Raw genomic sequence first — 48741 nt, 5'->3', positions numbered from 1 at the left:
GAGACGGGTTTTTTATTTGCCTGCAGCATAGCCTTCAGCTGGCTTAGATCACCAGCCCGCCATCCACCGACAGCACTGCGCCATTGATATAGCTGGCGTCGTCGCTGGCCAGGAACAGGTAGACCGCGGCAATCTCTTCCGGCTGTGCCAGGCGACGCATGGGGACGCGCTCTTCCATGGCCTGGATCACCTTTTCCGGCATCTGCTGGAGGATGGGCGTGGCCACGAAACCGGGGCAGACCGCATTGGAACGGATACCCTTCTTGCCGAGCTCCTTGGCCCAGGTCTTGGTGAAACCGATCACGCCGAACTTGGCGGCGGCATAGTTGGTCTGGCCGAAGTTGCCATAGAGCCCCACCACCGAAGAGGCGTTGAGGATCACGCCCGAACCCTGCTCGGTCATGATGTCGACCACGGCCTTGGCGCAGTTGTAGACACCCTTGAGGTTGATGTCGATAACCCGGTCGAACTGCTCGTCGGTCATCTTGGAGAGCTGGGCGTCGGCCACGATGCCGGCATTGTTCACCAGCACGTCGATGCGCCCCCACTGGGCCTTGACGCCCGCCACCATGGCGGCGATCTGCGCCTTGTCCGTGACATTGACGACATAGCCGACCGCCTCACCGCCGGCAGCGGTGATTTCGCCAACCACGGCATCAATACCGGCGGCGTTGACGTCACAGACCACGACGCGCGCACCCTCCTTGCCGAACCGTACCGCGGTAGCCTCGCCTATGCCGCTGGCCGCTCCGGTCACGATGGTCACTTTCCCCGACAAACGCATGATTCAACTCCCTTTCAGTCCAGGCGCCGCATCACTGGCGACCCACGCATTATTCGAACAAACAAGGGGAAACGCAGCACCCCTCGCGGGGCACTGCGTTCTGTCTGCTCCATACTTCTTCTTTGTCTTTATCCGGTTGAGCGGCCCTTGCGGCGGCTCGAATGACGGTGCTTGGCACCGGCTTGATTGCCCGATTTTGGTTCATGGGCGCACTGAAGATGTGCGCGCATGATAGTACGGAGGTTCTAGAGTGGCAACTCTAAATGACGCTTTTATGGCGGACTGTGCATCCTGTTTTGGAAATGCAACAGTCAGCCCCGGCCTTCATAACCGTCACCGCTCCAGATGAGCGTTTCTTATTCCAAACCCTGGCTGGCCAGGTAGTCCTCGTAGCCGCCCACATAGTGCAGGTAGCTGCCGTCCCCCTTGAGCTCCAGCACCTGGGTAGCCAGCGAGGACACGAACTGACGGTCGTGCGAGACGAAAATCAGGGTGCCCTTGAAGAGTTCCAGCGCCAGGTTCAGCGACTCGATGGACTCCATATCCATATGGTTGGTCGGCTCATCCATCACCAGCACATTGGGCTGCTGCAGGATCAGCTTGCCATACAGCATGCGACCCTTTTCGCCGCCGGACAGCACCTTGACCGACTTCTTCACATCGTCGCCGCTGAACAGGAGGCGGCCAAGGATGCCACGGATGACCTGGTCGTCGTCGCCTGGACGGGACCATTGCTTCATCCAGTCAAACAGGGTCTCGCCACTCTCGAAGTCTTCTTCATGGTCCTGGGCAAAGTAACCCACCTCCGCCTTCTCGGCCCACTTGACCGAACCGGCATCGGGCTTGAGCACGCCGACCAGCATCTTCATCAGAGTGGACTTACCCACACCGTTACCACCGATCACCGCCAGTTTCTGGCCAGCTTCGAAGATCAGATCCAGGCCCTGGATCAGCGGCTTGTCGAAGGACTTGGACAGGTGAGTCGCCTCGAAGGCTTGGCGATGCAGCTTGAGCTTGTCGTCAAACTCGAAGCGCACGTAGGGGTTCTGGCGCGAGGACGGCTTGACCTCGATCATGCCTTCCTTGAGCTTGTCGGCAAGCTTGAGGCGGCTGGTGGCCTGACGAGCCTTGGACTTGTTGGCCGAGAAACGGGCGGCAAACACCTGCAGTTCGGCAATCCGTTCCTTGGCCTTGGCATTGGCGCCCAGCGCACGCTCGCGCGCCTGTGTGCTGGCCAGCATGTAGTCGTCGTAGTTGCCGGGGTAGATCTGGATGGTGTTGTAGTCCAGGTCGGCCATATGGGTGCAGACCTGGTTCAGGAAGTGCCGGTCGTGCGAGATGATGATCATGGTGGAGTTACGCTCGTTCAGCGTGTGCTCCAGCCAGCGGATGGTATTGATATCCAGGTTGTTGGTCGGCTCATCCAGCAGCAGCACGTCCGGATCGCTGAACAGCGCCTGTGCCAGCAGCACCCGCAGCTTCCAGCCTGGGGCCACTTCGCTCATCAGGCCAAAGTGCTGCTCGGTGGGGATGCCCGCGCCCAACAACAGGGAGCCGGCACGGGCTTCGGCATCGTAGCCACCCATCTCGCCAAACTTCACCTCCAGGTCGGCCGCCCGCATATAGTCGTCTTCGGTCGCCTCCGGATTGGCGTAGATGCTGTCCTTCTCATGCATGGTCGCCCACAACTCACCATGACCTTGCAGCACCACGTCGATCACGCGCTGGTCTTCATAGGCGAATTGGTCCTGACGCAGCTTGCCGAGGCGCACGCCCGGATCGAGACTGACGTTGCCGGCAGTGGGTTCGAGGTCGCCACCCAATATCTTCATGAAGGTGGACTTGCCCGAACCGTTGGCGCCGATCAGACCGTAGCGGTTGCCACCACCGAACTTGACCGAGACTTTTTCGAACAGCGGCTTGGCGCCGAACTGCATCGTGATATTGGCGGTGTTGATCACCTTGAGGGACTCCTGCCGGGTGCGCTGTGGCGCGCCCGTCACAAAAATAAAAATCCGCGCATGGCGCGGTGCGGCAAAATTGCGTAATTTTAGCACAGTGGGCCATGCTGCCGGACCAAAGCCCGCCCATCCCCGTACAAAGCCTCTGGAAAGCGCCCCTCGGCGCGCAGGCACACAAGCGGCGGACCGGTAGCACTCAACCAACAATAAACAGTTAAGCGGACATGTTTGATTTCAAAGGCCTGATCGACGCGCTGATGCGTCGCGCCCGTGAGGAAGAAGGCCAAGGCCCTTCAGCCACCCAATTGCTGATCGACCTGCCGCGCAACGAGAGCCTGGCGGTCCTGACCGAGATCATCAAGGCATTGGCCGCGCTGAACCGCAATCCGCGCATCGGCCTCAAGGAGCGTTACCGCGCCGTCCAGGGCTTCGACGACAAGGCCCGTCCACTCGCCGCCATCCTGATCCGGGTATTTCGTGGCGAGGAACAGGTCGAAGGCCTCTCCGCCCGCCAGGTACTGCCCAGCGTCCTGGCCTGCTGGCGCGAGCTGGCCTCGGCCTACAAGCTTTGCCTCAAGCAGCATGCGCAGGCCCCCTCCCCCCGCTTTGCCAACGACGCCGAACTGATCACCCTGCGCGCCATCAACTATTACGCCGAACAGGCCAAATGGGCCTACCTGCGCTATTTCGAGGCCGAACCGCGGCTATGGCGCAGCCTCAATCGCTTGTATCAGATCGCCGAAGCGGCCGGCTTTGCGCAGAAAACCATCCCCCCCTATATGGGCCAACCGGCAACCAGCGTCAGCCAGCTTTACCGCCATGCCCTCCTGCTCAAGCTTGCCGAACCGGAACGGCGGCGGATTGAGGATATCTGGCTGATCGACCGTCAACTGCGCGACTGGGTGGCCCAGGTCAGCCTGGAGAAGGTGATACGGCCGCGCGACCAGGTGTTCGCGGTCAATCTGGACGAACCCAAGCCCCCAACCAAGCTGCGCCGCAATATGGTTGGCGAGCGCTATCGCTACCTCGATACCGAGCCCCTGTCGGCTTCGCTGAACGAACTCTCCCATGCCGCCGCACGCGGCAGCCTGCCAGCAAGCTTCGACCCCTGCTGCAACCAGCAGGAACAGGACAATCTGGCACGCCTGCTGCAGGACCTGGCCATGGTCTACTCCCGTACCGGCCAGGCCCGCTCCCGCCGGAACGAACGACGGCATCGCGAAAAAACCGCCGCCACCGCAATCGGCCTGGCGCGCATCGCCCGGGCGCTAGCCGGCAGCGAGAAGGATTGGGAGCCCTGGAATATGGCGGACGAGAGCGCCAGCGGCCTGGGCGCCCACTACAAGGCCCAGTTCGACGACAAGCTGGCCATCGGCGAGCTCCTGGCCTTCCGCGAGGACAGCCACATCCAGCTGGCCGTGGTACGCCGCCTGCACAAGAGCCGCGAGGGCCAGGTCAAGGTTGGCGCCGAGCGACTGGCCACCCAACCGGTGGCGGTCAGCCTGCAGGATGGCGAGCTGGCGGTGGCTGCGCTGTATTGTGCCGATTCGCCGCACGGGCGCATGCTGCTCTTGCCAGCCGAAGACTACGAGACCGGCCGCGAATACCTGCTGATAGCCGGCCCCAAACGCTTCAGCATCACGCTAGGCCCCTTGCTAGAGGCGCTACCCGAATACGTAGTCAGTGGCTTCAGCGTGCACGGCAAACATTAGGGACCAGGGGCTACGGCCCCTTCCGGATGTAAATCGGGCGGTTTTTCCCGCTGAAATCCGCACTTACCCACAGTCTGCGGTAAACCGGCAGAGCAAGGATGTGACCTTTACGCTAAAATTACGGGCCTCTTCCCCGTAAACGCGTACGGTTTTTGCTCATGCCCATCCTGATCAAGCTGCGCGGCGGAGTTGCACTCTCCGCCTTCCGTCTAGAAAAACTGGTCCAAGGCCTGAAGGATGGCGGCGTCAGCGACCTCCAGCCCTATGCCGAATTCTGGCACTTCCTCGAACTCGAAGCGCCCCTGACGGCGGACGAGGAAGCCAAGCTCGGCAAGATCCTCGCCGACGACCACCCCTCCAAGGATGGTGCCGGCCAAGGCAGCATGCTGCTGGTGACACCACGCGTGGGGACGATCTCACCCTGGTCCTCCAAGGCCACCGACATTCTCAAGCTGTGCGGTCTGAGCAAGGTCGCGCGGATCGAACGTGGCGTGGCCATCTACGCCGGCCGCCAGCTCAACGCCGGCGAGCTCGACAAGCTCAAGGCGCAGGTGCATGACCGTATGACTGAGACGGTCTGGACCGATTTTGACGGTATCGCCGCCCTGTTCCAGCACATTGCTCCACTGCCGCTCGCCAGCGTGGATGTATTGGGTGGTGGTCGCCCTGCGCTGGAAACCGCCAACCGCGATATGGGCTTGGCGCTATCCGCCGATGAGATCGACTACCTGGTCGAGAACTTCAAGAAGCTCGGCCGCAACCCCAACGACATCGAATTGATGATGTTCGCGCAGGCCAATTCCGAGCACTGCCGCCACAAGATCTTCAATGCCGACTTCGTGATCGACGGCGAGGCCCAGGCCAAGTCGCTGTTCGGCATGATCCGCGACACCCACAAGGCCCATCCGGAAGGTACCGTGGTGGCCTATTCGGACAACTCCTCGGTGATCGAGGGTGCCGGCATCCTGCGCTTCTACCCGCAACCGGGCAGCCAGGAGTACCGCTACACCGCCCGCCCCACCCATATTCTGATGAAGGTGGAGACGCACAACCACCCGACCGCCATCTCGCCCTTCGCCGGCGCATCGACCGGTGCAGGCGGCGAGATCCGCGACGAAGGCGCTACCGGCCGTGGTTCGCGCCCCAAGGCTGGCCTGACCGGCTTTACCGTCTCCAACCTCAATATCCCCGGTTTCAAACAGCCCTGGGAAGTCTATTCAGACACCCAGCTGGAATATGGCAAGCCCGGCCGCATCGTCTCCGCCCTGCAGATCATGCTGGATGGCCCGATCGGCGGTGCCGCCTTCAACAATGAATTCGGTCGTCCCAACCTGGCCGGCTACTTCCGTACCTTCGAGGAAAGCCACCTCGGCGAGATGCGCGGCTACCACAAGCCCATCATGATCGCTGGCGGCATGGGCAATATCGATGGCGACCATGTGGGCAAGCACGACATCCCGGCCGGTGCCTTGATCATCGTCCTCGGGGGACCTGGCATGCTGATCGGCCTGGGCGGCGGCGCAGCCTCGTCCATGGATACCGGCGCCAATGCTGCCGACCTCGACTTCGACTCGGTACAGCGTGGCAACCCCGAGATCGAACGGCGTGCCCAGGAAGTCATCGACCGCTGCTGGCAGCTGGGCGACAAGAACCCCATCCTCAGCATCCATGACGTGGGCGCAGGCGGCCTGTCTAACGCCCTGCCCGAGCTGGTGCACGGCGCCAGCCGCGGTGCCCGTTTTGGCCTGCGCGATATCCAGATCGAAGAAAAGGGCATGTCGCCCCTGCAGATCTGGTGTAACGAATCGCAAGAACGCTATGTGCTGGCGATTGCCGCCCAGGATCTCGATGCCTTCAAGGCCATCGCCGAGCGCGAGCGTTGCCCCTTTGCCGTGGTCGGTACCGCCACCCTGGAGCAACAGCTGGAGCTGGCCGACACCCACTTCGGCAACAAACCGGTCGACATGCCCATGGACGTGCTCCTGGGCAAGCCGCCCAAGATGACCCGTGACGTGCAGCGCCTGGCGCCCGAGCTGCCGGTGTTCGATTCCAGCTCGCTGGACCTGCACGATGCCATCTACCGCGTACTGCGCCTGCCGGCCGTGGCCGACAAGAGCTTCTTGATCACCATCGGCGACCGCTCGGTCGGCGGCATGACCGTACGCGACCAGATGGTCGGCCCCTGGCAGGTACCGGTCGCCGATGTGGCCGTCACCGCCATGGGCTTTGAGACCTATCTGGGTGAAGCCATGTCCATGGGCGAGCGTACCCCGCTGGCCCTGATCTCTGGTCCGGCCTCCGGCCGCATGGCCGTGGGTGAAGCGCTGACCAACCTGGCCGCCGCGCCGATCGCCAAGCTCGGCGACGTGAAGCTGTCGGCCAACTGGATGGCTGCCGCCGGCCACCCGGGCGAGGACGCTGCCTTGTTCGACACCGTCGAAGCGGTACGCGACCTCAGCATTGCACTGGGCGTCAGCATCCCGGTCGGCAAGGACAGTCTCTCCATGAAGACGGTCTGGCAGGAGCAAGGCCAGAACAAGTCCGTGGTCGCGCCGCTGTCCCTGATCGTTTCGGCCTTTGCGCCGGTCACCGATGTACGCCGGACCCTGACCCCACAGCTCAGGACCGACCAGGGCGATACCGACCTGATCCTGATCGACCTCGGCAACGGCAAGTGCCGCCTGTCCGGCTCTGCCCTGGCCCAGGTCTACAAGCAGGTCGGCAGCCATATGCCCGACCTCGAGAACCCCGAGGCGCTGGCCAGCTTCTTTAGCGTCGTGCAGCAGCTCAATGCCCAAGGCAAGTTGCTGGCCTACCACGACCGCAGCGACGGCGGCCTTCTGGTCACCCTGGCCGAGATGATGTTCGCCGGCCGCGTGGGTGTGACTCTGGACGTGGACGAGCTGTGCATTGAGCGCCGCCGCAATGAGCGCGAGTACGGCGAGATCAATCCGGAATCGGTCGCCCGCGCCGAGAACGGCCGCCTGATGGGCGTGCTGTTCAACGAAGAGCTGGGCGTGGTACTGCAAGTACGCCGGAGCGATACCAATGCCGTCATGGCCGCCTTCTTCGCCGCCGGCATCCGCAGCCAGCTGCATGTGATTGGCTCGCTCAATGACGACGACCGCCTGAAGATCAAGAAGCGCAACCGCCTGGTGCTGAACGAGACCCGTACCGACCTGCAGAAGGCCTGGTCGCAGACCAGTTACCAGATGCAGCGCCTGCGCGACAACCCGGCCGGTGCCGACAGCGAATACAACCAGCTGAACCAGAAGCAGCGCGGCCTGTTTGCCGAGCTGACCTTCGATCCGGCCGAGGATGTGGCCGCACCGTATATCGCCAAGGGTGCCCGTCCACGTATCGCCATCCTGCGCGAGCAGGGCGTCAACGGCCAGGTCGAAATGGCCGCCGCCTTCGACCGCGCCGGCTTTACCGCGCTGGACGTGCATATGTCCGACATCCTGAGCGGCCGTATCTCGCTGGCAGACTTCCAGGGCTTCGCGGCCTGCGGTGGCTTCAGCTACGGCGACGTGCTGGGTGCCGGCGAAGGCTGGGCCAAGTCCATCCTGTTCAACAGCCGCGGCCGCGACGAGTTCTCGCGCTTCTTCCAGCGCACCGAGACCTTTGCCCTGGGCGTCTGCAATGGCTGCCAGATGATGTCCAATCTGTCCGAGATCATTCCCGGTGCGCAGGCCTGGCCGAAGTTCCGTCGCAACGCCTCCGAGCAGTTCGAGGCGCGCCTGGTAATGGCCGAAGTCACCCAGAACCCCAGCCTGTTCTTTGCCGACATGGCCGGCTCCAAGATGCCGGTGGTGGTCTCGCACGGCGAAGGTCGCGCGGTATTTGCCCAGGATGCGCAGCGCAAGAACGTGCTGACCGCCCTGCGCTATATCGACGACCGCGGCCTGCCGACCGAGGTCTACCCGCTGAACCCGAACGGCTCGCCTGATGGTATTGCCGGCGTCACCACCGCCGACGGCCGCTTCAGCATCATGATGCCGCACCCGGAGCGGACCTTCCGCTCGGTGACCATGAGCTGGCACCCGGAGCACTGGGGTGAGGATAGCGGTTGGATGCGCATGTTCCGCAACGCCCGCAAGTCGCTGGGTTAATCCTCGGCAAAAACAAAAAGGCCCGCGCAATGCGGGCCTTTTTGTTTTCAGACGCCGACAACAGCCAGCGCTATCTGATCTGCACGACCTATTTGGCCAGCAATGGCTTGAGGTAGTTGTCCAGCTTGGCCTGATCCAGCCGGCCGGCATGGGTCGCCACCTTGTTGCCCTGGGCGTCATAGATCAGCGTGAAAGGGAGTGCGCCCAACCGGTTGCCTTCGGTACGCATTAATTCAAGCGCTTCCTGCTCGCCGGTCAGCACCGGGTAGTCGATCTTGAACTCGGCCACGAACTTGGCAACGTCCTTGGGGTTGTCGATCGCCAGGCCGACGAAGCGCACCTTGTCACCATGCGCATGCTGGGTGGCGATGAACTCAGGGATCTCTTCCCGGCAGGGAGCGCACCAGGTGGCCCAGAAATTCACCACCAGCGGCTTGCCGCGCCACTGCTGAAAAGCCTGTGGCTTGCCCTGCAGGTCGGCAAAGCTCGACTGCCAGAGGCCAGGTGCCGCAGCGGCAACTGCGGGGGGCGGGGGTACATCGACAGGCTCGGCATGAGTGCGCCCCTTCCACAGCAAGGCAGAGCCCACACCGAGCGCCAAGGCGAGAACGGCAGCACCACCGTAGACCAAGGTCTTGTTCATGACGTTCCTATCTCGTCGCCGTCAGGCGAGCCAGCCGTTGCAGGAAGGCTTCCGGCTCTTCAAAGCCGATCAGCCGGCTACCCACCTCTGCACCGCCTTGGCCAAAGAAGATGGTACCCGGCGGGCCGAACAGGCCAAAGCGCTTGAGCAGCGCTTTGTGCTCCGCGGTATTGGCGGTCACGTCGGCCTTGAGCAGCACCAGGCCAGCCAGCTGCTGCTGGACCTTGGCATCGCTGAAGGTGAAGCGCTCCATCTCGCGGCAGCTGACACACCAGTCAGCGTAGAAATCCAGCATTACCGGCTTGCCACCGGCGGCGGCGATGGCCGCATCCAGCTCCGCGGCGCTGGCGACCGGCTGGAATGCCAGCTTGTGCTCAGCGACTACGCCAGCCTGACCGCCACCAGCAAAAGGTTTGAGCGGTTGCAGCGGGTCACGCCCACCGGCCAAGAGGCCGGCCAGCTGCGCCACGCCCAAGAGGGCCAGCAGCACACCCAGTGCCTTGGCCAGGCGCTTGCCAGGCTTGACGTGTGGCGGCAGGGTATCGAGCGCCGACAGCGCCACACCGGCACCGATAGCCAGTACGGCCCAACCCAGCATATAGAGCCAGGCAGGCAGCACCGGGCTGGCAATCCACAGGGCCACGGCCAGCATCAGGCTGCCAAAGACATTCTTGACCACGCCCATCCAAGGGCCGGCCTTGGGCAGCACATGGCCGCCGACAGTACCGACCACGACCAGCGGCAAGCCGATGCCCAGCGCCATGGCGTAGAGCGCCAGGCCGCCCCGCAGCACGTCGCCGCTGGCACCGATATAGCCCAGTGCCGCAGCCAGGGGCGGTGCCACGCAGGGGCCGACGATCAGCGCCGACAAGGCGCCCATCACAAAGACCGGTACCCAGCGTCCACCCGGCAGCTTGTTGGAGGCGTCGTTGAGCTTGGATTGCAGGGCGCCCGGCAGTTGCAACTCAAAGAGGCCGAACATGGACAGCGCCATGAGCACGAAGAACAGCGCAAAGACGCTCAGCACCCAGGGGTTCTGCAGGGCAGCCGACAGCAAGGTACCCGAGAGCGCGGCCGCCACACCGGCCAGCGCATAGGTCAGCGCCATGCCCTGCACATAGACAAGGCTCAGCGCGAAGCCACGGCCCTTGCTCACACCACCGCCCTGCCCCACCACGATGCCGGAGACGATGGGGATCAGCGGATACATGCAGGCAGTGAACGCGAGGCCCAAACCAGCGACAAAGAAGAATGCCAGCAAGGCGAACAGGCTACCCTGCTTGAAGAGGCCTGCACCATCGCCGGCATCGGCAACCGGAGCGACAGCAGCGGCAGGTACTGGTGCAGAAGCGGCGGCGGGTGTCGCGTCAGCCAAGGCCAGTTCGATGGTTTCAGGTGGGTAGCAGACGCCGGCGTCGGCACAACCCTGCGACACCACCTTGATCTTGGCACCAGCCGGGAAGGCGGTGTCGCTGCTGAGCGGAATTTCGACCCCATGGCGGTAGGTTTCCACCTCGCCGAAGTAGTCGTCGTGCTTTTTCTTGCCAGCCGGGAAGTCGGCCTTGAGCGCACCGTTGCCCGGTTGCAGGGAGAACTTGAACTGGTCGCGGTAGAGGTAGTAGCGATCGGCGATCTCGAACTTCACCGTGGCAGTTTTTTCGCTGCTACGGGTCACGGAGGGCTTGAAAGCTTCGGTGGCCGGCAGCAATTCATCCGGGTCGGCCGCCGCAAAGGCCGATACGCTGAGGAACCCTGCAAGCAGATAGGAGACGAAGGACTTCATGCCGACGGGCCTCCAGTCGCATCCTGAACCCAGCCCAGGTAGGCTGGCAGGCCGGCAGCTACCGGCAAGGCGATGATCTCGGGCAGGTCGTAGGGGTGCAACTCGTGCAGCACGGCTTCCAGCGCCGCATAACGCGCGGCGGTCGTCTTGATGAGCATGGGTATCTCGGTCGTGGTTTCAAGCGTCCCTTGCCAGCGATAGCAGGAGCTGGCCGGGGCAAGCAGGTTCACACAGGCAGCCAGCTCACGCTCGATCAGCGCGCTGGCCAGCATTTTTGCAGTCCCCTCGTCGGGGGCGTTGCACAGTACCACTAACACGGAATATTTTTCAGTCATGTTGCGTAGACTTCTTCCCTGGTTCGGCCTTCTACTGCTCAGCCTGCCGTTGCTTGAGCTGCTCGCCTCGATCTGGCTGGCGCAGTACATAGGCTGGTGGCTGGTCTTCTGGCTGTTCGCCAGTGCCCTGGTGGGCATCGGCATCCTCAAGAGCTGGCGCTTTGCCACCGCCTGGGCCTTGGTAGACAGCCTGCGTAGCGGTGAAGTGCCGCTGGGCCGCCTGTTTTGGGTGGCCCGCACCTTGGTCGCAGCGCTGCTGTTTATCTTTCCCGGCCCGATCAGCGACGTGCTCGGCCTGATCCTGATCCTGCCCTGGCCCGGTGGCGGCAAGCTGCGCTTTGGCACCGAGGCAGCACCTCAACAGGAACATGGCGTCTACGAAGGCGAATTCAACCGCGTCGACGATGCCCCCGGCCTGCCCGCCGGCAGCAGCGATCCGCAAGGCCCCACCCATTGATCAAGCATGGACTGCAGATGGACTATACCCGCCAGACCCTGACCCCACCCGGTACACCGGAACCGATCGGGCCGTACAGCCACGTTGCCAAAGCAGGACCCTTTATCAATGTATCGGGCACCGCCGGCGTCGATCCGGCCACGGGCCAGTTGGCCGGGCCGGACGCCTATGCACAGACCCTGCAGATCATTGCCAACTTCAAGGTCATGCTGGCCTCGGTCGGCGCTGACCTCAGCCATGTGCTGCATGTGAATGTGTTTCTCAAGGATGTGGCGGACTTCCCGGCCATGAATGAGGCCTATATCAAAGCCATGGGCGAGCACCGGCCGGCGCGCACCGTGATCGGTGTACAGGACCTGCCCAAGGCTGGCGCGCGGCTAACCATGAATCTCAACGCCGTAATCGGCGCCTAGCCCGCCAGCAAACCCTCCGGAGAGCGAAGACTGCCACACACGCGAACGCGTTTGTGGCGGGATAGCTCTCCCTTCTCCAGCAGCACGCGATTACGCGGCACGCCAAACCAATCGGCCAACCAGGCGATCAGCGCCTTGTTCGCCTTACCCTCCACCGGCGGGGCATTGAGCCGCAGCTTGAGCGCACCATCATGCAGGCCTGCCGGCTCAGTGACCTTGGCGCCGGGCTGCAGGTAAAGCGACAGGACCCAGTCATCCCCCTCCCGCCGTGCCCAATCGCTCATTGCCTCAGCCCAGGAGGATAAAGCGCAAGATCTGCTGCTCGATCGGAGCCAGCACAAAGAGCTGGATCATCTGCAACAGCAGGATCAACACCAGCGGACTGAGATCTATCCCGCCCAGATTGGGCAACAATCGGCGGATAGGCCCGAGATAGGGGCGCGTCAGCTTGTCCAAGAGGGGAGTCAGTGGGTTGTACGAATGGACCCAGCTCAGTACCGCCTGCACCAGCACCGCGCCGAACAGCAGATAAAGGGACAGCTTCATCACCTCAAGCAGGGCCAGACCCATCAGGCCGAACACGGTATTGGGGCTGGCCAACACCAAGGGCAGCGGGGTGAGCATCAGCAAGATCAGGTGCATCAGCAATGCACCCAGCCAGGCCAGCAGGATGGTGGCGGTGTCGTAGCTGCCCACGCTGGGCACGATACGCCGCACCGGCTGCACCAAGAAGTTGGTCAGCTTGACGGTGAATTGCGCCAACGGATGGCCGAACGGTGCGCGCACCACCTGCAGATAGAAGCGCAACAGCAGATTCAGGATGAAAAAGCTGGCGAGATTGCGTACCAGAAAGGCCAGCGCTTCTTGCAGCATAAGAGGGCTCCAGAATAATTGAAGGGTCTAGCCTGCGCGGCCCAGTTCATCGGCCAACTCGGCGGCGCGCGCTCTGGCTGCCTCGGTAGCAGCCACGATCGCCGCTTGGACGCCTATTTCGGCCATCTTGTTCAATGCTGCCGCCGTGGTTCCCCCCTTGGAGGTCACCCGCTCGCGCAGTACGGCGGCATCTTCGCTGCTGGCCAACGCCAGCTTTACCGCCCCATCGAAGGTGGCGTAGGCCAGCTGGCGCGCCGTTGCTGTATCAAAACCCTGCTGTTCGGCAGCGCGGGTCAATGATTCGATGAAATAGAACACATAGGCCGGGCCCGAGCCGGAGATCGCCGTGACAGCGTCAATCTGCGCTTCCTCGGCAACCCACACCACCTGACCAACGCTACGCAGGATGCGATCGGCAAGCTCCCGATCTGCTGACGTAGCCTGCGGCCCCAGCCAGGCGCCACTGATACCGGCCTGCACCAAGGCCGGCGTGTTGGGCATCACCCGCACCAAGCGGGCCGCCCCCGCCAACCAGCGGTCAAGGTCCGCCATGCGGATGCCTGCAGCGATCGAGATCACCAGCTTGCCGCGCAACTCATCCGCCCGGGCTCGTGCCACCTCGGCCAACTGCTGTGGCTTGACTGCCAGTACCACGACATCGGCATCGGGCGGCAATGCCGCTTCCAGCGCCAAGGGCTGGATACCCAGGCGAACTTGCAGATCGGCACGCTTGCCGGCATCGGGCTCCACCACGTACAGGCCATCGGCCGCATAACCTTGCTGCAGCAGGCCACCCAGCATGGCGGTGGCCATATTGCCGCCGCCGATAAAGACGATCTTCACGCCAGTCCCTCCCCTTTGCCAAAGCCGATACCCGGCCGGCGTTTCTGCAGCAGGTGTTTGAGTAGATTGCAGTACAGTTTGTCGAGCTCACGCTGACCGGAAAACGGAATGGCCAGGCTGCCGCTACGGTGCTCCAGCGCCAGCAGGGTCAGGTGGCCATCGTCCATGCGGTAGGCCAGGTGCTGGATATCGTCCAGCGGGAGGCTGACGCTGGCCGGCGCACCCCAGCCACTGTAGCCGAGCAGCACGCGCGATTCGTCGACGTCTACCACGGTGCGCCAGAACCAGCCGCGCAAATGCCACGCCAAGAAGCCCACCAGCAGTAGGGCAAACAAGGCCACCGCCAGCACTACACCGGACCAGGTCAACAAAGCCTGCAGCAACAGGAGGCCTATGATCACGGCGGCCATGCCGGCTCCCAGCTTGGCGATTAGCCTGTCCGGTGCACCGGGCGGCAGGCGTTGCCAGGCAGAGGCCAGCTCCAGCCGGTCCTCCTGGTCGCCTTCCTGCACACGCACCCAGCGGGCCAGGTCGGCGAGGCTCGCGGTATTCAAGGGGGTAGTCAACTCAGCAGTCCATCAATGTGCGGTCACGGTGCGGGTACCGAACAGTGCGGTACCAACCCGGACCAGGGTAGCGCCCTGGGCAATGGCCAGCTCAAGGTCGGCCGACATGCCCATGGACAGGGTATCAAGCGGCAGGCCCTGCTGCCGCAGCGTATCGCGCAAGTGCCGCAACTGGGCGAACTGACTCGCCAGTACAGCCGCATCCTCGGTCGGCTCGGGTATGCACATTAGCCCGCGCAGTTGCAGCCGTGGCAGCGCAGCCACCGCCTGCGCCAAGGCCACCGCCTCATCGGGCCGGCAGCCGGACTTGCTGTCCTCGCCCGAGACATTGACCTGCACACAGACCTGCAGCGGGGGCAAGCCCTCGGGCCGCTGGGCGGACAAACGCTCGGCGATCTTCAGGCGGTCTATGCTGTGGACCCAGTGCGCGCATTCAGCTACCGGTCGGGTCTTATTGCTTTGCAGGGGGCCGATGAAGTGCCATTCGAGGTCAGCCAGATCGGACAATTGTGCCGCTTTATCCACCAGCTCCTGCACATAATTCTCGCCGAAGGCACGCTGGCCGGCGGCATGGCAAAGCCTTACCGCTTCGGCCGGGAAGGTCTTGCTGACGGCCAGCAGGCTGCAATCCCCAGCCGGCCGATGGGCGGCGGCGAGGGCCGCTGCGATGCGCGCGAGCACCGCCTGTCTGGATTTATCTAGGTCACCCATCCATAATGCCTTCGGAATATTTGCCGCAAACCCAATCAGTGTGCGGCTTTGAACGGGGAATTATAAATGGAAATCTCGGAACTCCTGGCCTTCTCGGTCAAGAACAAGGCGTCTGACTTGCACCTTTCGTCTGGCCTGCCGCCCTGTATCCGCGTGCATGGTGACGTGCGCCGCATCAATTTGCCGCCCATGGAGCACAAGGACGTCCACGACATGGTGTACGACATCATGAACGACGGCCAGCGCAAGACCTATGAGGAAACGCTGGAGTGCGACTTCTCCTTTGAAATCCCCGGCCTGGCCCGTTTCCGGGTCAATGCTTTCGTGCAGAACCGCGGCGCCGGCGCCGTGTTCCGGACCATTCCGTCCAAGGTGCTGAGCCTGGAAGACCTGAACGCGCCCAAGGTATTCAAGGAGATCGCCGAGACGCCACGCGGCATCGTGCTGGTGACCGGTCCGACCGGCTCGGGCAAGTCGACCACCCTTGCGGCCATGATCAACTACATCAACGAGAACGAGTACGGCCACATCCTCACCGTCGAGGATCCGATCGAATTCGTGCACGAGTCGAAGAAGTGCCTGATCAACCAGCGTGAGGTCGGCCCACACACGCTGAGCTTCGCCAACTCGCTGCGCGCCGCACTGCGGGAAGACCCGGACGTGATCCTGGTGGGTGAAATGCGTGACCTCGAGACCATCCGTCTCGCGCTGTCTGCCGCAGAAACCGGCCACTTGGTATTCGGTACCCTGCACACCAGTTCGGCGGCCAAGACCATTGACCGTATCGTGGACGTGTTCCCCGCCGCCGAAAAGGAAATGGTCCGCTCCATGCTGTCCGAATCGCTGCGCGCCGTTATCTCGCAGACCCTGCTCAAGACCAAGGATGGCAATGGCCGGGTGGCGGCGCATGAGATCATGATCGGCATTCCCGCCATTCGTAACCTGATTCGCGAGAACAAGATCGCCCAGATGTACTCCACCATCCAGACTGGCCAGCAGCACGGCATGCAGACGCTGGACCAGTGCCTCACGGACCTGGTACGCCGCAACCTGATCACCAATGTCGAAGCCCGTGGCAAGGCGATGAACCCGGACAACTTCCGCTAAGCGAGGCTCGGGCGGAAGGCAAGCACCTGCCGCCGGCTATCACTGGCAAACCCGCCGGGCCATCTGGCCCGGCTGCTGGAGCAAGATCATGGAAAAGGAACAAGCCACCAAGTTCATGCACGATCTGCTGCGATTGATGCGGCAGAAGAATGCATCGGACTTGTTCATCACTGCCGACTTTCCGCCGGCCATGAAGATCGACGGCAAGATGACACCCGTCTCCAGCCAGGCGCTCACCAGCCAGCACACCAAGGAGCTGTGCCGGGCAGTGATGAACGATAGGCAGGCCGAGGAATTCGAAGCCACCAAGGAATGTAATTTCGCCATCAGCCCGGGCGGCATCGGCCGCTTCCGCTGCAATGCCTTCCAGCAACAAGGCCGCATTGGCCTCGTGATGCGGACCATCACCACCGAGATCCCCAAGTTCGATGAGCTGGGCCTGCCCCCGGTGCTCAAGGATGTGGCGCTGGCCAAGCGCGGCCTGGTCATCTTCGTCGGCGGTACCGGCTCGGGTAAGTCGACCTCGCTGGCAGCCATGATCGGCTTTCGCAACGAGAACAGCTACGGCCACATCATCACCATCGAAGACCCGGTGGAATACGTGCATGAGCACCGCAACTGCATCGTGACCCAGCGCGAGATCGGGGTCGATACCGACAACTGGCACAACGCCCTGAAGAACACCCTGCGGCAGGCGCCAGACGTCATCCTGATCGGTGAGATCCGCGACCGCGAGACCATGGACTACGCGATCGCCTTTGCCGAGACCGGTCACCTTTGCATGGCCACCCTGCACGCCAACTCGGCCAACCAGGCGTTGGACCGTATCATCAACTTCTTCCCGGAAGAGCGCCGTGCCCAGCTGCTGATGGACTTGAGCCTCAACCTCAAGGCCTTTATCTCGCAACGGTTGATCCCGCTGCGTCAGGGCAAGGGTCGCGCTGCGGCGGTTGAGGTCATGCTCAACTCACCGCTGATCTCGGACCTGATCTTCAAGGGCGATGTGCACGAGATCAAGGAGATCATGTCCAAGAGCCGCGAGCTCGGCATGCAGACCTTCGACCAGGCCCTGTTCGATCTCTACGAAGATGGCAAGATCAGCTACGAAGATGCGTTGCGCAACGCCGACTCGGTCAACGATCTACGCCTCAAGATCAAGCTGCAATCCAAGGAATCCAAAGGTCGCGATGCGCTCGCCGGCCTCGATCACCTGGACATCGTGTAGACCACGATGCAACAAGAAAGGCCACCTTCGGGTGGCCTTTTTCATTCCAACGCTCGCTATTTGATACCAAAGAAACGACGTATGCGCTCCAGGAGCTCCGCCTGCGGAGGCGCAACGGGCGCCGCAGCCGTGCTGGCATGGATGCGGTTCTCGGCCAGGCGCTCCGCCAAAACCTTGGATAGGGTATCGGCCAAGGTGGGCCGGGCCGTCAGAATGGCCTCGAAGCCCGTCCTATCCAGCCGGTAGCACTCCACATAACTGGCGGCGACCACGGTGGCACTGCGTGGCGCACCGGTCATCAAACCCATCTCGCCAAAGAAGCCACTGGCTTTCAGACGACCTACCCGTTGCGGGCTGGTGGTGTCATAACCATGCCAGATATCCACCTCGCCCACAGTCAGGATATAGAGCCAATGGGCCACCGCCCCTTCTCGGCTGATCACGTCGCCAGTCTCGAACGGGGCGAAACTCAGTTGCTCGGCCAGACGGCGGCGCTCCTCCTCGGTAAAGTCCGCAAACAGCGGCACGCTGGCCAGTGCCGTCAGTCGCCGGCCTATGTCCTGCTCCTGCCGCTGGGCCGCGGTCTTGTCATTGTCCTTGGTCATCAGCACATTGTGGCTGCTGCTGGCGAGCGGCACCCCGGCACGTACCAGGGCGGTGATCAGATGGGCCCGCACCTGTGAGTCTGTAGGATCATCGGCGGCAATGTCGGTCAACCAATAGCGCAAGGCATAGCGCGCCACACCGTTGTGCGCCTCCATCAGCACCGCCTGCGGCGCAGGCTCCTGCGCGACGCCAGTGATCCTGGCCTCCCGCACGGCCGCCTGCATCAGCTCCATGACCTTGCTGGGCGGGTGTTCCCAGGCGACATCCAGCCAGATCCAGCGGCGCCACTGCACGGGGCCGCCAGCAAAGCGCTTGCCGATGATCTGAAAATCGTTCTTCATCAGCCAGGCGTTAGGCACCACCACCGTCTCGCCGTTGCGGGTCTCAATCAGGGTAGAACGCCAGCCTATCTGCAGGACCTTGCCGGAGACATCCGGCAGCTTGACCCATTGTCCAAGGTCCAGCGAATCGTCGAGCTGCAGGGCAATGCCGGAGAGGATATTGCCGAGCGTGTCCTGCATGGCAAACGCCAGCACTGCCGTGATCACCGCCGAAGTGGTGACCAGCTGTGAGAGATCCAGGCCGGCATAGCGCAAGCGCACCAGACCCCAGCCCAGGTAGGCCAACATCACCACCACGTCCTCGAGGATGCGCGGTGGCTCAACCCTCACCGCTACCAGCAAGAGACGGAACAGCGCCAAGCCAAAGAGGCGGATGATCACGAGGCCGAGCAAGATGGTGAAAACCTCGCGCAGGATGGCACCGGCCTCAGGCAGGCCGGCGCTGCGCGCCAAGGCACCCAGCCACAAGCCCAGCGCACCCAACACCAGGAACAGCAGGGTAAGCATGACGTTGCGCCGCTCGGTCGGGCGGTAGCGGTGCAGCGCCAGCAAGAGGGCGCAGCAGATGATCAGCAGGTAGGGCCATTCCTGGCGGGTGAGGTCGTCGAGACTGGACATGTAGCGGTAAGTGGCGTCGGTAGCGGGCCTGGTCTATTCCAGCATAGGCAAGCAGGCAGAGGCCGGGTAGCCCAGGATGGTTGGCGGGGTGAAAAGCAGCGGTGCAGCCACTAGGATGAAAGCGTACCGCCACCGCCCAACATCATGAGCGTCCCACAATTCTTTCTCGGTCGCCAACCCATCGTCGGCCGCCAGCGCGAGCTGGTGGCCTATGAGTTGCTGTTCCGCACCAGCCAGGATAACCAGGCAAGGGTGGAGGACGACGTCGCCGCCAGCGCCGCCGTCATGCAGCATGCTTTCTCCGGCCTGGGCCTCGAAGCCGTGCTGGAGGACAAGCTGGGCTTCATCAATCTGTCGGGGCCCCTGCTGCACAGCGATGCCATCGAAGTGTTGCCACGTGAGCGGGTCGTACTGGAGATCCTTGAGACCGTCGAGCTGACGCCTGCCGTGGTGGAGCGTTGCCGTGTGCTCAAGACCGCCGGCTACCGCTTGGCACTTGACGACGTCGTGGAGTTCACCGAGGCGCAGCGTGCCCTGCTGCCCCTGCTGGAAGTGGTCAAGCTGGATGTACTGGCCATGCCGCCGGCCGATATCCGACGCATCGTGGCCATGCTCAAACCCTATGGGGTGCGCCTATTGGCGGAGAAGGTGGATTCAGTCGCACAGCACGATCTTTGCATGGAGCTGGGCTGCGACCTCTTCCAGGGCTACTACTTTGCACGCCCCACCATACTGAGCGGCAAACCGGTCCAACCTTCGGCACTGCAACTGTTGAAGTTGCTGGGCCAGGTTGCTGCCGACGTCGAAACCAGCGAGCTGGAGGAAAGCCTCAAGCACGCCCCCGACCTGACGGTGCATCTGCTGAGGCTGGTGAACTCGGTGGCCTTTGGCTTGCCGCGGCAGATCTCCAGTGTCCGCACCGCGCTCAACCTTCTGGGCCGGGCTCAGTTGCACCGCTGGATACAGATCATGGTGTTCGCCCAGCAGGCCGGCAGCCAGTCTGCAGCCGACCCGCTGGTACAGACCGCGGCGATCCGTGGCCGACTGATGGAACGGCTGGTCCAGCAGCTGCAGCCTGAAGAAGTCCCGCTGGCCGACCGTGCATTCATGGTCGGTATGCTGAGCCTGATCGATGCCCTGTTCGGCAAGCCCATGCAGGAATTGATTGGCCCCTTGGGCCTGGAGGAAAGCGTGCGGTCCGCCTTGCTGACGCGCGGCGGCTGGCTGGGCAGCCTGCTGCAACTGGTGGAAGGCACGGAACAGGCCGAAGAGCGGCAGATGACCGAGCTGCTCGGACCCTTTACAGGGCTGACGCCGGACCAGCTCAACCTCTTGCAGGTGGAAGCGCTTGCCTGGGCCGCCAAGCTCGGCCAGGAAGAGCGCGACTAGGGCGGAGGCAATCCGGGTTGCACATCCGGGCGGCCCTCTCGCTGGCGCTGCTCGCGCCAGCGCTCCAACCGCTCGCGGCGTGCCTCCAGGCGTTGTCGCAACTGATTGGCCTCGCCTGGGGTGAGGTCGCCCCGCTCCAGTGCGTCACGTATCCGAGCCTCGCGATGCTGAAAACGCTCAGCGGCCAAGGCTTCACGCTGCATGGCGCGCGGCGGCGGGCGCAGCCCGCCTCCTGCCCCGCCAGAGCCAGGCATGGGACCGCCCTGTGTTCCCGCCAAGGCGGGCACAGCGAGTAGCAGGGTCAGCAGCAGGCAGGAACGGAACATGGAGCTGGGTTGGACGGTCGATCGCACAGATTGAGCATACGCTGGCCCCGGGGCCGGCGTAGGGCGCAATTGTAAACGGCCTGCTTGAGTCCGCCTTGCCGCAAAAGTTTTTTACATCTGCGCTGCGTAAGCGCAGAGCGAATCGCTACACTCCAAGCCATGAATACAACAACCGTTCCAAAGAAAATCCTGCTGATCGACGATGACCCGCGTCTACGGGAGTTGGTTCAGCGTTACCTCAACGAACAGGGCTTCTCGGTCGACGCCTTCGAAGATGCCAGCCGGCTGGAAGCGCGCCTGCAGCGCAACCGTCCACATCTGGTGCTGCTCGATCTGATGATGCCGGGTGAGGATGGGCTCTCCATCTGCCGCAAGCTGCGGGCCATGGGTGACAACATCCCAATCATCATGCTGACGGCACGCGGTGACGATATCGATCGCATCATCGGCCTCGAAATGGGTGCTGACGACTACCTGCCCAAGCCTTTCAATCCGCGTGAGTTGCTGGCTCGCATCAATGCCGTACTGCGCCGGCAGAAGGAACCCTCGGCCCTGGCCGCCCCCTTGACCGAGGGCGAGGTATTTGAGTTCGGCCCCTATCGGCTGGAGATTTCCAACCGCAAGCTGCTCAAGGATGGCGAGATCATTCCGCTCACCAACGCGGAATTCGCCCTCCTACGCGTCTTCGCCGGCCACCCTCGTGCACCGTTGTCGCGTGAGCGGCTGATGGAACTGGCACGCGGCCGTGAGCACGAGGCGTTCGACCGCAGCATAGACGTGCAAGTCTCGCGCCTACGCAAGCTGATCGAAGACAACTCCACCGAGCCTCGCTACCTGCAGACGGTATGGGGTTTCGGCTATGTCTTCGTGCCAGATGGCAGCGAGCGCTGAGGCGGCACGCAGACGCCAATGCGGTTTGACCGTTTGTTCCCCCAGACCATCTTCTGGCGGCTGGCCTGGCTGACCGCGATCGCGCTGTTCATCAGCGTGGCCTTTGCGGTGTCGTTGTTCAGCTACAACCGCCAGCAGATGATCGCCGCGCAGGTCTCCGAGCAGGTCAGTGAGGTACTGGCCGATCTGGAAGGCCAGCTCGACGACATGAGTCCGGCCGAGCGCGACGAGTGGCTGGCCATCAATCACCGTCCCTACGCCCCCCATCTCGTCAGCATGGGTACCGCCGAAGCCCCGCCATCGGCCGCCCCGCGCAGCCAGCAGACGCGGGCCATTGCCGAAGCCCTGCGGCAGCGCCTGGTGGGCGTGGGCGAGGTGCGCGAGGAGCGCGAGCCCAAGCGCCAGCTCTGGGTCAAGGTCAGCATGCTGGGCCAGCCGTGGTGGCTGGTCATCCCGCTCGGCCGCTTCAAGTCCGACCCCTTCTGGACCCTGGGCGCCAGCGTCGTGGTCTTTGCCCTGGCGGCGCTCGCCGTGGCGGCACTGTCGGCCTGGCGCCTCAACCAGCCGCTGCGTGATCTGCGAGTCGCCGCCAACCAGCTGGGGCGCGGCGAGCGACCGCGAGCGTTGCCGGAAACCGGGCCCCTGGAAGTACGCGACCTTTCCGCCAGCTTCAACCGTATGCTGGCCGACCTCGAGACCAACGAGCGCGAGCGCAATGTGATGCTGGCCGGTATCTCGCACGATCTGCGCACCCCGCTGGCCCGGCTCAAGCTGGGTATAGAGATGATGCGCGACGACTCCCTGCGGGCCGGCATGGACGAGGATGTCGAAGACATCGAGCGCATCCTCGGTCAGTTCGTCGACTTCGTGCGCGGCATGGGTACCGAGGAAGCGGTCGAGGGCGATCCGGCCGAACTGGCACGGGGCGTGGTGGCGCGCTACGCCCGTATGGGGCAGCAGATCGAGCTGCATCTCTCGGACGACCTGCCGCTCTTGCGGTTGCGGCCCTTGGCGTTGCGGCGGGCTCTGGTCAACCTGATCGACAACGCGCTGCGCTATGGCGCCGCCCCGTGGTCGCTGACGGTGCAGCGCGAAGCGGACAAGCTGTGCTTTGTGGTGCGTGACCATGGTCCCGGCATCCCCGAAGCCCAACAGCAGGAAGCGCGTAAGCCCTTCCACCGGCTGGATACTGCCCGTCGGGCCGATGGTGGCAGCGGTTTGGGCCTCGCCATCGTCGATCGCATCGCGTTGTCGCACGGTGGTGAGCTCTGCCTGTGCAATGCCAGTGACGGGGGCCTGAGCGCCACCCTGGCGGTACCGCTCGAAACCGAATAAGGCGATCGCCCCCCGCTGGTGCATGCAACGCACCGCCTGCGCAGCATTGCTGCACGATGGTGCAAGTCTTGCCCTCCCTCCTCATATCGCCCCCCGCCCTGCCTCGCGCGCGACCGGTGGCATGCTGCTTGCTGAAGCCGCCACCACACCCACCTTGCAGGCGACGTCACGAGCGTCGCAATTACCATGTCCCTTACTCCACAAGACCACCTCAAGGGCCAGGGCTGGCCCGGCATGTCCTGGTTCGGCAATACCGGCCGCCTGTCGCTACGCTGGGCTACTTGGCTGAACCAGGGGCGCCGCCACGAGATCGAGCAAACCTTTGCCGGCATCGCCCATACCCGCGTGCAACTCTTGCAGACCTGGGCCGAGCAGCACTGGGCCTTGCTGGAGCAACTGGCCGCAGACCTGGCCAAGAGCTGGCCCAAGCTCGATGAGGCCAACTTGCAAGCGGCATTGACCCATGCGCCCGACCCGAGCGAATTGCTGCTGGTCGACCCCAGCGGCCAGGTGCTGTACAGCACCCACGCACCACACCGCGGCAAGCAGATCCTGCCCTCCGCTGCACTGCAATGCGGCCTGAAAGCACGCTTTCTGCACGGCCCTTATGTCGATCCAGCCAGCCTGGCCGTCGGCCCCAGCAGCTCGCGCTTCCATGATGCTGTCACCTTGATGTACTACCAGCCGGTACACCGCGGTGGCGAACTGCTGGGCTGCCTGTGTGCACGGGTACCCAACGATGTGCTGGGTGATCTGATCCAGCGTGAGGCCGGCCACGTCTTCCGTGACTCCGGTGACAACTACCTGTTTATGATCAAACCGGGCCTCGATAGCAGCATCCAACCCGGTACCGCACTATCGCGTTCGCGCTTTGAAGATGCCACCTTCACCGGTGGCGACAACCTCAAGCAGGGTGTAGCCACCGCCTACGGCGAAGTCCGGGTCAAGCAGCACACCGAATTCGAACTACGCTTCACCGACCCCGCCACCGGTGCCCTACACCCGGGGGTAGCGGCCACCATCGCGCACGGCGGTAATCTGTCGGTCGGCTATCCTGGCTACCCGGACTATCGCCATATCCCGGTGATCGGCGCCGGCGTCACCCTCAGCCTGCCCGGCTCGCCAGATCGCTGGGGCATGATGTGTGAGGCCGATCTGGAAGAGGTCTACCGGCATCGCCCCCTGTCTCTCAAGCTGGGCTTCTGGCAAGCCTGCTGCGGCCTCCTGGCCGCGTTGGCATTATGCCTCTGGAGCGGTGCCGGCCTGCGCGGCCAGGGGCTGCCCATCGTGGTCACGGTGCTCGCCAGCAATATGCTGTTCTGGTTGCTGGCGGGCGGCCCGCTGACGCGCCGCCTGGATAGTCTCAATCGTTTCTTCCTCAATATTGCCGAACGCGGTGCACCGCTATCCGGCCGGCTCGACACAGCCAACTTCCCTCATGACGAAACCGGCGCACAGGCACGCTGGATCAACAGCTTTGTCGATAAAATGGATGAGACGCTCAAGAGCATGACTCGCGTCTCGAGCGAGCTGGCACAGGGTTCGCAAAGACTGGGACAGGTCTCAGGCGATGTACGGCAGGCTGCACATGCGCAAAACCAGGCTGCCATGACCGCCAGTGGCGCGGTTCAGGAAATGGGCCAGGCCATTGCCAGCGTGGCGGAGCACAGTGCCCACACCGAGGCCGCCTCGCACGATACGGTCGCACTCTCGGCCGAAGGTGAACGGGTGATCCAGCAGACCGCCGCCGACATCACTGCCCTGAGCGGGGCGGTACGCGACTCAGTCGGCGCCCTGGCAGCTTTGGGGGAACGGGCCGGCGACATAGGCAGGATCGCCACTACCATCCGCGAGATCGCCGACCAGACCAATCTGTTGGCACTCAACGCCGCGATTGAAGCCGCTCGCGCCGGCGAAAGTGGCCGCGGCTTCGCCGTGGTAGCGGACGAAGTACGCAAGCTGGCCGAGCGGACCACCGCCGCAACCAGCGAGATCGGCAGCACCTTGAGCGCCATCGAGACTGATATGAATACCGCCAGTGCAGCGGTTGCGGCCTGCGAAAGTACTGCCAGCCAGGGCTTGCAACAGGCCGATTCGGCCAGCCAAGCCCTGCGCCGCATCAATGAAGGCGCACGCGCCACCTTGAGCCGCGTGGCCGAGATCAGCGCCGCCATGCGCGAGCAGCAAACCCGAGCCAGCCAGATCAGCCATGAAGTTGGGCAGATAGGCATAGGCTCAGGCCAGAGCCTGGCCGCCGCCCAAGAGGCCCAGCTACGGGTACAGCAGCTGGGGCTGCTGGTCCTGGACCTGCAGCGTACCTCGGCCCGCTTGCGGCAGCTGCCGGTAGCCGAGCCCCGCTAGTCAGCTGACTCCTCGCTCGTCCCGCAGCGATTCGGCTGCGGGGCAGAGCCCGGTTTGCGCTATATTCCCGGCACAAACCGATAAGGAGACAACATGAAGCTGCTCAAACGCCTCGTGCTGGGATTGGCCGGGCTGGTTGCACTCTTGCTGGTCATTGGTCTCCTACTGCCCAGCCACTATGCCGTGCAGCGCAGTACCGAGATACAGGCCCCGGCTGACAAGGTCTTCGCCCACCTCGACGCACCGGCTGCCTGGAAGGCCTGGACGGTATGGAACCGGCGCGACCCGCAGATGAAGATCGCCTACAGCGGCCCCGAGCGCGGCGTGAATGCCGCCTGGCGCTGGGAGAGCGCGACTGAAGGCAACGGTGGCATGGTATTCACCGCCATCGATCCGAACCGCCAGCTGACCTACCGGCTCGAATTCCCCGACATGGGCATGGTTTCCACCGGCGTACTGTTGCTGGAGCCGGCCGGCAACGGTACGCGTGTGACCTGGACCAATGAGGGCGACATGGGCCGTAATCCGGTCAACCGCTACTTCGGCCTGCTCATGGACAAGATGGTGGGCCCGGACTTCGAGAGCGGGCTCGCCAACCTCAAACAGATCGTCGAAAAACAGGGCTGATCGGCCCATTCTTTGCCGCGGGCAGGCAGATCCCTGCTTGCGGTGTCTTGCCTACATAAAACAGGAGACAAACTCGATGCAGGTGAATCAAAGCGTATTTCTGGTCAGCGGCGGTGCATCCGGGCTCGGTGCAGCGGTTGCGCGCATGGCGGTCGCCCAGGGCGGCAAGGTGGTCATCGTCGACCGCAACGAAGCGGCCGGCTTGGCCCTGGCCCAGGAACTGGGCGGCGCAGCCGTCTTCGCCCCGGCCGATGTCAGCAATGAAGCCAGCTGCCAGGCAGCCGTAGCCCTGGCGGGGGCCCACTTTGGCCGGCTGGATATACTGGTCAATTGCGCCGGCATCGTCCACGGCGAAAAAGTGGTCGGCAAGGAAGCTGCCCACGCGCTGGAGAGCTTCAAACGCGTCATCGACGTCAACCTGGTAGGCAGCTTCAACCTCCTGCGGCTCGCCGCCGACGCCATGAGCAAGCAGTCTGTCCAAGCCACGGGCGAGCGCGGCGTGATCATCAACACGGCCTCGGTGGCCGCCTTCGACGGCCAGATCGGCCAGTGCGCCTATACCGCCTCCAAGGCCGGCATCGTGGGCATGACCCTGCCCGCAGCACGCGAGCTGGCGCGCTTCGGTGTGCGCGTGATGACCATTGCTCCCGGCATCTTCAAGACCCCCATGATGGCCAGCCTGCCGCAGGAAGTTCAGGACAGCCTGGGCGCCAACGTGCCCTTCCCCTCCCGTTTGGGTGACCCGGCCGAGTATGCCCAGCTGGTCATGGCCATTGTCGGCAACCCCATGCTCAACGGTGAGGTGATACGCCTGGACGGCGCCCTGCGCATGCAACCCAAGTAAGCGGCCTAATAAAACAAAACGCCCCGCAATGCGGGGCGTTTTGCTTGCTGCAACCGACCAGCTCAGGCGGAGAAGGAAGAACCGCAGCCGCAGGTCGAGGTGGCGTTCGGGTTCTTGATGGTGAACTGCGAGCCTTCGATGCTTTCGACATAGTCGATCTCGGCGCCGACCAGGTATTGGTAGCTCATCGGATCGACCAGCAGGGTCACACCGTTCTTGCTGAACGGGGTGTCATCCTCGTTGGTGATCTCGTCGAAGGTGAAGCCGTACTGGAAGCCGGAACAGCCACCGCCGGTCACGAACACGCGCAGCTTGAGGTCGGGATTGCCTTCCTCGGCGATCAGCTCGGCCACCTTGGCGGCGGCATTGTCGGTAAAGATGAACGGGGTTGCGACGTCAGCGGGCGCATTCATGAGGTGACTCCAGACGATTCAATGATTTAGGTGCGATTATCCGCGCTTCTCGGGCATTTGTTAACCCTTTGCGCGCAAGGGTCTTGCGAACGATCTCGGCATATAGATGCGGTCACTTGGTCGCGGTTTCAACCTTGGCCGCCAGCAGCGGTACCGGCTGATCCTTGCCGCCCAGATGGATCAACTGGCCGGACACCACGGCACCGGGGTGCATTTCCAGGGTTTTGTAGTGCACATCACCCTGCACACGGCACTTGGACTGCAGCTCCAGGTAGTTCGCAGCGTAGATCGGGCCTTCCACGGCACCATTCAGCACCAGGTGTGCAACCCGCACGGTACCCTTGATACGGGCCTTCTCGCTCACCACCAGGGTGCTCTGCTTATCGTCGGCTGCGGTCACGTCACCGTGAATCTCGCCATCAACGCGCAGCCCACCGGAAAAGGTCATATTGCCGACGATCTTGGTCTCCAGGCCGATCAGGCTGTCGATGCGGTTGCTGGCTTTCTGCTTGTCGTTACCGAACACGGGTCATCCTTTCACGTCGTAGGTACGCGAGAGTTTTACGCGGCTCTCTCCCGCAGCATAGATACGCAGCTCCACCTGCTTGAGGCGGCTGTCGGGGGGCAATTCCGTCTCCCGCTCAAGGCGGGTATAGCGCGCCACGGTCAAAGGCAGCCGTGCGGCGGGCCAATTCATGGTCTCGCGCCGGCCACCACGCTCCACCACCAGGCGGAAGTCGGCCTCGCCTTTGAAGGCTTCCTGGCTGGACTGCCCCTGCACCAGGATGGCACGCAGGCTATAGCGGCCCGGGGCCAGCGATTCGACCCGGAATTGGTCGATGGCCAGCGCAGGTGCCCGGTCGGTCTTGGTCAAGAGCGACTCGTAGAAGGCAATCTGTTCGCGCAAACCGCCGTTGTCGGTCTGCAGCTGGACTATCTGCTTGGAGAGGGTCTCTCGGGTGGTCGTCTCCAGCCGCAATTGCTGCTCCAGCCCCTGCAAGCGCTGGCGGCTCTCACGCAGATCAGCTTCCAGACGACCGTTCTGCAGGCTGGCCCCCTGGGCCGCCGGGCTATTGGCCGCCTGTTCGCGACCGGCCTGCACCCCCTGGTGGAACAGAGACCAGCCCACCGCTGCCATCAGCAGCAGTGCCAACATCAAAAGGCCCGCACGGGCATACCAAGGCAAATGCCGGCGCACCGCCAAGCGGGCGGTGGCCAGGTGGTTGCCGCGTCGTTTCCAACGCCCGATCATGGCGTGGGCTTAAGGCAGCAGCGGAACAATGTCGAGCCCCAGCCCTTCGGGCAAACCAAAGAGCAGATTCATGTTCTGCACGGCCTGGCCGGCGGCGCCCTTCACCAGATTGTCGATGACCGACAGGATCACGACAGTATCGCCGCCCAGGGGGCGGTGTACCGCGATACGACAGATATTGGAACCGCGCACCGAACGGGTTTCCGGCGTACTGCCGGCTGGCATCACGTCAACAAAGCGCTTGTTGGCATAACGCTGTTCAAAGAGGGCCTGCACATCCACGTCCTTGGTCAGGCGAGCGTACAGCGTGGCATGAATGCCGCGGATCAACGGTGTCAGATGGGGCACGAAGGTCAGGCCGACCGGGGTCGGGCTGGCGCGGTCGAGACCCTGTTTGATCTCGGGTAGGTGGCGATGGCCACCTACGCCGTAGGCCTTGAAGTTGTCGCCGGCTTCGGCAAACAAGGTGTGCACCTCGGCCTTGCGGCCGGCGCCGGAGACACCCGACTTGCAGTCGGCGATCAGGCTGGCGGTATCCACCACACCCGCTTCTATCAGCGGCAGAAAGCCCAGTTGCACGGCAGTGGGGTAGCACCCGGGGTTGGCAATCAGGCGCGCCTGGCGGATCTGCTCGCGGTTGACTTCGGGCAGGCCATAGACGGCCTCTGCCACCAGCTCCGGGCTGGCGTGGCTCATGCCATACCACTTCTCCCACTCGGCCACATCACGAATGCGGAAGTCGGCTGCCAGGTCGATGACCTTTACGCCGGCAGCGAGCAGTGCCGCCGCTTCCTGCATGGCGATCCCATTGGGCGTGGCAAAGAACACCACGTCGCAGTTTTCCAGTTGGGCCTCGGCCGGGGTAGAGAACTTCAGGTCTACATAACCACGCAGGCTGGGATACATCTCGGCCACCGGCATGCCGGCTTCCTTGCGCGAGGTGATGGCCGTCAGCTTGACGCCACCGTGCCGCGCCAACAGGCGCATCAATTCCACCCCGGTGTAACCGGTACCGCCGACTATGCCAACCTTGATCATGTTCGTATTCCAGCCAAAAAAGCCCCAGGAGGGCGATCATACAACGATTCGTTGATATGCCGGATAGATAGCGCCACCAAGAAAAAAAGCCGCCAGTATTCCTGGCGGCTTTTCTCCCGGCTTGCGCCGGCGTACTCGAACGAATCTTCGCGTCGAATCTCGGGCGGCTTAGCGCTTCGAGAACTGCTTGGCACGGCGAGCTTTACGCAGGCCGACCTTCTTACGTTCGACTTCACGAGCATCGCGGGTCACCAGACCGGCCTTCGACAGCGTGGGCTTCAGCGCAGCGTCGAATTCGATCAGGGCACGGGTGATGCCATGGCGCAGAGCGCCGGCTTGGCCGGTTTCACCGCCGCCAGCGACGTTCACGAGGATGTCGAAGGCTTCGAGGTTCTCGGTCAGCGTCAGCGGCTGACGAACGACCATGCGGCCGGTTTCGCGCGAGAAGTATTCATCCAGCGGCTTGCCGTTGACGACGATCTTGCCAGTGCCCTTGGTCAGGAACACGCGAGCTACCGAGCTCTTGCGACGGCCAGTGCCGTAGTAATACTTGCCAACCATGTTGTCAGTCCTTGTATCTGATTAGGTTAGATCTCGAGGACTTTAGGCTGTTGCGCAACGTGCGGATGCTCTGCGCTAGCGTAGACCTTGAGCTTCTTGATCATGGCGTAGCCGAGCGGGCCCTTGGGCAGCATGCCCTTGACGGCCTTTTCGAGCACGCGCTCAGGGAAACGTTCCTGCATTTCGGTGAAGGAACGCTCATAGATACCGCCCGGGTAGCCCGAGTGGCGGAAATAGGTTTTTTGCAGTGCCTTGTCGCCAGTTACGCGCAGCTTGCCGGCATTGACGACGACAATGAAGTCACCGGTGTCGACGTGCGGGGTGTAGATGGCTTTGTGCTTGCCACGCAGGCGGTGAGCGATTTCGGCAGCGAGGCGACCGAGCACTTTGTCGGTGGCGTCTACCACGAACCAGTCACGCTGTACCTCGTGCGGCTTTGCGGAGAAGGTTTTCATACGGCTCTTCCAGATTCGTTCGATTTACGGAAAGTCGCGCATTCTATTTGAAAAAACAATGCGCTGTCAAACCAAACAATGAGATGGCGCAGGGCAAGCGTCGCAAACGCGCCCCATGTTAAGCGTCTCTCCTTGCATGCTGCAGGCCTGGGCGCCTGTTCGGGGTCTTTCCACGTCTCTCCCGCAGCGCGGTGGCGAAAAGATTTTGAACAGGCGCTAGGCAGCGATGTTCCACGGATCAGTCACGATCCTGCGGCAGCATTGTATGCTTGGTCACCATCCGCCGCGGACAAAAAAAAGCGCAAGCCATTCGGGCTTGCGCGTAATTCCACCAAAGAAGGAGGATGGAGGAGACAACATCAAAGCACACACATTGCGTGTACAGCCTCAATGCAGTTCGCATCCTACGCGAAGCTTACAGTTCAGGCAAGTGCTTTTTTGTGCAGTGCGCCATAAAAATGGCGAACGGGAATAAAGTTACAAGAATTTTGGCTAAAGAGAATTGATTTTCGGCCGTCAAACTACAAATCTGTAAGCGCAGCGTAGGCTTTATGCATTCTGGCTTGCGCAATGCGACAAATTACCCCCTACCGAAACCAAGAGACCACCATGCGTGCACGTATCAAATGGATAGAGAATGTCAGCTTCCTCGCTCAGAGCGAGACCGGCCATGCCGTATTGATGGACGGTGCGCCGGCTGCCGGCGGCCAGAATCTCGGTCCCCGGCCGATGGAGATGGTCTTGATGGGTACCGGCGGCTGCACCGCCTTTGACGTGGTCGCCATCCTGAAGAAGGGCCGCGCCGATATCGTCGACTGCGAGGTACAGCTGGAAGCCGAGCGAGCCGATACCGACCCCAAGGTCTTCACCCGTATCCACATGCACTTCGTGGTCAAGGGCCGCCAGCTCAAGCATGAGCAGGTCAAGCGGGCGATCGAGCTGTCGGCCGAGAAGTACTGCTCGGCCTCCATCATGCTGGCCAAGACCGCCAACATCACCCACGACTTCGAGATCGTAGAGCTCTAGGCCCAACCTAGGCGGTTGCCGGCTCCGACTCCACCCGCTTGGGTAGCACCAGCAGGTGGCGGGCCGGCGAGCGGCGCAGTGCATGCCAAGCCAGTGCGGCGCCGAGCGCGCCAATCACGTGTAGCGCGCCGCGCAGCCCCAGCGCAGTTCCCAACGCTCCGCCCAGCAAGGCGCCCAGGGGTGCCGGCGCCACGGTGAGGAAGCGCATGGTGGCGATCATGCGGCCCAGCAGTTCATCCGGCGTGACCGCGGCACGGGCCGCCAGGTAGTTGATCGAGAACAGGGTGGCGCCAAAAGAGAACAGGCACTGGCAGAGGCTGAACCAGAGCATGGTCGGCCCAAAACCGGTGGGAATCAGGCCAAAACCCAGCCAGGCCGATGAGGTCGCGACAAAGCCCCAGCCCACCGTCGGGCCTATGCCCAGCCGGCGGCCCAAGGTGCCAGCGCTGAGTGCGGCCGTCAGGCTACCCAGGCCACCCAGCATATAGCTCATGCCCATGCGGCCGGCATCCATCCCCAGCTCGCGGGTGGCATACAGCACCAGCACGGCCGCCAGCATATAGTTGAGCAGCTGCCAGCAGGCGGTCTGGATGGCGAAAGCACGCAATAGCGGCATCTCCCAGACCAGCTTCAGGCCAGCCTTGATCTCCTCCCATACCGAGCTGTCATCGCTACGCGGCGCCGGTGCGGGTTCATCCGCACGTATGGTGCGCAAGATCAAGGCCGAGGCGATAAAGGAGCTGGCGTTGAACAGGATGGCGACGGGCGCGCTGAGCCATTGGATCAGGATACCGGCAAGACCCGGCGCCATGACCTGGGCGGTAGAGGACGTCGCCATGAACTTGCTGTGCGCCTCAACCAGCCTGTCTTTGCCGATCAGGGTAGCGACATAGCTCTGGTGGGCCGAGCCGCCGACCACCTCACCGCTGAGGCACAGAAAGCCCACCACCCACAGTACCGGCATGGACAGCCAGCCCAACCCGGCAGCGATCGGTACCGTCAAGAGCGCCAGGGCACAGCCGATATCGCGCAACATCATCAGCGGCATGCGACGCACGCGGTCGATCAATACCCCGGCATGCAGGCTGAACAGCGCAAAGGGCAACACCTCAATGGCCGACAGCACGCCCATCTCCATGGGGGTGGCGTGCAGCAGCACCGCTGCAGTCAATGGCAAGGCAAGGTGGGAGATATAGGAGCCGAAGTCGGAAATGCCCTGCGCCAGCCACAGGCGCACAAAATCGGGATTCCGCCACAGCCCGGTCAGGCGGACGCGGCGCATGGATCGGGACTCGGTGGTCATCACGGGGCATACCACCCCGCAGGGCTTATATACGATATGACAGGCTGGTCATGACCTTGGACATGGCACGCATGGCGGCCTTGGCCGGCAGGGGCAGCTCGGCAGCACCCAAGGTCACTGCCATCTCGGCATGCTGGGTCTCATCGATGTGCATCTGGCTGACAATGGCGCGGCTGCGGGCGTCTTCGCTCGGCAGCGCCTGCAGGTGGCTGGCCAGGTGCTCCCCCACCTGCCGCTCGGTCTCGGCCAGAAAGCCCAGGTTCCAACGATCGCCGATCAGGCCAGCGGTCACACCCATGGCCAAGGAACCGGCATACCACAATGGATTGAGCAGGCTTTGCCGGCCACCAAGCTCGGCAATGCGTCGCTCGGTCCAGGCCAGATGCTCCACTTCTTCATGTGCGGCCTGGCGCAACGCCTCACGCGCCTTGTCGTCGCGGGCGGTCAGCGCCTGGCCCTGGTAGAGCGCCTGGGCACAGACCTCGCCACAGTGGTTGACCCGCATCAGGCCTGCGGCATGGCGGCGAGCCGCACTGTCGAGTTCGGTCTCGGCAAGCTCGGCATCGGGGTGCGGGCGCAAGCTGGCTGCCGGCGCAAAAACGGTACGCAGCGCGCGGTCGAATTCGGTGATCAGCTTGTCCATGGTGCACTCCTCTATCGGTCTTGGGTCTCGCCAGGGCGCCATTGTAGGGCTTGCGGCCAACGATTCACAGCGCCAGCCCGCTTTCGGCGCTGTGCTAACATTTCGGTTCCCGCTACCAAGAATGGATACGTGCGCATGAAAAAACTGCTCTGTCTGCTCGCCCTCGCCCTGGCAGCTCCCCTTGCCCTGGCCCAAGGCCCGGTGGTCCGCATTGGCACCTCGGTCGGCGATATCGACATCGAGCTCTACCCGGAGCAAGCGCCCGGTACGGTCGAAAATTTCCTGCGTTACGTCAAGAAGGGCTATTACGTCGGCACCATCTTCCACCGCGTGATACCGGGCTTTGTGGCACAGGCCGGCGGCTATACCCCAGACCTCAAGGACAAGCCGCCTGGCAAGCCCATCCAGAATGAGGCGGGTAACGGCCTCTCCAATCAGCAATGGACCGTCGCCATGGCGCGCCAGGATGCACCACATACGGCCACTTCACAGTTCTTTATCAATCTCGGCAACAACACCGGGCTGGACCAGCGCGACAAGGAAACCGGCCGCGGCTGGGGTTACGCGGTATTCGGCAAGGTGATCCAGGGGACGGAGACGGTAGAAAAAATCGCTACCACCCCCACCTCCCGTCAGAACAACTTCAGTGATGTGCCCACCATGCCCATCCTGATCAAGTCGGCCAAGCTGCTGCCAGCCGCCAAACCCGCCGAAGCCGCAGCCGAACCTGCTGCCACCAAGCCGGAATAACACCCGCGATCTACAGAAAGGATCTCCCCATGCGCGTCAATCTGCACACCAATCACGGCCTGATCGGCATCGAGCTCGACGAGGCCAAGGCCCCCAAGACCGTCGCCAACTTTGTCCAGTACGTGAAGGACGGTCACTACAACGGCACCGTCTTCCACCGCGTGATCAATGACTTCATGATTCAGGGCGGCGGTTTTGAAGCTGGCATGAAGCAGAAAGAAACCCGCGAGCCGGTCGAGAACGAAGCAGCCAACGGCCTGAAGAATGAGAAGTACACCATCGCCATGGCCCGCACCCCGGATCCGCACTCGGCTTCGGCACAGTTCTTCATCAACGTCAGCAACAACAGCTTCCTGAACTACACCGCCCCGGACGCTCATGGCTTTGGCTATTGCGTATTCGGCAAGGTGGTTGAAGGCACCGATGTGGTCGATGCGATCAAGGTCGTCAAGACCGGCTCCAAGAGCATGCATCAGGACGTGCCGCTCGAAGACGTGGTGATCGAGAAGGCCGAACTGGTCTAAGCCCCATCCCGTCGGCCATGGCGCCTGCCGCGCCATGGCTGCGACCGCCTACCATGACCCGTCCCATTCTTTTCGCCTCCGACCTGCACCTGTCCGACGGCGACCCCAAGACCGTCGAGGCCTTTCTGGCCTTTCTGCATGGCCCCGCCCGCCACGCCACTGCGCTCTATCTGCTTGGTGACCTGTTCGAATACTGGGCCGGCGACGATGACGACGATGCGCTCACGCAGGAGATCGCCGGCGAGCTCAAACAACTGGCTGACCACGGCGTCGCGATCTACCTGATGCATGGCAACCGTGACTTTCTGCTGGGTAAGGATTACGCCCACCGTGCCGGCGCAACCCTGTTGCCCGACCCCACCGTGATCGATGCCTACGGCCGTCCTCTGCTACTGAGCCATGGCGACCAGCTGTGCACCGACGATGCGCCCTACCAGCAGTTCCGCCAGATGGTCCGCCAACCGGCCTGGCAAGCAGCCTTCCTGGCCCGCCCGCTCGCCGAACGCAAAGCCGAGATCGCCCGCATCCGCGCGGCCAGCGAGGCCGCCAAGCAGGTCAAGACCAGCGAGATCATGGACGTCAACAGCTATGCCGTCGGCCGGCTGCTGGCCAGCTATCCGGGCGCCCATCTGGTGCATGGTCATACACACCGACCGGCGCATCACCAACATGAAGTCCAACATGCCTTGCGGCAACGCTGGGTGTTGCCGGATTGGTACGCTGGTGTCGGCGGCTACCTGGAGGCCGGCGAAAATGGCCTGACCTACCGCGGCATCAATCAGGAAGCGGCCTGGGGCTGAAATCGCTGCCAAGCCATTGTCATTATTCACACTCACCCCGTTGACTTCCGCCACCAGCGGCCTAGACTGCGCGCCTTATTGCGGCGCAACATCGGCCTACAAGACCGAATAATCAGGAAGTTAACTCCCCAATGAACGCTCCTACCGCTGCCTGGGCCCTACCCGGCCTTGAGCAACAATTCGAGTTTCTGAGCGAGGGTGCAGACCTCGCCAATCGTAATTTCGAGCGGCTGATCGCCACTCAGTCCGACGGTTGTCGCGACTGGTTCCGGGCGGTGACCGGGCAAACCACGCCCAACGCCCGTCTCGAACATCATTTCGACCAGTCCTTGCACCTTGGTTGCGCCATGTTCGTGGCGCAGGTGTCGGCCATGACCGACGCCATGCAGCTGTGGGAAAAGAACTGGGCCGAGCAGCAGCGCAATCTCTTGAGCGAGCTGGGCAAGCAGCCTGACAACGTGGGCGAACCACTGCGCAAGGCAGTCTGCGTCAGTGCCTGCGCCATGGATTCCATGTCCAAGGCCACCCGCCAGGTTGCCAACTTCGCCAGCAACCGCTTTGCCGCAGCGGCAGTCAGCGCTTTCCAGCAGGCTCGCGACAAGATTACCGAAGCCGCCTGAGCGCCTGATGATCGGCGCGTGCTCGATCAGGTCCGCCCAAGCGCCCGGAACACCCGGGCGTTTGCCGTTTGCCAGAACAGAAGCAGCGGCGTCCTCCTGATCGAAACCCCGCCCCGCCGTCGGGTGCGCTTGCCGAGCCCGGCAGCGCGCCCTACAGTGAAATCACTCCCACGTCCCGCACACTTCGGCTCCCGCGCCGGCCACCATGCTTACCCTCAATCAGCTCAGCCTCGACCGTGACGATAGGCGGGTACTGCATCAGCTGACGGTCAGTGCCGCTTCCGGCCGGCTGACCGCCCTGCTTGGCCCCAATGGGGCCGGCAAATCCAGTCTGCTCTCAGTGGCAGCCGGCGAGCTTGCGCCCAGCGAAGGCAGCTGTGAATTCGACGAGTTGCCGCTAGCCCGTACCCATGCCAGCACCCTGGCACGCCGACGTGCGCTGTTGCCGCAGAGCAGCGGGCTGGATTTCGACTTCACCGTGCGCGAAGTCGCCCGCCTGGGCGGGACTCCCTTTCCCGACATTCCTGCCGCAGAGCTCGACGGCCTGATCGACAGCGTATTACGGCTGACCGACAGCGAGGCCCTGACGGCACGCCGCTACCTCGCGCTTTCCGGCGGTGAAAAGCAGCGGGTGCAGTTGGCCCGGGTACTGGTGCAGGCTTGCGCTGCCGCGGCGCAGGGACCGGCTCTGTTACTCCTGGACGAACCGACCGCCAGCCTGGACCCGCGCCACCAGCATATGCTGCTGGCCGGTCTGCATGAGCTGGCGCGCAAACTGCCGCTGACGGTCGTCGCCAGCCTGCACGACGTCAACCTGGCACTGAACTATGCCGACGAGGCCTGGCTGTTGCAGGAAGGTCGTCTGATCGCAGCAGGGCCACCACGGGAGGCACTCACCGCCGAACGGCTGACCCAGGTATTCCAGCTGCCGGTACGGCGGGTGGAGGACCAGCTATTCTTTGGCCTGCCACGCAATTGAGCGTGATGCGCGCCGACGCAACAGATAGGGCGGCATGCGGGCAGATGGGATTGCACGGCAGCCATTAAGCGGTAAGAATCGGCTTGGGTTCTCCCCCTTGAGACCTCACCCGGCCCCGATCACCTCGTCCCGGCCGCTATCACGGTCTACGCCGGCAACGCGGTGCGATCCACCCAGTTGCCGGTGATTTGGAAACCGCCCGCCCGGCTTCCCCGTAGCCGGCAGCATAGTGACACGCTGCCTTCGAGCTCACCCTATGGTCCATCACCTATGAAGCTGTTTGCCTCGCTGACCAGCCCCTACGCCCGTAAGGTTCGCATCGTCCTGCACGAGAAGAAGATCGAGTGTCCGCTGACAGTGGACAACCCTTGGGACGCTACGACCGTGGTCGGCCAGTTCAACCCGCTGGGCAAGGTACCCGTCATGGTGCTCGACGACGGCTCAAGCCTGTTCGATTCGAGGGTGATCGTGGAATACCTCGACCATGTCTCGCCGGTGGCTCGGCTGATCCCCAGCGAGCACCGCCAGGCCGTACAGGTAAAACGCTGGGAAGCGCTGGCCGACGGCATCTGCGATGCCGCCGTCGCCATCGTGGTGGAGCGCCGTCGCGATCCGGCGCAGCAAAACGGCGACTGGATCGCTCGTCAACGCGGCAAGGTCGACGCCGGCTTGCGCCTGCTTTCGGACGACCTGAATCACCGCAGCTGGTGCAACGGCGAGAGCTACAGCCTGGCCGATATCGCGGTAGGTGTGTGCCTGGGCTACCTCGACTTCCGTTTTGCCGAGATAGATTGGCGCAGCAGCTATCCCAACCTCGCCAAGCTCGCGGAAAAATTGGCGCAGCGGCCCGCTTTCGCCGATACGCTCCCGCCTACTTGAACCGGACCCACGGATTAGCGTATAAGACCGCTTGAACACAGCAGGGCCGTACCCCATTGGCGGTACGGCCCTGCGCTTTTCTTTCGCTAGGCAATAATAAGGACGTGTCACAAGCGCGTCGTGTTTGACCATGAAGATGCGGTACAGCAAGGCCGCACCGGAGAACCAACGATGAAATTCCGTTTCCCCGTCATCATCATCGACGAAGACTTCCGCGCCGAGAATTCCAGCGGCCTGGGCATCCGCGCCCTGGCCAAGGCCATTGAGGAAGAAGGCTTCGAGGTGGTGGGTGTCACCAGCTACGGCGACGTGACCGGCTTCGCGCAGCAACAGAGCCGCGCCTCCAGCTTCATCCTGTCGATCGACGACGAGGAACTGATCGGCGAGCCGGGCGAGGAGACAGAGGCGATCCGCAATCTGCGCGCCTTCGTGGCCGAGATCCGCTTCAAGAACAACGACATTCCCATCTTCCTGTATGGCGAGACACGCACCAGCCGCCATATCCCGAACGATGTGCTGCGCGAATTACACGGCTTCATCCATATGTTCGAAGACACCCCGGAATTCGTCGCCCGCAGCATCGTGCGCGAAGCCCGCGGCTATCTCGACACCCTGGCCCCGCCCTTCTTCCGCGCCCTGCTGCACTACGCCCAGGACGGTTCCTACAGCTGGCACTGCCCGGGCCATTCCGGCGGCGTTGCCTTTCTGAAGAGCCCGGTGGGCCAGATGTTCCACCAGTTCTTCGGCGAGAACATGCTGCGCGCCGATGTCTGCAACTCGGTCGATGAGCTAGGCCAGCTGCTGGACCACACCGGCCCTGTCGCCGATTCGGAGCGCAATGCCGCCCGCATCTTCGGTTCGGACCATCTGTTCTTCGTGACCAACGGTACCTCCACCTCCAACAAGATGGTCTGGCATGCCACCGTGGCACCGGGCGATATCGTGGTGGTGGACCGCAACTGCCACAAGTCCATCCTGCACTCCATCATGATGTGCGGTGCGATCCCGGTCTTCCTGATGCCCACCCGTAACCACTACGGCATCATCGGCCCCATTCCGCTGGATGAATTCCGCCCCGAGACCATCCAGAAGAAGATCGAGGCCAACCCCTTTGCCAAGGAAGCGCTCGCCAAGCGCCCCGGTGCCAAGCCGCGCATCCTGACCATCACCCAATCGACCTACGACGGGGTGCTGTACAACGTGGAAATGATCAAGGAACTGCTGGGTGACACCATCGACACCCTGCACTTTGACGAAGCCTGGCTGCCGCACGCTGCCTTCCACGACTTCTACAAGAATATGCATGCCATCGGCCGCGACCGCCCGCGCTCGAAGGAAGCCATGGTCTTCGCCACCCAGTCGACCCACAAGCTCCTGGCCGGCCTGTCGCAAGCCTCGCAGATCCTGGTGCAGGAGTCCGAGACCCGCCAGCTCGACCGCTACCGCTTCAACGAGGCCTACCTGATGCATACCTCGACCTCGCCGCAGTACTCCATCATCGCCAGCTGCGACGTGGCGGCAGCCATGATGGAAGCCCCCGGCGGTACCGCCCTGGTCGAGGAATCCATCTTCGAGGCGCTGGATTTCCGCCGTGCCATGCGCAAGGTCGGCGCCGAGTATGGCGACAGCTGGTGGTTCAAGGTCTGGGGCCCGGAGCATCTGGCCGAGGAAGGCATCGGCGAGCGCGCCGACTGGGAATTGCACGCCAACGAGCGCTGGCACGGCTTTGGCGCGCTGGCAGAGGGTTTCAACCTGCTCGACCCGATCAAGGCTACCGTAATCACCCCGGGCCTGGACGTGGACGGCCGCTTTGACGACACCGGCATCCCGGCCGCGATCCTGACCAAGTACCTGTCCGAGCATGGCATCATCGTCGAGAAGACCGGTCTCTACAGCTTCTTCATCATGTTCACCATCGGCATCACCAAGGGCCGCTGGAATACCCTGGTGACCGAGCTGCAGCAGTTCAAGGACGCCTACGACGCCAATTCGCCGCTGTGGCGTGTCATGCCGGAATTCGCCGCCAAGCACCCGCGCTATGAGCGTATCGGCCTGCGCGACCTGTGTCAGCAGATCCACGAGGTCTATCGTGAGAACGACGTGGCCCGCCTGACCACCGAGATGTACCTGAGCGATATGGTGCCGGCACTCAAGCCCGCCGATGCCTTCAGCAAGATGGCCCATCGCGAGATCGAACGGGTGCCACTGGACCAGTTGGAAGGCCGCATCACCGCCATCCTGCTGACGCCCTACCCGCCCGGCATCCCGCTGTTGATCCCTGGTGAGCAGTTCAACCGCACCATTGTCGACTACCTGCGCTTTGCCCGAGCCTTCAACGAACGCTTCCCCGGCTTCGAGACCGATATCCACGGCCTGGTTAAGGACGAAAAGAGCGGCGAGTACTATGTGGACTGTGTGATCCGGTAAGACGGGCCATTATCCAAACAAAACGCCGCATCGGATACCGATGCGGCGTTTTGTTTTGTGCCCGGTGGAGCGGCACGCCCAGGCTGTTGGCTTAGTCAGCCAACAAGGCCTTCTCGTTGGCCAGCAGCTCGTCCAGCGTCTCGCGACGCCGCACCAAACGGGTCTTGCCGGCGCTGACCATGACTTCTGCAGCGCGCGGGCGGGTGTTGTAGTTGGAGCTCATGGTCATGCCATAGGCCCCCGCCGACATTACCGCCAGCAGATCGCCCTGCCGTACTGCCAAGTGCCGCTCCTTGCCAAGGAAGTCGCTGCTCTCACAGACCGGGCCGACCACGTCGTAGACACGACGCGGTTCATCCTTGGCCGGGGCAACTTCGACGATGTCATGGTAGGCCTCGTACAGCGCCGGCCGCAGCAGATCGTTCATGGCACCGTCGATGATGGCGAAGTGCTTGGTCTCACCCGGCTTCACATACTCCACCCGGGTCAAGAGCAGGCCGGCATTACCCACCAGCGAGCGGCCAGGCTCCAGCACGAACTTGAGCTTGCGATTACCCAGGCGGCTGAACAGCGCCTGCGCGTAGTCCGCCACCTTGGGCGGGACTTCGTCGGTGTAGCGCACGCCCAGACCACCGCCCATGTCCACGTGCTCGAGCACAATACCCTCCTCGGCCAGGCGATCGACCAGGGACAGCAGACGGTCGAGCGCATCGACAAAGGGCGAGATCTCGGTCAGCTGCGAACCGATATGGCAGTCGATGCCGATCACACGCAGACCCGGCAGGCCGGCCGCAACGCGGTAGACACGCGGTGCCTCCTCGTGGGCAATGCCGAACTTGTTGTCCTTGAGACCGGTAGAGATATAGGGATGGGTGCCTGCATCCACGTCCGGATTCACCCGCAGGCTGACCGATGCGACACGGCCCAACCGGCTGGCCACCGCGCTCAAGCGGTGCAGCTCGGCCTCGGACTCGACATTGAAGCAATGGATACCCGCTTCCAGCGCCTGCTGCATCTCCCCTTCCGTCTTGCCCACCCCGGAAAAGACGATCTTGCTGGCTGGCACGCCCGCTGCCAGCGCCCGCGCCAGCTCGCCGCCAGAAACGATGTCGCAACCGGCGCCCAGCTTGGCGAAGGTACGCAGCACCGACAGGTTGGAGTTGGCCTTCATGGCGTAGCAGATCAAGGTATCGGTACCGGCAAAAGCCTGCCGGTATTCCTCGAAAGTCGCGATCAGCTGGGCTTCGGAGTAGACGAAGCAGGGGGTGCCGAACTCGGCCGCGATGGCGCTGAGCGCCACGCCATCCAGCGCGAGGCCGGCTGGAGAGGGGGTAAGGTTCATCATTTCTTCTGAGGATCGGCCGTAGTCTTGGCCGCGTCGGGCAGGTACAGCGCTCCCTTGTAGCCGCAGGCGGACACAAGGCAGGCAGCGATCAGGCATAAGACGACAAGGCGCATGTTGGTGAGCAGGGGTAAAATAGCAATACTACACAATGCGCAGCAGGACCGGCCAATGACTGAAAGTGAATTTCTTAATGCCAGTGATGCGGTTTTCGACCGCATCGAAACCGTGCTCGACGACGGCGACTTCGATGTGGACCTGAACCGCAACGGCAACGTCCTGGAGATCGAGTTCGACGATGGCGCCAAGATCGTGGTGAACCGCCATGTACCTAATCAGGAACTGTGGTTGGCAGCCCGCGCCGGCGGCTTCCACTATCGCTGGCAGGATGGTGCCTGGCGCAGTACCCGCGAAGACGGCGAGTTCTTCGCCCAACTGGCTACCCTGATCCAGCAACACGCCCAACGCCTCCCCGCTTTCTGAGCATGCCCGACTGGCTGGGCCAACTGCCGACCGAGTACGGACTGGTCGGCATCTTTCTCTCCGCCCTGCTGTCTGCCACCGTCCTGCCCGGCAATTCCGAGCTGGTGGTAGCCGGCTGGCTCTACCTGCATCCAGCCAGTCTCTGGCCAACACTTCTGGTAGCAACGCTGGGCAACACCCTGGGCGGCCTGAGCAGCTACGCGCTGGGCTGGAAGCTCCGCGCCCTGCCCGTACTGGACGCCCGTCAGCGCCTGTCACCACGCGCCTTAGCCTGGTTGGCGCGGCGAGGCAGCATCATGCTGGTACTGAGCTGGGTCCCCTTGGTCGGCGACGCCCTATGTCTGGCCGCCGGCTGGTTGCGCTTGCCACTGCCGGCCTCGGCCCTGTGGATGCTGCTCGGTAAGGGTCTGCGCTATCTGGCGCTGGCCCTGCCCTTTCTGCTATAAAGCGCGCCCCGCAACAGTTTGCGGGGCATTGGCCCAGCGAGCCCTGTCGCGTTTAATACCCAGCGCAACGGAGGCTTTGTTGCATTGCCGCAACCCGTCCCTGTCAAAGAGACAAAAAAATAATCATTTAAAAACAATTACTTGGGCAAAATCCCCGTGCCTGGACGGTCAGCTTCAGTGTTCGCTTAAGCAGGGGGTTCCGTTGCCTCTGGCAAGGCGCGCCGCCTATTATGCGCTTGTAATGTTAAGCCCACCCCTCAGGGCCGCATCTTGCAATACCGTAATTCCAACCTTGAACAAGGAAGACGCAATGAATAAGAAACTCATCGCTTTGGCCGTCTCCGCCGCCGCAATCGCGCCGGCTGCCTTTGCCGCTGAAAACACGGTTACCCTGTATGGTCAGGTGAACGTTGCAGTGCAATCCACCAAGATCGACGGTGGCCGCGACCAGTTCGGCGTGGGCAACATGGCATCGCGCATCGGCTTCAAGGGCCAGGAAGACCTGGGCGGCGGCAGCTCCGCTTTCTTCCAGATCGAAACCGGCGTCGCACCGGACGATGCCAGCCAATCGCGTTTCGCTAGCCGTGAAGGCTGGCTGGGCCTGAAGGGTGACTTCGGCTCGATCAAGCTGGGTCGCGGCAAGAGCCTCTACACCCTGGCTACCGAAGAATTCGATCCCTGGTACCAAGACCAGTCGCTGGGCCTGACCGCCAACAGCAGCAACTACCGTGTCGACAACGCCATCCGCTATGAACTGGCCAGCGGCCCGTTCTCGCTGGGCATTGAAAACTCCTTCGGCGAAAACAAGACTTCCAGCCACAGTGCTTCCAACGATATGGGCGTGTCGGCCAAGTACACCGGCGAAAGCTTCTTCGTTGTCGGCGCCGTGGACACCTACCGCCCGATCACCGGTTCGCACCAGAAGCGTGCCTACCTGGGTGGCAGCGCCGCGCTGGGCAACTTCACCGCCGGCCTGGCCGTGCAGCGTCGCGACGGTGGCGATGACCAGAAGTTCACCGACCCGCTGGTCTCCTTCGGCTACACCGAAGGCAACCTGACCCTGATCCTGGGCGCCATCGTCTGGGACAAGGACAGCTTCAAGTCGCGTAACGCCTCTGGCGTCCTGGTCGGTAACGAAGCCAAGACCCAAGGCAACTTCGCTGGCTACTACGCCCTGTCCAAGCGCACCACCGCCCTGATCGAATACTCGGGCAACTACGCTGGTGTGAAGAACTACAACGTGCTGTCGGTTGGTCTGAGCCACCTGTTCTAAGCACGCTGGTGTCGCATGGAAAAAGGCAGCCCAGGCTGCCTTTTTTCATTGCTGCCAGCCGGCGCAGCGCTTGACGCGTCAGGCAGCGCCACCTAACTTAGCCCACAAGGTCAATCAAGAAGAGGAGAGCACCCCATGCTCAAGGATTTCCGGGAATTCGCCATGCGTGGCAACGTCGTCGACTTGGCAGTTGGCGTCATCATCGGCGCCGCGTTTGGCAAGATCGTCGACTCGCTGGTCAAGGACGTGATCATGCCGCCGATCGGCTATGTGCTCGGCAATGTCGATTTCTCCAACCTGTTCCTGGTGATCAAGCAAGGGACCAAGGCCCCCGGTCCTTACGAAACCCTCAAGCTGGCACAGGATGCCGGCGCGGTCACCATCAACTTCGGGCTGTTCTTCAACGCGGTGATCAGCTTTCTGATCGTGGCTTTTGCGGTCTTCATGCTGATCCGCATGCTCAACAAGCTCAAGCGCGCCGAGGCCCCAGCCGAGGCCGAGGTAACCACCAAGGAGTGCAGCTACTGCTACAGCGCCATCCCGCTCAAAGCGGTGCGCTGCCCCTGCTGCACCTCGCAGCTGAACTAGTTCACGCAGGCCATCATGGCGAAGCAGCTGATCGTGCTCGGCGGAGGCGGTTTCTCGATGGAGAAGTCGCCGCTGCTCGACCAGTACTTCCTGGCCGCTACCGGCAAGGCGTGGCCACGCATCGGCTTTATCGGCACCGCCAGCGGCGACGCGGAAAACTACCTCTACAAGTTCTATGCCGCCCATGCCCGCTACGACTGCGTGGCCAGCCACCTGTCGCTGTTCCGCCCCGAGATCACCGACCCGCTGGCCTGGATGCTGGCGCAGGACGCGATCTTTGTCGGTGGCGGCAATACCCGCGCCATGCTGGCACTCTGGAAGGCCTGGGGCTGGGACCAGGCACTGCGGCAAGCCTACGAGGCCGGCGTGGTGATAGGCGGCATCAGCGCTGGCATGATCTGCTGGTTTGAATATGGGCTGACCGACTCCATGGCCGGCGAGTTGACGGTGCTACCCGGTCTGGGCTGGTTGCCCGGCGGAGCCTGTCCGCACTTCGACGGCGAAGCCAAGCGCCGTCCCAGCCTGCGGCAGCAGGTGCAGGCTGGCGCCATGCCGGGCAGCTGGGCGCTGGATGACAGTGCCGCGCTGCACTTCGTGGATGGCCAGCTGCACCGCGTGGTCAGCTCACAGCCCAGTGCCCAGGCTTGGTGGCTGGAGCTGGGTACCGATGGCCAACTGCTTGAACGGGCGGTTGCACCGGACTGCCTGGCCTAGCCAGCGCGACCGGTATAGCGCAAACGCCCAAGGATAAACTCCACCCAGGCGTTAACTGCAGCGGTGCGGCGGTGCCGTCCAGGAAAGACCAGGTGCACGCCGCCCAGATCGCGCTGATAGGCCGGCAGGACATGCTCCAACCTGCCATCCAGTACATCATTGCCCACCACCACCGAGGGCAGCAGGGCTACGCCCAGCCCGACCTGTGCCGCCCACAGCACGCTCTGCGCGGTATTGCTGACGAACTGACCACTGACCTTGACCTCTTCCTCCCCTGCTGGGCCCTGCAGCCGCCACACCGCCCGGTTGCCGCTGCGGGCCACCACCAGGCAGTCGTGCTGTACCAGCTCCGCCAGCGCCGAAGGCCGACCCCGTCGGTCCAAATAGCTAGGGCTCGCCACCAGCAAGAGCGCGCTCTCGGTCAGCCGCCGCGCCACCAGGGTCGAGTCGTCCAAAACTCCGCCGCGGAAGGCCACGTCCACCCCCTCCGCGATCAGGTCCACCCGCTCGTCCCCGAGCAGGAATTCCAACTTCACTTCCGGGTAGCGGGCCATGAATTCAGCTACATGCACCATGGCCAACTGCTCGAAAAAGTCGGCTGGCGCCGCAATCCGCACCGTACCGCGCGGCGCCTCATGCTTTTCCAGTAATGCCAGACGGGCTGCCTCTATCTCCGCCACACCCTGCGCGCTCTGCTCGTAGAAATCGCGGCCTGCGGCGGTGAGGCTGAGCTTGCGGGTAGTGCGCAGCAGTAGTCGGGTGCCCAGCGCAGTCTCCAGGAGCTGCAAGCGGCGGCTCAACGTATTGGCAGGCATGCCCAGCCGCCGGCCTGCCGCCGCGAAACTGCCTTCGCGTACCACCTGGACAAACAGGGCGACATCATTGAGATCGAGCATGCGGCCTCATGCGGAGTGGGACAGGTATCACCCCTGGAAGAGATGATAGCAATGTAGGCTGGCGAGGAAGCATCCGGGCTTGGCGCATGATTCGAGCTGCACTGCAAGCCACCCAGAACGCGGAAAAAACAAAGGCCAGTCATAACGACTGGCCTTTGTTTTGGTATGGCTGGCGCGCCCGACAGGGATCGAACCTGTGACCTTCAGCTTCGGAAACTGACACTCTATCCAACTGAGCTACGGGCGCATCACAAGAGGCCGGCAGGATAGCGGTTTTGCGCTGCAACGTCCAGCCGCCCACGCCGCCACCCTGCTGCCATAAGGCAAAAGTTTGACCGTGGATAAGGCCGCAGCCTTGGTTGCCGGTCATATTCCCCGCTATAATCGCGGGGTTTTTCCCGTACCGTGTTCTGACACACAGCGCAAATAAAAAGGATGGCAGCATGAGCGAAGCGCAAGCCGAATCCCCGATGTCGGCCAAAGCCCTGATAGGCATTGTTCTCGCCGCGATCATTGGCATTCCGGTCTTCATTATCCTGGTGGTCAAGCTGTTTACCGGCGGCATGGCGATCGAGCCGGGCAACCCCAGCATGACCAACGAGGCCATCGTGGCCCGCGTGCAGCCTGTCGGCTTTGCCAAGCTGGACGATTCCGGCCCTCCCGGCAGCCGTGCCGGCAAGGCCGTCTACGAGAACGTCTGTATCTCCTGCCATGGCGCAGGCCTGGCCGGTTCGCCCAAGTTTGGTGACGCTGGCGCCTGGGGCGCGCGCATCAGCAAGGGCTTTGCCACCCTGGTCGAACACGCTACCAAGGGCTTCAATGCCATGCCGGCCAAGGGCGGCGCTGCTGACCTGACCGACGACGAAGTCGCTCGTGCCGTGGCTTATATGGGCAACGCCGGTGGCGCCAAGTTCACTGAGCCGGCTGTGCAAGGTGCCGCAGGCGCCGCTACCGGTGGCAAGGTGGACCCGGCCGTCAAGGGCAAGGAAATCTACGAAGCCGTCTGCGTGGCTTGCCACGGCACCGGCGCCGCTGGCGCACCGAAGTTCGGTGACAAGGCAGCCTGGGGCCCGCGCCTGAAGGATGGTGCCGAAGCCGCCATCAAGATCGGTATCGCCGGCAAGGGTGCCATGCCGCCCAAGGGTGGTTACAGTGGCTCCGACGCTGAATTCCACGCCGCCGCCGAATACATGATCGGCGCAGCCAAGTAAGTTCAGCTGTTCGCAAAAAAGGCGCATCGTACGATGCGCCTTTTTTGTTTGCCTGCCGCCTCAGACCACCAGCGGCAGCGGCTCGTAGCGCCCACCCAGGGCCGCGCTGCCATCGCTCTGCCAGCAATAGCGGCAGGCGGTGGCATAGAGCTGACGAAAGTCTGGGCCGAACAACAGGTTGCCACCTTCCAGCCGGGCCAGCTCTGGTGCCTTGCCATAGAGCCCGCCCTTCACCTGCCCACCCAGCACAAAGTGGGCATTGGCCGTGCCATGGTCGGTCCCGGCAGAACGGTTTTCCTGCGGCCGGCGGCCGAATTCGGCGTAGCTGAACACCAGGCTGTCATCCCAACGCCCCAGCTCAGTCAGCGCCGCCTGCAGCGCCACCAGGCCCTCGGCCAGCTCCTTCAGCAATCTATCCTGCTGGCCGCGTTGGCCCACGTGGGTATCGAAACTGCCCAGGGTCAAGCGAAACACCCCGATATGGCGATTGGCCGCCAAGGCTTCCATGGCGGTCTTCACCGTACGACCAAAACCATGATCAGGGAAAGTCGTGGTCAGGTTGCCGCCGACCGACAGCCCCTTGGCGGCAGTGCGGATATCGTCCTCGACCTTGTAAAGATGGGCCAAGGCCGCGTTGACTTTGCCACCACCCATGTCCACCGCCAGCCTGGCCTGCCGCACGAAGGCATCCGGGCTCTGCAGCACCAAGGCCCGCGCACCACCGTCCAGCGGCCCCAGATCAGGGCTGCCGACCGCTATGCCGTCGCTGACATAGCCGGGCGGCAGGGGCCGGGCGGCGAATTGCCGGCTCAGCCAACCCGTCTGCAACACCGTATCGCTGTCGGACGCGGTATCCCAGATCTCGATCGAGCGAAAGTGGGAGAGATTGGGCTTGGGGTAGCCCAGACCCTGTACCACCGCCAGCCGCCCCCCTTGCCAGAGCGGCATCAGCGCCTGCAGGGCGGGGTTGAGGCCGGTACGCTCATCGAGCTGCAGCACCTGCTCGCGGGCAATGGCAAGGCGTGGGCGCAAAGCGTAGTAGTTGGCATCGGAGTAGGGTACGACGGTATTGAGCCCGTCATTGCCGCCCTTGAGCTCTATCATCACCAGCAGCTTGGGGCTGGCTTCCGCGGCGGCGGCATAAGCCACCGTCGGCGCCAGGCTGCCCATGGCGGCAAGGCCACCCAGGCGGAGAAAACTTCTGCGATCCATGCTGGCCATCCTTATTTGAGCTGGTAGAGCGGGTTCATGACCA

The 48741-nt window shown here is 63.1% G+C and carries 50 protein-coding genes and 1 tRNA gene; 26 read left to right on the top strand and 25 right to left on the bottom strand.

All coding sequences use genetic code 11. The features are described from left to right. Positions 1-43 precede the first annotated feature (43 nt). Both VIM95_RS14085 and VIM95_RS14080 read right to left on the bottom strand, forming a co-directional pair. Entirely contained in the window at positions 44-784 is a 741-nt protein-coding gene (locus VIM95_RS14085; protein WP_331986708.1) for a beta-ketoacyl-ACP reductase, read from the bottom strand. Between the two features lie 356 nt (positions 785-1140). Beyond that, positions 1141-2745, bottom strand: coding sequence for an ABC-F family ATPase (locus tag VIM95_RS14080; protein WP_331986706.1), 1605 nt, complete (start codon positions 2743-2745; stop codon positions 1141-1143). A 224-nt stretch (positions 2746-2969) separates the two neighbouring features. Here VIM95_RS14080 and VIM95_RS14075 point away from each other — a divergent pair, with 224 nt between their 5' ends. After that, the gene (locus VIM95_RS14075) at positions 2970-4457 is read left to right on the top strand and encodes a hypothetical protein (protein WP_331986702.1); all 1488 of its coding nucleotides are present in this window, start codon (positions 2970-2972) and stop codon (positions 4455-4457) included. Between the two features lie 158 nt (positions 4458-4615). Continuing rightward, positions 4616-8569, top strand: coding sequence for a phosphoribosylformylglycinamidine synthase (gene purL, locus VIM95_RS14070; RefSeq protein WP_331986699.1), 3954 nt, complete (start codon positions 4616-4618; stop codon positions 8567-8569). An 88-nt stretch (positions 8570-8657) separates the two neighbouring features. Here purL and VIM95_RS14065 read toward each other — a convergent pair whose 3' ends face one another. The 3 genes from VIM95_RS14065 to cutA are packed head-to-tail and all read right to left on the bottom strand — an operon-like array spanning position 8658 to position 11330. Beyond that, entirely contained in the window at positions 8658-9212 is a 555-nt protein-coding gene (locus VIM95_RS14065; RefSeq protein WP_331986696.1) for a TlpA disulfide reductase family protein, read from the bottom strand. A gap of 7 nt (positions 9213-9219) precedes the next feature. After that, complete coding sequence (gene dsbD, locus VIM95_RS14060) at positions 9220-10995, bottom strand: protein-disulfide reductase DsbD (protein ID WP_331986693.1); 1776 nt, start codon at positions 10993-10995, stop codon at positions 9220-9222. Beyond that, entirely contained in the window at positions 10992-11330 is a 339-nt protein-coding gene (cutA, locus tag VIM95_RS14055; RefSeq protein ID WP_331986691.1) for a divalent-cation tolerance protein CutA, read from the bottom strand. The genes dsbD and cutA overlap by 4 nt, the downstream gene beginning before the upstream one ends. On the opposite strand from cutA, the gene VIM95_RS14050 reads away from it, so the two are divergent. Both VIM95_RS14050 and VIM95_RS14045 read left to right on the top strand, forming a co-directional pair. Next, positions 11329-11787 (top strand): FxsA family protein, encoded by a 459-nt coding sequence (locus tag VIM95_RS14050; RefSeq protein WP_331986689.1) that lies wholly within the window; start codon positions 11329-11331, stop codon positions 11785-11787. The two genes, cutA and VIM95_RS14050, sit on opposite strands and share 2 nt — an antisense overlap. Positions 11788-11804: 17 nt before the next feature. Continuing rightward, on the top strand, positions 11805-12200 hold the full coding sequence (locus VIM95_RS14045) for a RidA family protein (protein WP_331986687.1): 396 nt from the start codon (positions 11805-11807) through the stop codon (positions 12198-12200). Here VIM95_RS14045 and VIM95_RS14040 read toward each other — a convergent pair. Genes VIM95_RS14040 through VIM95_RS14020 form a run of 5 tightly spaced genes read right to left on the bottom strand, consistent with a single transcriptional unit; the run spans position 12197 to position 15193 of the window. After that, on the bottom strand, positions 12197-12484 hold the full coding sequence (locus tag VIM95_RS14040) for a DUF167 family protein (protein ID WP_331986685.1): 288 nt from the start codon (positions 12482-12484) through the stop codon (positions 12197-12199). The genes VIM95_RS14045 and VIM95_RS14040 overlap by 4 nt on opposite strands. 4 nt (positions 12485-12488) lie before the next feature. Next, positions 12489-13073 carry a YggT family protein gene (locus VIM95_RS14035; RefSeq protein WP_331986683.1) on the bottom strand — a complete coding sequence of 195 codons (585 nt, stop codon included), beginning with the start codon at positions 13071-13073 and terminating at the stop codon, positions 12489-12491. A gap of 27 nt (positions 13074-13100) precedes the next feature. Continuing rightward, positions 13101-13916, bottom strand: a complete 816-nt coding sequence (gene proC / locus VIM95_RS14030) for a pyrroline-5-carboxylate reductase (protein ID WP_331986680.1) — start codon at positions 13914-13916, stop codon at positions 13101-13103. Then, positions 13913-14482: a hypothetical protein gene (locus VIM95_RS14025; RefSeq protein ID WP_331986678.1), complete on the bottom strand. Its 570-nt coding sequence runs from the start codon at positions 14480-14482 to the stop codon at positions 13913-13915. The genes proC and VIM95_RS14025 overlap by 4 nt, the downstream gene beginning before the upstream one ends. 12 nt (positions 14483-14494) lie before the next feature. Further along, the gene (locus VIM95_RS14020) at positions 14495-15193 is read right to left on the bottom strand and encodes a YggS family pyridoxal phosphate-dependent enzyme (protein WP_331986676.1); all 699 of its coding nucleotides are present in this window, start codon (positions 15191-15193) and stop codon (positions 14495-14497) included. A 66-nt stretch (positions 15194-15259) separates the two neighbouring features. Between VIM95_RS14020 and VIM95_RS14015 the strand changes: the two genes are divergently transcribed. Continuing rightward, a complete protein-coding gene (locus VIM95_RS14015; RefSeq protein WP_331986674.1) occupies positions 15260-16300 on the top strand; it encodes a type IV pilus twitching motility protein PilT in 1041 nt (346 codons plus the stop codon). A gap of 88 nt (positions 16301-16388) precedes the next feature. Beyond that, entirely contained in the window at positions 16389-17525 is a 1137-nt protein-coding gene (locus VIM95_RS14010) for a PilT/PilU family type 4a pilus ATPase (protein ID WP_331986671.1), read from the top strand. Between the two features lie 56 nt (positions 17526-17581). Here the strand turns inward: VIM95_RS14010 and VIM95_RS14005 are convergent, their stop codons facing one another. Then, on the bottom strand, positions 17582-19090 hold the full coding sequence (locus VIM95_RS14005; protein WP_331986669.1) for a mechanosensitive ion channel family protein: 1509 nt from the start codon (positions 19088-19090) through the stop codon (positions 17582-17584). A 144-nt stretch (positions 19091-19234) separates the two neighbouring features. Between VIM95_RS14005 and VIM95_RS14000 the strand changes: the two genes are divergently transcribed. Beyond that, on the top strand, positions 19235-20479 hold the full coding sequence (locus VIM95_RS14000; protein ID WP_331986667.1) for an EAL and HDOD domain-containing protein: 1245 nt from the start codon (positions 19235-19237) through the stop codon (positions 20477-20479). Here VIM95_RS14000 and VIM95_RS13995 read toward each other — a convergent pair. Then, positions 20476-20805, bottom strand: coding sequence for a hypothetical protein (locus VIM95_RS13995; RefSeq protein WP_331986665.1), 330 nt, complete (start codon positions 20803-20805; stop codon positions 20476-20478). The two genes, VIM95_RS14000 and VIM95_RS13995, sit on opposite strands and share 4 nt — an antisense overlap. A 159-nt stretch (positions 20806-20964) precedes the next feature. On the opposite strand from VIM95_RS13995, the gene ompR reads away from it, so the two are divergent. The 5 genes from ompR to VIM95_RS13970 all read left to right on the top strand — a co-directional run bounded on the left by ompR (position 20965) and on the right by VIM95_RS13970 (position 26863). After that, positions 20965-21696 (top strand): two-component system response regulator OmpR, encoded by a 732-nt coding sequence (ompR, locus tag VIM95_RS13990; RefSeq protein WP_331986663.1) that lies wholly within the window; start codon positions 20965-20967, stop codon positions 21694-21696. Positions 21697-21714: 18 nt separating this feature from the next. Beyond that, positions 21715-23031, top strand: a complete 1317-nt coding sequence (locus VIM95_RS13985; RefSeq protein WP_331986661.1) for an ATP-binding protein — start codon at positions 21715-21717, stop codon at positions 23029-23031. Positions 23032-23217: 186 nt separating this feature from the next. Then, complete coding sequence (locus tag VIM95_RS13980; protein WP_331986659.1) at positions 23218-25392, top strand: methyl-accepting chemotaxis protein; 2175 nt, start codon at positions 23218-23220, stop codon at positions 25390-25392. A 93-nt stretch (positions 25393-25485) separates the two neighbouring features. Further along, positions 25486-26019 carry an SRPBCC family protein gene (locus tag VIM95_RS13975; RefSeq protein ID WP_331986658.1) on the top strand — a complete coding sequence of 178 codons (534 nt, stop codon included), beginning with the start codon at positions 25486-25488 and terminating at the stop codon, positions 26017-26019. Between the two features lie 76 nt (positions 26020-26095). Then, positions 26096-26863, top strand: a complete 768-nt coding sequence (locus VIM95_RS13970) for a 3-hydroxyacyl-CoA dehydrogenase (RefSeq protein ID WP_331986657.1) — start codon at positions 26096-26098, stop codon at positions 26861-26863. 62 nt (positions 26864-26925) lie between these two features. On the opposite strand, the gene erpA is transcribed toward VIM95_RS13970, so the two are convergent. The 6 genes from erpA to rplM all read right to left on the bottom strand — a co-directional run bounded on the left by erpA (position 26926) and on the right by rplM (position 30582). After that, positions 26926-27276, bottom strand: coding sequence for an iron-sulfur cluster insertion protein ErpA (erpA, locus tag VIM95_RS13965; protein ID WP_331986655.1), 351 nt, complete (start codon positions 27274-27276; stop codon positions 26926-26928). A gap of 112 nt (positions 27277-27388) precedes the next feature. Further along, positions 27389-27802 (bottom strand): polymer-forming cytoskeletal protein, encoded by a 414-nt coding sequence (locus VIM95_RS13960; protein ID WP_331986653.1) that lies wholly within the window; start codon positions 27800-27802, stop codon positions 27389-27391. 3 nt (positions 27803-27805) lie between these two features. Then, the gene (locus VIM95_RS13955) at positions 27806-28528 is read right to left on the bottom strand and encodes a DUF6776 family protein (RefSeq protein WP_331986651.1); all 723 of its coding nucleotides are present in this window, start codon (positions 28526-28528) and stop codon (positions 27806-27808) included. A 9-nt stretch (positions 28529-28537) separates the two neighbouring features. Further along, a complete protein-coding gene (argC, locus tag VIM95_RS13950; protein WP_331986649.1) occupies positions 28538-29566 on the bottom strand; it encodes an N-acetyl-gamma-glutamyl-phosphate reductase in 1029 nt (342 codons plus the stop codon). Between the two features lie 168 nt (positions 29567-29734). After that, entirely contained in the window at positions 29735-30127 is a 393-nt protein-coding gene (gene rpsI, locus VIM95_RS13945; RefSeq protein ID WP_331986647.1) for a 30S ribosomal protein S9, read from the bottom strand. A gap of 26 nt (positions 30128-30153) precedes the next feature. Beyond that, the gene (gene rplM / locus VIM95_RS13940) at positions 30154-30582 is read right to left on the bottom strand and encodes a 50S ribosomal protein L13 (RefSeq protein ID WP_331986645.1); all 429 of its coding nucleotides are present in this window, start codon (positions 30580-30582) and stop codon (positions 30154-30156) included. 609 nt (positions 30583-31191) lie between these two features. Between rplM and VIM95_RS13935 the strand changes: the two genes are divergently transcribed. Beyond that, entirely contained in the window at positions 31192-31608 is a 417-nt protein-coding gene (locus VIM95_RS13935) for an OsmC family protein (RefSeq protein WP_331986643.1), read from the top strand. A gap of 7 nt (positions 31609-31615) precedes the next feature. Here VIM95_RS13935 and VIM95_RS13930 read toward each other — a convergent pair whose 3' ends face one another. Together VIM95_RS13930 and coq7 are read right to left on the bottom strand one after the other, a co-directional pair. Beyond that, positions 31616-32890 carry an MFS transporter gene (locus VIM95_RS13930; protein ID WP_331986641.1) on the bottom strand — a complete coding sequence of 425 codons (1275 nt, stop codon included), beginning with the start codon at positions 32888-32890 and terminating at the stop codon, positions 31616-31618. Positions 32891-32936: 46 nt separating this feature from the next. After that, the gene (gene coq7 / locus VIM95_RS13925) at positions 32937-33554 is read right to left on the bottom strand and encodes a 2-polyprenyl-3-methyl-6-methoxy-1,4-benzoquinone monooxygenase (protein ID WP_331986639.1); all 618 of its coding nucleotides are present in this window, start codon (positions 33552-33554) and stop codon (positions 32937-32939) included. 135 nt (positions 33555-33689) lie between these two features. Here coq7 and VIM95_RS13920 point away from each other — a divergent pair, with 135 nt between their 5' ends. From VIM95_RS13920 to VIM95_RS13890, 7 genes are all read left to right on the top strand, one after another. Then, positions 33690-34304: a peptidylprolyl isomerase gene (locus tag VIM95_RS13920; RefSeq protein ID WP_331986637.1), complete on the top strand. Its 615-nt coding sequence runs from the start codon at positions 33690-33692 to the stop codon at positions 34302-34304. A 29-nt stretch (positions 34305-34333) separates the two neighbouring features. After that, positions 34334-34828 carry a peptidylprolyl isomerase gene (locus VIM95_RS13915; RefSeq protein ID WP_331986635.1) on the top strand — a complete coding sequence of 165 codons (495 nt, stop codon included), beginning with the start codon at positions 34334-34336 and terminating at the stop codon, positions 34826-34828. A gap of 53 nt (positions 34829-34881) precedes the next feature. Continuing rightward, positions 34882-35628, top strand: coding sequence for a UDP-2,3-diacylglucosamine diphosphatase (locus tag VIM95_RS13910; RefSeq protein ID WP_331986633.1), 747 nt, complete (start codon positions 34882-34884; stop codon positions 35626-35628). Between the two features lie 131 nt (positions 35629-35759). Continuing rightward, a complete protein-coding gene (locus tag VIM95_RS13905; RefSeq protein WP_331986631.1) occupies positions 35760-36248 on the top strand; it encodes a hypothetical protein in 489 nt (162 codons plus the stop codon). Positions 36249-36453: 205 nt separating this feature from the next. Beyond that, complete coding sequence (locus VIM95_RS13900) at positions 36454-37227, top strand: heme ABC transporter ATP-binding protein (protein ID WP_331986629.1); 774 nt, start codon at positions 36454-36456, stop codon at positions 37225-37227. A gap of 270 nt (positions 37228-37497) precedes the next feature. Continuing rightward, positions 37498-38106, top strand: coding sequence for a glutathione S-transferase (locus VIM95_RS13895; protein WP_331986627.1), 609 nt, complete (start codon positions 37498-37500; stop codon positions 38104-38106). Between the two features lie 171 nt (positions 38107-38277). Next, the gene (locus VIM95_RS13890) at positions 38278-40533 is read left to right on the top strand and encodes an arginine/lysine/ornithine decarboxylase (RefSeq protein WP_331986625.1); all 2256 of its coding nucleotides are present in this window, start codon (positions 38278-38280) and stop codon (positions 40531-40533) included. Between the two features lie 91 nt (positions 40534-40624). Here VIM95_RS13890 and lysA read toward each other — a convergent pair whose 3' ends face one another. Continuing rightward, entirely contained in the window at positions 40625-41875 is a 1251-nt protein-coding gene (gene lysA, locus VIM95_RS13885) for a diaminopimelate decarboxylase (protein ID WP_331986711.1), read from the bottom strand. Continuing rightward, a complete protein-coding gene (gene lptM, locus VIM95_RS23330; RefSeq protein WP_349258186.1) occupies positions 41875-41991 on the bottom strand; it encodes an LPS translocon maturation chaperone LptM in 117 nt (38 codons plus the stop codon). The genes lysA and lptM overlap by 1 nt, the downstream gene beginning before the upstream one ends. Positions 41992-42046: 55 nt before the next feature. Here lptM and cyaY point away from each other — a divergent pair, with 55 nt between their 5' ends. The 5 genes from cyaY (at position 42047) to VIM95_RS13860 (ending at position 45379) form a co-directional block, all read left to right on the top strand. Beyond that, positions 42047-42358 (top strand): iron donor protein CyaY, encoded by a 312-nt coding sequence (cyaY, locus tag VIM95_RS13880; protein ID WP_331986623.1) that lies wholly within the window; start codon positions 42047-42049, stop codon positions 42356-42358. A gap of 2 nt (positions 42359-42360) precedes the next feature. After that, positions 42361-42804 carry a YqaA family protein gene (locus VIM95_RS13875; protein WP_331986621.1) on the top strand — a complete coding sequence of 148 codons (444 nt, stop codon included), beginning with the start codon at positions 42361-42363 and terminating at the stop codon, positions 42802-42804. A 310-nt stretch (positions 42805-43114) separates the two neighbouring features. After that, positions 43115-44077 (top strand): porin, encoded by a 963-nt coding sequence (locus VIM95_RS13870; RefSeq protein ID WP_331986619.1) that lies wholly within the window; start codon positions 43115-43117, stop codon positions 44075-44077. Positions 44078-44212: 135 nt separating this feature from the next. Next, the gene (gene mscL / locus VIM95_RS13865) at positions 44213-44665 is read left to right on the top strand and encodes a large conductance mechanosensitive channel protein MscL (protein ID WP_331986617.1); all 453 of its coding nucleotides are present in this window, start codon (positions 44213-44215) and stop codon (positions 44663-44665) included. Positions 44666-44680: 15 nt separating this feature from the next. After that, complete coding sequence (locus VIM95_RS13860; RefSeq protein WP_331986615.1) at positions 44681-45379, top strand: peptidase E; 699 nt, start codon at positions 44681-44683, stop codon at positions 45377-45379. On the opposite strand, the gene VIM95_RS13855 is transcribed toward VIM95_RS13860, so the two are convergent. Both VIM95_RS13855 and VIM95_RS13850 read right to left on the bottom strand, forming a co-directional pair. Then, a complete protein-coding gene (locus VIM95_RS13855; RefSeq protein ID WP_331986613.1) occupies positions 45376-46275 on the bottom strand; it encodes a LysR family transcriptional regulator in 900 nt (299 codons plus the stop codon). The genes VIM95_RS13860 and VIM95_RS13855 overlap by 4 nt on opposite strands. 170 nt (positions 46276-46445) lie before the next feature. After that, a tRNA-Arg gene (locus VIM95_RS13850) sits at positions 46446-46522 on the bottom strand. A 196-nt stretch (positions 46523-46718) separates the two neighbouring features. On the opposite strand from VIM95_RS13850, the gene VIM95_RS13845 reads away from it, so the two are divergent. Next, a complete protein-coding gene (locus VIM95_RS13845) occupies positions 46719-47486 on the top strand; it encodes a c-type cytochrome (RefSeq protein ID WP_331986612.1) in 768 nt (255 codons plus the stop codon). A 60-nt stretch (positions 47487-47546) separates the two neighbouring features. Here the strand turns inward: VIM95_RS13845 and VIM95_RS13840 are convergent, their stop codons facing one another. Further along, complete coding sequence (locus VIM95_RS13840; protein ID WP_331986610.1) at positions 47547-48698, bottom strand: DUF1501 domain-containing protein; 1152 nt, start codon at positions 48696-48698, stop codon at positions 47547-47549. Positions 48699-48741: the final 43 nt, after the last annotated feature.

The organism is Chitinimonas sp. (assembly GCF_036568685.1).
GTDB lineage: Bacteria > Pseudomonadota > Gammaproteobacteria > Burkholderiales > Chitinimonadaceae > Chitinimonas.
Note: the sequence above shows the minus strand (reverse complement) of the source record. Positions and strands in the feature narration are given on the sequence as shown.

Coding starts and splice junctions, on each gene's coding strand:
- VIM95_RS13905 (WP_331986631.1), top strand. CDS start 35,760: ATGAACGCTCCTACCGCTGCCTGGGCCCTACCCGGCCTTGAGCAACAA.
- purL (WP_331986699.1), top strand. CDS start 4,616: ATGCCCATCCTGATCAAGCTGCGCGGCGGAGTTGCACTCTCCGCCTTC.
- VIM95_RS14000 (WP_331986667.1), top strand. CDS start 19,235: ATGAGCGTCCCACAATTCTTTCTCGGTCGCCAACCCATCGTCGGCCGC.
- VIM95_RS13995 (WP_331986665.1), bottom strand. CDS start 20,805: ATGTTCCGTTCCTGCCTGCTGCTGACCCTGCTACTCGCTGTGCCCGCC.
- VIM95_RS14005 (WP_331986669.1), bottom strand. CDS start 19,090: ATGTCCAGTCTCGACGACCTCACCCGCCAGGAATGGCCCTACCTGCTG.
- VIM95_RS13955 (WP_331986651.1), bottom strand. CDS start 28,528: ATGATCGGGCGTTGGAAACGACGCGGCAACCACCTGGCCACCGCCCGC.
- VIM95_RS14045 (WP_331986687.1), top strand. CDS start 11,805: ATGGACTATACCCGCCAGACCCTGACCCCACCCGGTACACCGGAACCG.
- VIM95_RS13875 (WP_331986621.1), top strand. CDS start 42,361: ATGCCCGACTGGCTGGGCCAACTGCCGACCGAGTACGGACTGGTCGGC.
- VIM95_RS13935 (WP_331986643.1), top strand. CDS start 31,192: ATGCGTGCACGTATCAAATGGATAGAGAATGTCAGCTTCCTCGCTCAG.
- VIM95_RS13895 (WP_331986627.1), top strand. CDS start 37,498: ATGAAGCTGTTTGCCTCGCTGACCAGCCCCTACGCCCGTAAGGTTCGC.
- lysA (WP_331986711.1), bottom strand. CDS start 41,875: ATGAACCTTACCCCCTCTCCAGCCGGCCTCGCGCTGGATGGCGTGGCG.
- VIM95_RS13920 (WP_331986637.1), top strand. CDS start 33,690: ATGAAAAAACTGCTCTGTCTGCTCGCCCTCGCCCTGGCAGCTCCCCTT.
- VIM95_RS13980 (WP_331986659.1), top strand. CDS start 23,218: ATGTCCCTTACTCCACAAGACCACCTCAAGGGCCAGGGCTGGCCCGGC.
- VIM95_RS14085 (WP_331986708.1), bottom strand. CDS start 784: ATGCGTTTGTCGGGGAAAGTGACCATCGTGACCGGAGCGGCCAGCGGC.
- VIM95_RS13870 (WP_331986619.1), top strand. CDS start 43,115: ATGAATAAGAAACTCATCGCTTTGGCCGTCTCCGCCGCCGCAATCGCG.
- VIM95_RS14020 (WP_331986676.1), bottom strand. CDS start 15,193: ATGGGTGACCTAGATAAATCCAGACAGGCGGTGCTCGCGCGCATCGCA.
- VIM95_RS13985 (WP_331986661.1), top strand. CDS start 21,715: ATGCGGTTTGACCGTTTGTTCCCCCAGACCATCTTCTGGCGGCTGGCC.
- VIM95_RS13900 (WP_331986629.1), top strand. CDS start 36,454: ATGCTTACCCTCAATCAGCTCAGCCTCGACCGTGACGATAGGCGGGTA.
- VIM95_RS13840 (WP_331986610.1), bottom strand. CDS start 48,698: ATGGATCGCAGAAGTTTTCTCCGCCTGGGTGGCCTTGCCGCCATGGGC.
- VIM95_RS13845 (WP_331986612.1), top strand. CDS start 46,719: ATGAGCGAAGCGCAAGCCGAATCCCCGATGTCGGCCAAAGCCCTGATA.
- VIM95_RS14075 (WP_331986702.1), top strand. CDS start 2,970: ATGTTTGATTTCAAAGGCCTGATCGACGCGCTGATGCGTCGCGCCCGT.
- argC (WP_331986649.1), bottom strand. CDS start 29,566: ATGATCAAGGTTGGCATAGTCGGCGGTACCGGTTACACCGGGGTGGAA.
- VIM95_RS13930 (WP_331986641.1), bottom strand. CDS start 32,890: ATGCGCCGCGTCCGCCTGACCGGGCTGTGGCGGAATCCCGATTTTGTG.
- VIM95_RS14040 (WP_331986685.1), bottom strand. CDS start 12,484: ATGAGCGATTGGGCACGGCGGGAGGGGGATGACTGGGTCCTGTCGCTT.
- cyaY (WP_331986623.1), top strand. CDS start 42,047: ATGACTGAAAGTGAATTTCTTAATGCCAGTGATGCGGTTTTCGACCGC.
- coq7 (WP_331986639.1), bottom strand. CDS start 33,554: ATGGACAAGCTGATCACCGAATTCGACCGCGCGCTGCGTACCGTTTTT.
- ompR (WP_331986663.1), top strand. CDS start 20,965: ATGAATACAACAACCGTTCCAAAGAAAATCCTGCTGATCGACGATGAC.
- VIM95_RS14015 (WP_331986674.1), top strand. CDS start 15,260: ATGGAAATCTCGGAACTCCTGGCCTTCTCGGTCAAGAACAAGGCGTCT.
- VIM95_RS13970 (WP_331986657.1), top strand. CDS start 26,096: ATGCAGGTGAATCAAAGCGTATTTCTGGTCAGCGGCGGTGCATCCGGG.
- mscL (WP_331986617.1), top strand. CDS start 44,213: ATGCTCAAGGATTTCCGGGAATTCGCCATGCGTGGCAACGTCGTCGAC.
- dsbD (WP_331986693.1), bottom strand. CDS start 10,995: ATGAAGTCCTTCGTCTCCTATCTGCTTGCAGGGTTCCTCAGCGTATCG.
- erpA (WP_331986655.1), bottom strand. CDS start 27,276: ATGAATGCGCCCGCTGACGTCGCAACCCCGTTCATCTTTACCGACAAT.
- VIM95_RS13915 (WP_331986635.1), top strand. CDS start 34,334: ATGCGCGTCAATCTGCACACCAATCACGGCCTGATCGGCATCGAGCTC.
- VIM95_RS13860 (WP_331986615.1), top strand. CDS start 44,681: ATGGCGAAGCAGCTGATCGTGCTCGGCGGAGGCGGTTTCTCGATGGAG.
- VIM95_RS13910 (WP_331986633.1), top strand. CDS start 34,882: ATGACCCGTCCCATTCTTTTCGCCTCCGACCTGCACCTGTCCGACGGC.
- VIM95_RS14010 (WP_331986671.1), top strand. CDS start 16,389: ATGGAAAAGGAACAAGCCACCAAGTTCATGCACGATCTGCTGCGATTG.
- VIM95_RS13975 (WP_331986658.1), top strand. CDS start 25,486: ATGAAGCTGCTCAAACGCCTCGTGCTGGGATTGGCCGGGCTGGTTGCA.
- rpsI (WP_331986647.1), bottom strand. CDS start 30,127: ATGGTTGGCAAGTATTACTACGGCACTGGCCGTCGCAAGAGCTCGGTA.
- rplM (WP_331986645.1), bottom strand. CDS start 30,582: ATGAAAACCTTCTCCGCAAAGCCGCACGAGGTACAGCGTGACTGGTTC.
- VIM95_RS13855 (WP_331986613.1), bottom strand. CDS start 46,275: ATGCTCGATCTCAATGATGTCGCCCTGTTTGTCCAGGTGGTACGCGAA.
- VIM95_RS13890 (WP_331986625.1), top strand. CDS start 38,278: ATGAAATTCCGTTTCCCCGTCATCATCATCGACGAAGACTTCCGCGCC.
- lptM (WP_349258186.1), bottom strand. CDS start 41,991: ATGCGCCTTGTCGTCTTATGCCTGATCGCTGCCTGCCTTGTGTCCGCC.
- VIM95_RS14050 (WP_331986689.1), top strand. CDS start 11,329: ATGTTGCGTAGACTTCTTCCCTGGTTCGGCCTTCTACTGCTCAGCCTG.
- VIM95_RS14035 (WP_331986683.1), bottom strand. CDS start 13,073: ATGCTGCAAGAAGCGCTGGCCTTTCTGGTACGCAATCTCGCCAGCTTT.
- cutA (WP_331986691.1), bottom strand. CDS start 11,330: ATGACTGAAAAATATTCCGTGTTAGTGGTACTGTGCAACGCCCCCGAC.
- VIM95_RS14065 (WP_331986696.1), bottom strand. CDS start 9,212: ATGAACAAGACCTTGGTCTACGGTGGTGCTGCCGTTCTCGCCTTGGCG.